The organism is Nonomuraea sp. NPDC004702, from assembly GCF_053601695.1.
On the sequence record NZ_JBSGCE010000072.1, the window covers coordinates 1 to 43068 of the forward strand.

32 protein-coding genes are annotated in these 43068 nt (G+C 73.4%); 17 read left to right on the plus strand and 15 right to left on the minus strand.

Annotated elements, in window-relative coordinates; all coding sequences use genetic code 11:
- Positions 1-231 precede the first annotated feature (231 nt).
- Positions 232-783: a TetR/AcrR family transcriptional regulator gene (locus ACWEJ6_RS45935; protein ID WP_358285980.1), complete on the plus strand. Its 552-nt coding sequence runs from the start codon at positions 232-234 to the stop codon at positions 781-783.
- 231 nt (positions 784-1014) lie between these two features.
- The gene (locus ACWEJ6_RS45940) at positions 1015-3150 is read left to right on the plus strand and encodes a thiamine pyrophosphate-dependent enzyme (protein ID WP_358285185.1); all 2136 of its coding nucleotides are present in this window, start codon (positions 1015-1017) and stop codon (positions 3148-3150) included.
- Here ACWEJ6_RS45940 and ACWEJ6_RS45945 read toward each other — a convergent pair.
- Together ACWEJ6_RS45945 and ACWEJ6_RS45950 are read right to left on the minus strand one after the other, a co-directional pair.
- Complete coding sequence (locus ACWEJ6_RS45945; protein ID WP_452431696.1) at positions 3139-4725, minus strand: protein kinase domain-containing protein; 1587 nt, start codon at positions 4723-4725, stop codon at positions 3139-3141. The genes ACWEJ6_RS45940 and ACWEJ6_RS45945 overlap by 12 nt on opposite strands.
- A gap of 46 nt (positions 4726-4771) precedes the next feature.
- A complete protein-coding gene (locus ACWEJ6_RS45950; protein WP_358285179.1) occupies positions 4772-5476 on the minus strand; it encodes a M50 family metallopeptidase in 705 nt (234 codons plus the stop codon).
- 34 nt (positions 5477-5510) lie between these two features.
- On the opposite strand from ACWEJ6_RS45950, the gene ACWEJ6_RS45955 reads away from it, so the two are divergent.
- From ACWEJ6_RS45955 to ACWEJ6_RS45990, 8 genes are all read left to right on the plus strand, one after another.
- Positions 5511-6398 (plus strand): amidohydrolase family protein, encoded by an 888-nt coding sequence (locus ACWEJ6_RS45955; RefSeq protein ID WP_387664366.1) that lies wholly within the window; start codon positions 5511-5513, stop codon positions 6396-6398.
- A gap of 4 nt (positions 6399-6402) precedes the next feature.
- The gene (locus tag ACWEJ6_RS45960) at positions 6403-6879 is read left to right on the plus strand and encodes a nuclear transport factor 2 family protein (RefSeq protein WP_352357058.1); all 477 of its coding nucleotides are present in this window, start codon (positions 6403-6405) and stop codon (positions 6877-6879) included.
- Positions 6880-6907: 28 nt separating this feature from the next.
- Positions 6908-8026 (plus strand): magnesium and cobalt transport protein CorA, encoded by a 1119-nt coding sequence (locus ACWEJ6_RS45965; protein WP_387664364.1) that lies wholly within the window; start codon positions 6908-6910, stop codon positions 8024-8026.
- A 145-nt stretch (positions 8027-8171) separates the two neighbouring features.
- The gene (locus ACWEJ6_RS45970) at positions 8172-8777 is read left to right on the plus strand and encodes a TetR/AcrR family transcriptional regulator (RefSeq protein ID WP_452431697.1); all 606 of its coding nucleotides are present in this window, start codon (positions 8172-8174) and stop codon (positions 8775-8777) included.
- Between the two features lie 11 nt (positions 8778-8788).
- Positions 8789-11014 carry a glycoside hydrolase family 3 C-terminal domain-containing protein gene (locus ACWEJ6_RS45975; protein ID WP_452431698.1) on the plus strand — a complete coding sequence of 742 codons (2226 nt, stop codon included), beginning with the start codon at positions 8789-8791 and terminating at the stop codon, positions 11012-11014.
- 671 nt (positions 11015-11685) lie between these two features.
- Positions 11686-11922 (plus strand): hypothetical protein, encoded by a 237-nt coding sequence (locus ACWEJ6_RS45980; protein ID WP_352320310.1) that lies wholly within the window; start codon positions 11686-11688, stop codon positions 11920-11922.
- Between the two features lie 8 nt (positions 11923-11930).
- On the plus strand, positions 11931-13979 hold the full coding sequence (locus tag ACWEJ6_RS45985; RefSeq protein WP_452431699.1) for a hypothetical protein: 2049 nt from the start codon (positions 11931-11933) through the stop codon (positions 13977-13979).
- A complete protein-coding gene (locus ACWEJ6_RS45990; RefSeq protein ID WP_452431700.1) occupies positions 13976-14530 on the plus strand; it encodes a hypothetical protein in 555 nt (184 codons plus the stop codon). The genes ACWEJ6_RS45985 and ACWEJ6_RS45990 overlap by 4 nt, the downstream gene beginning before the upstream one ends.
- A 56-nt stretch (positions 14531-14586) precedes the next feature.
- Here ACWEJ6_RS45990 and ACWEJ6_RS45995 read toward each other — a convergent pair whose 3' ends face one another.
- Positions 14587-15339: an IclR family transcriptional regulator gene (locus ACWEJ6_RS45995; RefSeq protein WP_387664354.1), complete on the minus strand. Its 753-nt coding sequence runs from the start codon at positions 15337-15339 to the stop codon at positions 14587-14589.
- 452 nt (positions 15340-15791) lie between these two features.
- On the opposite strand from ACWEJ6_RS45995, the gene ACWEJ6_RS46000 reads away from it, so the two are divergent.
- Positions 15792-16613 (plus strand): fumarylacetoacetate hydrolase family protein, encoded by an 822-nt coding sequence (locus ACWEJ6_RS46000; protein WP_452431701.1) that lies wholly within the window; start codon positions 15792-15794, stop codon positions 16611-16613.
- A 551-nt stretch (positions 16614-17164) separates the two neighbouring features.
- On the opposite strand, the gene ACWEJ6_RS46005 is transcribed toward ACWEJ6_RS46000, so the two are convergent.
- From ACWEJ6_RS46005 to ACWEJ6_RS46015, 3 genes are all read right to left on the minus strand, one after another.
- Positions 17165-18679 (minus strand): heparinase II/III domain-containing protein, encoded by a 1515-nt coding sequence (locus ACWEJ6_RS46005; RefSeq protein WP_452431702.1) that lies wholly within the window; start codon positions 18677-18679, stop codon positions 17165-17167.
- 149 nt (positions 18680-18828) lie between these two features.
- Positions 18829-20022: a hypothetical protein gene (locus ACWEJ6_RS46010; RefSeq protein ID WP_452431703.1), complete on the minus strand. Its 1194-nt coding sequence runs from the start codon at positions 20020-20022 to the stop codon at positions 18829-18831.
- On the minus strand, positions 20015-20599 hold the full coding sequence (locus ACWEJ6_RS46015) for an RNA polymerase sigma factor (RefSeq protein ID WP_387664346.1): 585 nt from the start codon (positions 20597-20599) through the stop codon (positions 20015-20017). Before ACWEJ6_RS46015 ends, ACWEJ6_RS46010 begins: the two co-directional genes overlap by 8 nt.
- Before the next feature lie 113 nt (positions 20600-20712).
- Between ACWEJ6_RS46015 and ACWEJ6_RS46020 the strand changes: the two genes are divergently transcribed.
- A complete protein-coding gene (locus ACWEJ6_RS46020; protein ID WP_452431704.1) occupies positions 20713-22503 on the plus strand; it encodes an FAD/NAD(P)-binding protein in 1791 nt (596 codons plus the stop codon).
- Here the strand turns inward: ACWEJ6_RS46020 and ACWEJ6_RS46025 are convergent.
- The 5 genes from ACWEJ6_RS46025 to ACWEJ6_RS46045 all read right to left on the minus strand — a co-directional run bounded on the left by ACWEJ6_RS46025 (position 22490) and on the right by ACWEJ6_RS46045 (position 29922).
- Positions 22490-23440 carry a winged helix DNA-binding domain-containing protein gene (locus tag ACWEJ6_RS46025; protein ID WP_452431705.1) on the minus strand — a complete coding sequence of 317 codons (951 nt, stop codon included), beginning with the start codon at positions 23438-23440 and terminating at the stop codon, positions 22490-22492. The two genes, ACWEJ6_RS46020 and ACWEJ6_RS46025, sit on opposite strands and share 14 nt — an antisense overlap.
- Before the next feature lie 8 nt (positions 23441-23448).
- Positions 23449-25482 (minus strand): DUF3488 and transglutaminase-like domain-containing protein, encoded by a 2034-nt coding sequence (locus ACWEJ6_RS46030; RefSeq protein WP_452431706.1) that lies wholly within the window; start codon positions 25480-25482, stop codon positions 23449-23451.
- Positions 25483-25679: 197 nt separating this feature from the next.
- On the minus strand, positions 25680-26780 hold the full coding sequence (locus ACWEJ6_RS46035; protein WP_452431707.1) for a DUF58 domain-containing protein: 1101 nt from the start codon (positions 26778-26780) through the stop codon (positions 25680-25682).
- Entirely contained in the window at positions 26781-27773 is a 993-nt protein-coding gene (locus ACWEJ6_RS46040) for an AAA family ATPase (RefSeq protein WP_449916698.1), read from the minus strand.
- Between the two features lie 13 nt (positions 27774-27786).
- Entirely contained in the window at positions 27787-29922 is a 2136-nt protein-coding gene (locus tag ACWEJ6_RS46045) for a fibronectin type III domain-containing protein (RefSeq protein ID WP_452431708.1), read from the minus strand.
- A gap of 151 nt (positions 29923-30073) precedes the next feature.
- On the opposite strand from ACWEJ6_RS46045, the gene ACWEJ6_RS46050 reads away from it, so the two are divergent.
- From ACWEJ6_RS46050 to ACWEJ6_RS46060, 3 genes are read left to right on the plus strand one after another with little or no spacing between them, the layout of a single operon-like run.
- Entirely contained in the window at positions 30074-31273 is a 1200-nt protein-coding gene (locus ACWEJ6_RS46050; protein ID WP_387664334.1) for a hypothetical protein, read from the plus strand.
- Positions 31270-32601 carry a hypothetical protein gene (locus ACWEJ6_RS46055; RefSeq protein WP_452431709.1) on the plus strand — a complete coding sequence of 444 codons (1332 nt, stop codon included), beginning with the start codon at positions 31270-31272 and terminating at the stop codon, positions 32599-32601. Before ACWEJ6_RS46050 ends, ACWEJ6_RS46055 begins: the two co-directional genes overlap by 4 nt.
- A 44-nt stretch (positions 32602-32645) precedes the next feature.
- Positions 32646-35693: a chromosome partitioning protein ParA gene (locus ACWEJ6_RS46060; RefSeq protein WP_452431710.1), complete on the plus strand. Its 3048-nt coding sequence runs from the start codon at positions 32646-32648 to the stop codon at positions 35691-35693.
- Positions 35694-35712: 19 nt separating this feature from the next.
- On the opposite strand, the gene ACWEJ6_RS46065 is transcribed toward ACWEJ6_RS46060, so the two are convergent.
- Both ACWEJ6_RS46065 and ACWEJ6_RS46070 read right to left on the minus strand, forming a co-directional pair.
- Positions 35713-37029, minus strand: a complete 1317-nt coding sequence (locus tag ACWEJ6_RS46065) for an NAD(P)/FAD-dependent oxidoreductase (protein ID WP_452431711.1) — start codon at positions 37027-37029, stop codon at positions 35713-35715.
- Between the two features lie 74 nt (positions 37030-37103).
- Complete coding sequence (locus ACWEJ6_RS46070) at positions 37104-38393, minus strand: MFS transporter (protein ID WP_452431712.1); 1290 nt, start codon at positions 38391-38393, stop codon at positions 37104-37106.
- A gap of 129 nt (positions 38394-38522) precedes the next feature.
- On the opposite strand from ACWEJ6_RS46070, the gene ACWEJ6_RS46075 reads away from it, so the two are divergent.
- A complete protein-coding gene (locus tag ACWEJ6_RS46075) occupies positions 38523-39149 on the plus strand; it encodes an HAD family hydrolase (RefSeq protein WP_387665295.1) in 627 nt (208 codons plus the stop codon).
- 614 nt (positions 39150-39763) lie between these two features.
- Here ACWEJ6_RS46075 and ACWEJ6_RS46080 read toward each other — a convergent pair.
- Positions 39764-39958 (minus strand): hypothetical protein, encoded by a 195-nt coding sequence (locus ACWEJ6_RS46080; RefSeq protein WP_352357102.1) that lies wholly within the window; start codon positions 39956-39958, stop codon positions 39764-39766.
- A gap of 75 nt (positions 39959-40033) precedes the next feature.
- On the opposite strand from ACWEJ6_RS46080, the gene ACWEJ6_RS46085 reads away from it, so the two are divergent.
- Positions 40034-41083, plus strand: a complete 1050-nt coding sequence (locus ACWEJ6_RS46085) for a LacI family DNA-binding transcriptional regulator (protein WP_452431713.1) — start codon at positions 40034-40036, stop codon at positions 41081-41083.
- Positions 41084-41099: 16 nt separating this feature from the next.
- On the opposite strand, the gene ACWEJ6_RS46090 is transcribed toward ACWEJ6_RS46085, so the two are convergent.
- A partial coding sequence (locus tag ACWEJ6_RS46090) for an SbcC/MukB-like Walker B domain-containing protein (RefSeq protein ID WP_452431714.1) occupies positions 41100-43068 on the minus strand: 1969 nt, incomplete at its 5' end.

Sequence of the window (43068 nt, forward strand, 5' to 3'; positions counted from 1 at the left end):
ACGCCGGCGAGATGCGGGCCGACATCCAGCGGGCCATGTCCGGCATGCCGGTCGACGCCCAGACGATGGCGATGACCGGGAACTTCAACCAGGGCCGACTTCAGCACCGGCCAGTCGCTCATGAGTCCCCTCTCGTCATGGCCGAGATGTTAGTCATCATTAACGTAATCGTCTAGCATGTGAGACGTGACCACTGCCTCCCCACCTACCCGCGAGCGCGGCAGAAGGCGCATGGAGATCCTCGCCGCGGCCGCCCGGCTGTTCGCCGCCCGCGGTTTCCACGGGGTCTCCATCGAGGACATCGGGGGCGCGGTCGGCGTCTCGGGTCCCGCGCTCTACCGGCACTTCAGCGGCAAGGAGGCGCTGCTCGCCGAGATGCTGCTCGACGTCAGCTCGCGGCTGCGGGAGTCGGCGGTGGCGGTGGCGACCTCCTCGGACGGCCCGGCCGAGACGCTCGACGCGCTGCTCAACGTGCAGATCACGTTCGCGCTCGACCAGCCTGCGCTGATCACCGTGCACGACCGCGAGCTGGGCAACGTGCCCGAGCCGGAGCGGCGCAGGATCAGGCGGCTGCAGCGCCTCTACGTCGAGGAGTGGGTGACCGTGCTGGCCGAGCTGCACCCGGCGTGCCCGCCGGCCCGGCTGCGCGCGGCCACGCACGCGGTCTTCGGCCTGCTCAACTCGACGCCCCACAGCGCGGGCGAGCTGCCCCCGCACGACATGCGCCCCCTGCTGCACACGATGGCCCGCGCCGCGATCGAGGCCAGCGTTAACAATCACTAACTGACCGATGGCCATTCACGCCGTACGAAAACCCCCGAAATGCCGTAGATCTCCGCAAACGGTCCTGGATCAGGGTTAAACGGACCGGACCACAATCTGTCATGCACTCCGGCAGACGGCGGCGGCGATGACGGACATAATCAGGGTGTGGCGCGCGACACTGTTGAGACACATTTCATCCAATCCGTTGAGGCGCTGAAGTCAGGCCCCGCCCGAGATCCCGGCGGCCCGGTGCGCGAGGGCACGTCGCTCACCGGCGACCGGTGCCGGACCCTGTTCCAGCGCCAGCTCGACAGCCGCCTGCTCGACATCGCCGCCCGCTGGCTCCGCGAGCAGAATGAGGGCTTCTACACGATCGGGTCGGCCGGCCACGAGGGCAACGCGGCGGTCGCCGCCGCGGCCAGGGCGAGCGACCCGGCGCTGCTCCACTACCGGTCCGGCGCCTTCTACCTGACCAGGTCCGAGCAGGCCGGCCGGCTGCCCGAGCAGGGCCTTCGCGACGTGCTGATGGGCCTCACCGCGGCGGCCGACGAGCCGATCGCGGGCGGCCGGCACAAGGTCTTCGGCCACCCCCACCTGGCCGTCATCCCGCAGACCTCGACGATCGCCAGCCATCTGCCGCGCGCCGTGGGCGTGGCCTTCGCCATCGAACGGGCCGCCGCGCTCGGCGACCGGTCGGCCTGGCCGCCCGACGCCATCGCCGTGTGCAGCTTCGGCGACGCCTCGATCAACCACGCCAGCGCCCTGACCGGGCTCAACACCGCCTCCTACGCCACCTTCCAGGGGCAGCCGCTGCCCATCCTGTTCGTGTGCGAGGACAACGGCATCGGCATCAGCGTCCGCACCCCCAAGGGCTGGGTGGAGGCGGCGGCGCGGCGGCCGGGCATCGCCTACTTCGCCGCCGACGGCTGCGACCTGGCCGACGCCTACGACGCCGCCACGCTCGCCGTCCAGCACGTCCGCGCCAACCGCTCACCCGCGTTCCTGCACCTGTCCACCGTGCGGCTGATGGGGCACGCCGGGTCCGACGTCGAGTCGGCCTACCGCACCCAGCGGGAGCTGCGGGCCGACATGGAGCGCGACCCGCTCGTCCGCACCGCGCGGCTGCTGGTAGAGGCCGGCCTGGAGACGCCGGAGGACCTGCTCAAGACGTACGAGTCGGCGCGCGAGCACATCCTGCGCATCGCCCTGGAGACCACCCGCGCCCCGCGGCTCGGCTCGGCCGCGGAGGTCATGGAGCCGATCGCGCCGCGCCGTCCCGACCTGATCGCCAACATCAGCCCGACCGCGGCCGAGGGCCCGGTCAGGGAGAAGGCGTTCGCCGGCACGCTGCCCGAGACGGAGAAGCCGCTGACGTTGTCGCAGACCATCAACCGCACGCTCGCCGACGCGCTGGTGGTCTACCCCGAGATGACGGTCTTCGGCGAGGACGTCGCCAGGAAGGGCGGCGTCTACGGCGTCACCCGGGGGCTGCAGAAGCGGTTCGGCGGCTCGCGGGTGTTCGACACGCTCCTCGACGAGCAGGCCATCCTCGGCCTCGCGCTCGGCTCGGCGGTGTCCAACCAGCTCCCGGTGCCGGAGATCCAATACCTGGCCTACCTGCACAACGCGCTCGACCAGATCCGCGGCGAGGGCGCCACCCTGTCGTTCTTCTCGCGCGGCGCCTACACCAACGGCATGGTCGTCCGCGTCGCGGGCTACGCCTACCAGAAGGGCTTCGGCGGCCACTTCCACAACGACAACGCGGTGGCCGCGCTGCGCGACATCCCGGGCCTGGTCCTCGCCTCGCCCGCGCGTCCCGACGACGCCGCCGCCATGTTGCGCACCTGCCTGGCCGCCGCCCGTACGGCCGGGTCGGTCTGCGTGTTCCTGGAGCCGATCGCGCTCTACCACACGCGTGATCTGTTCGAGGAGGGCGACGGCGGTTGGCTGGCGCCGTACACGCCGCCGGGGCGCTGGCGCGAGACGCACGTGCCCGTCGGCCGGGCCCGCTCGTACGGCGAGGGCCGTGACCTGACGATCGTGACGTTCGGCAACGGGCTGCGGATGAGCCTGCGCGCCGCGGTCCGGCTCACCCAGGAGGGCTACGGCTGCCGCGTCCTCGACCTGCGCTGGCTGGCCCCGCTGCCGGTGGACGACCTGCTGCGGGCGGCCGAGCTGACCGGCAAGGTGCTGATCGCCGACGAGACCCGCCACTCCGGCGGCGTGTCCGAGGGCGTGACGGCCGAGCTGATCGACGCCGGGTTCACGGGGCAGGTGGCCCGGGTGACCTCGGCCGACAGCTTCATCCCGCTGGGCGACGCGGCCAACCACGTGCTGCTGTCGGAGGAGGAGATCGAGCAGGCGGCGCGCAAGCTACTGGGCTGAGCGCGCCCCTCTGACGCAGGCCGGCTTCGACCAGGCGACCGTGGTGGCCGCCGAGATGCGCAGCGGCACGCCCACCAGGAAGCAGTAGCCGGTGTCCGGGTCGAGCCCGGCGACGCGGCCGCTGGTGGCGCCCGTGCCGAGGGCGACGACGGTCACCTCGCCCCCGCCCGCCCGCGAGCGTTGCAGGACGACCGGGTAGCGGCGGGCGTCGGCCGGGAGCGCCCAGCTCAGCTCCACCAGGGCGCCGCGGTCGGCGGTGACCTTGAGCCTGCGGGGGGCGAGCGCGGCGACGTCCCGCTTGCTGATCGGCGGCGGGGTGGTGGCGGCGGTCGCCGCAGGGGTGGCGGCCTCGGGGCGGCGCTCGGCGGGGCCCGGACCGGCGGGCGGGCGCAGCGACAGGTAGACGGCCAGGCCGGTGCCGCCGATCGCCACGGCCGCGACCGAGCCCCCGATCAGCAGGCGCCTCCCGAGGCTCCCGCCCCCGGCGGGCGGCGTCGTGACGGCCTCCCGCCGAGCCCCGCCCATGTCCCCCGCCGTGGGGACGTCCCGCCTCGCCACGCCCGCGTTCCCCACCAGGCCCGGCCGATGCGGGGCGGGGGCTTGGGGGTGGGGGAGCCGGCTGCCGGTGGCGGGGAGTGAGGAGTCGCCGGGGTGCGGCGGAGGCTGCGGGCCGCCGCGCGGGCGGCGCGGGACGGTGGACGTCGCCGGCCCCGGCCCCGGATCCTGGCCCACCAGGTCGGTCACCGACAACCCCAGCTCGGCCTGCACCTCCTGCAACCGCCGCGCCAGCTCCCTGGCCGAGCCGGGCCGCAGCTCGGGCTGCTTGGACATCGCGTGCAGGATCGTCCCGAACACCGCCGGCGGCACGTCCGGCCGGTTGATCGGCGGCGGGTCGAGGCTCAGCACCCGGTACATCAGCGGCGCGATCGACGGGTCGGCCGGGTTGTGGAAGGCGGGCTGCCCGGCCAGCAGGTGGTAGAGCGTCGAGCCCAGGGAGTAGATGTCACCGGAGACCGAGTGCGGCTGCCCGGTGAGCACCTCCGGGGCGGCGTGCAGCGGGGTGAACGCCTGGGAGGTGGCCGAGATCTCCGCGTTGTCCACCACCCTGGCCACGCCGAAGTCGGCGATGGCGGGCTCGCCGTAGCGGGAGATGAGGATGTTCTGCGGCTTGATGTCGCCGTGCAGCACCCCGGCCTCGTGCACGGCGGCCAGCGCGCCGGCCAGCTTGACGCCCGCGCGCAGCACGTCGGGCACCGCGAGCGGCCCCTCCTTGCGGACCTTGTCGCGCAGCGAGCCGTTCTCGAAGAAGTCCATCGCGATGTACGGCTTGCCCGAGCGGGTCACGCCGGTGTCGAAGACGGTCACGACGTTGGGATGGCCGGTCAGGCGGCCGGTGAGCCGGAGCTCGCGCTGGAAGTGGCGCATGGTGCGCTGGTCGACCCGGTCGACCGACAGGACCTTCAGCGCCACGATCCGGTCGAGGCGCTCCTGGTAGGCGCGGTAGACGACGGCGAAACCGCCCTGGCCCGCCTGATCGAGCACCCGGTAGCCGGGCGCGTCCTCGGCTGGCAACACGGCACTCCCCCCTGTTGCCGGTGAGTTTAATGTGAAATTTCGGCTTTCAGGGAGTCAACGGGTTCATCAGGTACGCGCCGAACACCACCGACACGGCGGCCACGACCAGGAAGAAGAAGACGTAGAAGCCGCCGGGCAGGAACGTCAGCCGGGCGAGCTGGTCGGCGTCGGAGTCTCTGGCCTGCCGCCTGCGCCGCTTGCGCTGCAGCTCGACGATCGGCCGGACGCCGCCGAACAGCAGGAACCACGTCGCGACCATGGCCACGATCTGCTGGACCTGGGCGGGGGCGTACATGGACAGGGCGAACACCGCGCCGCCGGTGACCAGCAGGATCAGCGCGCCGTAGAGGTTGCGGATCAGCAGCAGCATGCACACCAGGAAGAGCAGCACGCTCCAGATCAGCAGCGTGATGCGGCCCTGCTCGGTGAGCCAGGCGGCGGCCAGCCCCAGCAGCGACGGGGCCAGGTAGCCGGCGAGCGCGGTCAGCACCATGCCGGGGCCGTTGGGGCGGCCCCTGGTCAGCGTGACGCCGGAGGTGTCGGAGTGGAGCCGGATGCCCTCCAGCTTGCGCCGGGTGAGCAGCGCCATGACCGCGTGGCCGCCCTCGTGGGCGATCGTGATCAGGCCCCTGGACACCTGCCAGGGGGTGCGGAACGCGACGACCGCGAGCGCGGCCAGAGCCGAGACCAGCACGACCCAGGGGTCGGGGTCAGGCTGAACCTTGATCAGGTGGGCCCAGAGCATGTCCATCGAGGAGAAACACTAGCCGGGTAAAGTCCCGGCTGTGGCCGCAGAACTACATTCTGACGCGGACGTTCCGGCGTGGTGGCGCGACCTCGGGCTGCCGGGCCTGATCGACCTGCATGTGCACTTCCTGCCCGAGCGAATGGAACGCCGGGTCTGGCATCACTTCAACCACGGCGGCCCCTTGATGGGCGCCGGCTGGAAGATCGAGTACGAACGCCCGGTCGAGGAACGGCTGACGAGGCTGCGCGAGATGGGCGTACGGCGCTTCCCCGCCCTGGCGTACGCGCACCGGCCGGACATGGCCCGCGACCTCAACGCCTGGACGCTCGACTTCGCCCGCCGCAACCCCGACTGCCTGCCGTCGGCGACGTTCTACCCCGAGCCCGGCGTCGCGGACTACGTGCGCGCGGCGCTGGCGGACGGCGTCCAGATCTTCAAGGTGCACCTCCAGGTCGGCGGCTTCGACCCGGCCGCGCCCGAGCTGGACGAGGTCTGGGGGCTGCTGGCGGAGTCGGGCGTGCCCGTGGTCGTGCACGCCAGCTCGGTGCCCGTGCCCGGCGGCCACGTGGGGCCGGGGCCGATCGGCGCGGTGCTGGCCGCCCATCCGCGGCTGCGGGCGGTGATCGCGCATCTGGGCATGCCCGAGTACGAGCCGTTCTTCGAGCTGGCCGTCCGCCATGAGCGGGTCGCCCTGGACACCACCATGGCCTTCACCGACTTCTCCGAGCGCGGCATGCCGTTTCCCAGCCGATTGCGCCCGGTTCTGCGTGATCTCGGGCTTTCGGGGAAGGTGGTGCTCGGCAGCGATTTCCCGACGATCCCGTACCCCTACGCGCACCAGCTCGACGCACTCGCCCGCCTGGACCTCGGCGAGCAGTGGCTGCGGGCGGTGTGCTGGGACAATGGTGCGGCCATGATTCGATAGCAAGGTGAACGATCGGCACGTGGCGCTCATCAGCGCCTTCTACGACGCTCTGGGCCGCGCGGACTTCGCGGCCATGGAGCGCTGCTACCACCCCGAGATCAGTTTCGGCGACCCCATCTTCCAGGAGGTCGAGGGCCGCGACCGGGTGATGGCGATGTGGCGGTTGCAGCTCGGCGTGCGCGACGGACTGAGATCCGGCTACCGCGACGTCCAGGCCGACGAGTTCAGCGGCTCGGCCCACTGGACGGCCAGCTACACCTTCTCCTCCACCGGCCGCACGGTCGTCAACGAGATCGACGCGCTGTTCAGGTTCGAGGACGACCTCATCGTCCGCCACCACGACGAGTTCGACTTCAGGCGCTGGTCCAGAATGGCTCTCGGCAGGCCGCAGGGTCTGCTGTTCGGCTGGACGCCGATGTGGCGCAAGACCATCAGGGACCGGGCGACCCAGGAGCTCGACAGCCTGGTGTCCTCGCAGTAGTCGGCACGGCAACCGGATCGGAGGGTGCATGGCCAGGGTGAAGGGGTTCAGGCGCAGCGGTGACCACCGCGAGGAGGCGCCGGAGCACTCGATGGACCCGCGCGCCACCGAGGAGCACCCCTACCGGCCCACCGTGATCGACAACGCCGTCTACCAGAACGGCGAGCGGGTCGACAACCCCGGCTCGCTCGCCGACGCCTTCGAACGCCTCAAGCAGATGCCGGACAGCATGGCCTGGATCGGCCTCTACCGTCCGAAGGAGTGGGAGCTGGTCAAGCTCGCCGAGGAGTTCGAGCTGCACGAGCTGGCGCTGGAGGACGCGATCGTCGGCTCCCAGCGGGCCAAGGCCGACCGCTACGGCGACACGCTGTTCGTGGTGCTGCGCGCCGCCCGCTACCTCGACGACGTGGAGGAGGTGGCCTTCGGCGAGCTGCACGTCTTCGTCGGCCCCAACTTCGTGATCACCGTGCGTCACGCCGAGGCCCCCGACCTGCAGGGGGTGCGCAAGCGCATGGAGTCCGACCCCGACCTGCTGCGCCAGGGCCCGCAGGCCGTCCTGTACGCGATCCTCGACGCCGTGGTCGACGGCTACGCGCCGGTGGTGGCCGGGCTGCAGAAGGACATCGAGGAGATCGAGGTCGAGGTCTTCAGCGGCGACCCCTCGGTGTCGCGGCGCGTCTACGAGCTGTCCGGCGAGGTGATCGAGTTCCAGCGGGCCACCGCGCCGCTGGTGGGCATGATCCACGGCTTCATCGCCGGCGCCGCCAAGTACGGCGTCAACGACGAGCTGCAGAGCTACCTGCGCGACGTCGCCGACCACGCGATCACGGTGACCGAGCGCATCTCGGCCTTCCGCCAGATGTTGCAGAACATCCTGGTGGTCAACTCGACGCTGGTGACCCAGGCCCAGAACGCGGAGATGGCCCGCATGACCGAGGCCAGCATCCAGCAGGGCGAAGAGGTCAAGAAGATCTCGGCGTGGGCGGCCATCCTGTTCGCCCCGACGCTGGTCGGCACCATCTACGGGATGAACTTCGACTTCATGCCCGAGACCCACTGGGTGTTCGGCTACCCGTTCGCGATCCTGCTGATGGGGGCGGTGTGCATGGTGCTCTACATGGTCTTCAAACGCCGCGACTGGCTCTAGGGTCCGCTGCGTCCGCCGCGGGCGTGGGCCGCGAAACTAACCACGTGGTAGATTCTTCGGCGAGCCGGTGGACGGCCGATCTCGCCGTACCCCGGCACGTTTGCGCAGCCCGCGTGCCCCCCAGACCGCCAGAAAGGGCCGGCCGGTGACCGAACCGACGCCACGCCGAGGGCGCAAGGGCGAGCGCACGCGCGCCCGCATCCTCGACTCCGCCACAGAGCTGTTCTCCCGCTCGGGTTTCCACGCGGTGTCGCTGCGCGACATCGCCGCGCACGCGGGCATGACCCACGCGGGGCTGCTGCACCACTTCCCCGGCAAGGAGAGCCTGCTCATCCAGGTGCTCAGCCGCCGCGACGAGGTGGACGGCGAGCTGATGGGCGGCCCCGACGACGGGCTCTCGCCGCAGGAGCTGCTCGACCGCGCGGTCGCGCAGGTCGCCAGGAACATGGGCACGCCCGGCCTGGTCGGGCTGTACGTGAAGATCTCCGGCGAGGCCGCCGATCCCGGCCATCCCGCCCACGACTACTTCGTCCAGCGCTACCGCAGGCTGCGCCGGCAGGCCGCGTGGCTGCTCGGCGCCCTGTTCGAAAGCGCCACGCCGCCGCTCGACCACGATCCCGACGCCGTCGCCCAGCAGCTCATCGCGCTCGTCGACGGCCTGCAGACGCAATGGCTGCTCGACCCGGACCAGGTGGACATGCGGGCCGCCGTCATCACCTTCCTCAAGCAACTAGGACTGCAGTCCAGATAACGAGGTGTTCCATGGCTCTTCCCCCCGACCTCACCACGGCAGAGAAGGCGTCGCTCACGTCCGGGAGCGACACCTGGCACACCACGGCCGTCCGCGACGCGGTGCCCGCGATCACGCTGTCCGACGGGCCGCACGGCATCCGCCGCCAGCGCGCGGACGCCGGAGACGCGCTCGGCCTGACCCGCAGCGAGCCCGCCACGTGCTTCCCGCCCGCCGTGGCCCTCGGCTCCTCGTGGGACCCGGCGCTGGCCCGCCGGGTGGGCGCTGCGCTGGCCAAGGAGGCCGCCGCGCTGGGGGTGGACGTCGTGCTGGGCCCTGGGGTGAACATCAAGCGGTCGCCGCTGTGCGGGCGCAACTTCGAGTACTTCTCCGAGGACCCGTACCTGACCGGGGTGATGGGGGCGGCGCTGGTCACCGGCGTCCAGTCGCGCGGCGTCGGGGCCTGCGTCAAGCACTTCGCGGTCAACAACCAGGAGACCGACCGCATGCGGATCAGCGCGGACGTCGACGAGCGCACGCTGCGCGAGATCTACCTGCCCGCCTTCGAGCACATCGTCCGGGAGGCCCGCCCGTACGCGATCATGTGCTCCTACAACCGCGTCAACGGCGTGTACGCCTCCCAGCACCGCTGGCTGCTGACCACCCTGCTGCGCGACGAATGGGGCTTCGACGGCCTGGTGATGTCGGACTGGGGCGCGGTCAACGACCGGGTGGCGGCCCTCGAAGCGGGCCTGGACCTGGAGATGCCGCCCACCGGCACCGACGGCCTGATCGAGGACGCGGTGCGCTCGGGCCGCCTGCCCGAGTCCGTGCTCGACCTGGCGGCGGGCCGCGTCGCCGGGCTCGCCGAACGCGTCGCCGGCCGCGAGCGGCACGACGGCTGGGACGTCGACGAGCACCACGAGCTGGCCCGCGAGGCCGCCCGCGCCTCCGCCGTGCTGCTGAAGAACGACGGCGTGCTGCCGCTGGCCCCCGGCCTGCGCGTGGCCGTGCTGGGCGAGCTCGCCCGCACCCCGCGCTACCAGGGGCACGGCAGCTCGCACGTGGTGCCCACCCGCCTGGACACCGCGCTCGACGCGCTCGGCCGGGCCGTCGAGGGGCTGACGTTCGCCCCCGGCTACCGGCTCGACGGCGAGGCCGACGACGATCTGGCGCGGGAGGCGGTGGAGAGCGCGGCGGCGGCCGAGGTGGCGGTGGTGTTCCTCGGCCTGCCCGAGGCCGCCGAGTCCGAGGGCTTCGACCGCGCCTCGATCGACCTGCCCGGCGTCCAGGTCGAGCTGCTGCGGCGGGTGGCCGAGGTGTGCCCGCGGGTGATCGTCGTGCTGTCCAACGGCGGGGTCGTGTCGGTGGCCGGGTGGCGGCACCTCGCCTCGGCCGTCCTGGAGGGCTGGCTGCTCGGCCAGGCGGGCGGCGCGGCGCTGGCCGACCTGCTGCTCGGCACCCACAGCCCGTCCGGGCGGCTCACCGAGACGATCCCGCTGCGCCTCGCCGACGTACCGTCCCACCTGCACTTCCCCGGCTCAGACGGCCACGTCGTGTACGGCGAGGGCCGCTACGTCGGCTACCGGCACCACGACACGCTGGGCACCGAGGTCGCCTACCCCTTCGGCCACGGGCTGACCTACACCCGGTTCGAGTACTCCGACCTGGACGTGCGCGAGACCGGCCCCAACACCTGGGACGTCGCCTTCACCGTCACCAACACCGGCGACCGCCACGGACAGGAGGTGGCCCAGCTCTACGTCGCCTTCGAGGCCGAACACCCCTCGCGGCCCCGGCACGGGCTGCGCTCCTTCGCCAAGGTCGGCCTGGCCCCCGGGGCGAGCGAACGCGTACGGCTCGCCCTCGGGCCGCGCGACCTGGCGCGGTGGTCGGTGACGCGCGGCGGCTGGCGGATCGACCCCGGGCCGTTCACCGTCGAGGTGGGCGCGTCGTCACGGGACATCCGGCTGCGCGCGGAGCTGAGCACGCCGGGCGACGGATATGTGGGCGAACTGAGCGAGATGTCCACGCTGGGCGAGTGGCTGGCGCACCCCGTGGGCGGCCGGGTGCTGAAGGAACGGCTCCGGCAGGCCCCCGGGCTGCCCGACCTCGACCGGACAGATTCGCCTCTGGTGGGGCTGGCGCTCGGCATCCCGTTGATCAAGTTCCGGACGTTCGGGATCGGGCTGACGGCCGACGTCGTCGCCGACCTCGTCGCTGCTGCTCGGAGCGCGCTTCCGGCGAATGATCGCTAGGTCGTCCCGTCCTGGCGGACCCCATGTGCGTCCGTTCTCCTGAAGGACCCGCCTCCCCGGCACCCCCATCTCCCCAGCCGCACCAGCAGCACCCCGCGCCGCCTGGTGCGCTGAACGGGCGGCGGGTCCCTCCTCCCCGAAGAACGCCCCTCACCCCCCACCCAGCCTCACCCACCAGCCCTTCCACGCGCCCCCAGTCCAGTCTTTCGGCCCCCACCCGCCACCCACCCGAGCCTTTTGGCCCCTCACCCGCCCCCCACCCAGCCCGTAGCACCCTTCAGCCGACACCCAGCTCAGTCCGTAGGACCCTCAGCCGACGCCCCCACCCGCCGCCACCTCCAGCCACCCTCACCCCCAGCACCCCCAGCACCCCCAGCACCCGCAGCACCCCCAGCACTCCCAGGACCTCAGGACCCCCAGCACCCAGCCTCGCCCCCAGCGCTCATCTCCCCTCACCTGACACCACCCCAAGGCTTTCCCCTCCCTCTCATTCACCAAATACACCGAAATAACGCACTTAGCCTCTTTATCATCACAAACCTTCGCCTAATTCATCAGCCCAGAGCCGAATCGCGCGAGGACTCCTTTTCCATTTCACCGGCGCCGACGCGGCGGGCTAATATTCCATCGACCCCCCCTCCCCCGCCCCCCAAGCGCAACGAAATCGGGTGATGATGGCGACGCAGCACGAAATAACCGCCGCCCGGCGTCACATCGAACGACTGCGCGACGAACACGCCAACGACCTGACCGCACTGATCCGCCTGGTGGACGGCGGCGCACTCAAGGGCCCCGCCGGCGACAGCCTCGCCGCCGACCTGCGCACCTGGGACCACGGCTTCAAGGACCTGTTCACCCGGGCCCTGAGGCTGCTCGACACGCTGCACCCGTCCGAGCCCGCCTCATGACCCCTCCCGTGGGCATCGACCCCGCCCTGATGACCCAGCTCATCAACGGCATGAAACGAGCAAGCAGCACACTTCCCGACATCGGTCTCCAAGTCGAACGAGCCCTCACCGACCTCGGCGTAGCCCTGTGGGGGCCGGCCCAGCTGTCGACCATCGGCCGCCGGCTGCACGACCAGATCCCCACACTCCAGGGCCGTCTCGACCTCATCCTCGCCACCCCAGACCGGCGCCCCGGCGAAGACGGCGTCCTCTGGGCCGACGAATCCCCATGGCTGTCGAAATCCCCCTCCGAAGGCGCGGTCGCGGCCACCGCACTGGCCACCCGACTCCGTGCGCAAATCGCGTCCCATTCACTCGACGCAGAATCAGTAGCCGAACTCGAACGTCACAAGAACGACCCGTTCTTCGCCGTGGCCTTTCTCACCCTGATGCCGCCGCGTGAACTCAAATCGCTCATCGCCCGCGCGTACTCCTACGACCTCCCGCCCGGCGACCGCCCGCTCCTCTACGACACGGCCACCCAGGACCGGTTCCTCACCATGCTCAGCACCCTGCTCGGCACCGCCTCCCACGGAGTCGGCCCGATGCGACTGGCCGCCGACTACACCGACCGCCTGATCGAGGACATCGACCACCCCCAGGACGCGTTCGCCGTCAAGAGACTCCTCCAGGACGGCGACTTCGATCACACCTTCCTGCTCACCCTGGTCCGCAAGCTGCACGACCTGGACCTCGCCCATCCCCCCGACCTGTCCCTCCCCCGAGACCCCTGGACGCTCCCCGGCCCCAGAGACGTCTCCCCCGGCGACCTCAGCCCCATGGGCGCCGCCCTGATCGCCCTGGCCCACCACCCCGCCGTGGCCCAGGACTTCTTCACCGACCCCGCCCGCAAACCCCTCGCCTACCTGATGCGCACCCACCCCTGGCTGGGCGACGCCGACGCCGACCTCGGCTGGGCCATCCAGGCCGCCACCACAGAATTCCGCGACCACGACCTGCCACCGGGTGGGTCACGCGGCTACAAGTCCGCCCTGATCGCCTCCTGGGCGGTCCGCTTCTGGAGCGACCCCAAGGTCCAGACCAACCTCCCCTCCACCCGCCCCCACCTCAGCACCGTCCTCAGCCAGTACATCGGCGACGTACACCGCTCCGCGCAAATCTTCAGCAAGGAGGTGCCGGGTGTCGTAAGCGGTCTTGATCCCGCCAAGGAACTGCACGGCTGGAAACCCTATGGTTCGAGGTTCGACGCGGATGAAATCCAGAAGGCCATGACATGGGCCTTCGAGGACGAAGAAACATTCCGGGCCGTCGCCGCTGCGCATGGCCTGTACGCCGCCAGGATGCTGGACGAACTCGCGGCCAAGGTCGCCACAGAGGTGGAACGCGACTTCATTACATGGCAACAGGCACACCCAGAGGCAACACAGCAGCAGCGAGACAACATGCGCCAGGACATCCTGGAGGAGCGCATGGCGCGTAGCGGAGGGGCGGAGTTCACCGCAGCGGTGGGGAGTCTCGGCATGACGACCTGGTTGATCATCGATGCCGCCAACATTTCCTCGATCGCAAAGGCGAAAGCGGACGACGTCCGCCTGAACTCTTTCAAGAGGTTGACCGAACAGGTGGTCGGGCTGATCCCGATGCCGTCGGGGAAGTTCGTCGGACTCATGGCCGACACAGCCAAGGGGTTGATGTTCGACAAGGTTTCACCGAGTTATGAGGAGCAAGCTCGCCAGGACGCCGACACCGCGCTGGGCGCGGCCAAGCACATGTTCACCGATCTGACGGCTTCCGTAATGATGCGCCACGGCCTCTTCGGAAAAGCTTCCGCCCAGACTCACCCGTACTACTACAAGGATTTCTCGCCTGGCGCGCCGGGGCATTTCATTACGGACAGGTCCATCAAACCTTGGGCTGAGATGAACGCCGAACAACGTTCCGCCTACGATGAGTGGCTGTCACTGCCTGTAACTGCCCGCGTCTTTGGCCAGCCCGATGTCGCCATCGCACTCAGTTTCAAGGCAGCGGAAAAGCACTATGGCGGACATGGCTCATGAGAAGGAAACTGTCGCTGATGTTCCTTGCCACCCTCCTGTTGCTCATGGCGGCATGCTCATCACCGCCCGACACGGCATCGGACACCCGGCCGCTCGGGAACATCACCGCTACCCCGCGCGAGTGTGGCTTGATCTCGGCGAACGCCATCCAGATCGCCACCGGCTTCAAGGATTATCGGGCCATCGGTACAAGAATGAGCGGAGGGCGGCAGTTCGCGTCCTGCTCGGTTGTCGACGGTCTTGCCTTGGAAGGCGAGCTGGGGTTGGTCATCAAGGTCCATGAGCCGTCTCCGGTCAGCCCCGAAGGACTCGAGAACACGAAAGTGGCCACGGGGGGAAACGACCTACCTGCTGGACTGCGACCGGGATTCGCGTCACGACGCAAGGATGCCACCGGCCAAGTGATCGATTTCGTCTACGGCTGGACTCCTGACTACCAGCGTCTCCTCAGCATCGAGGTGACGGAGGGGGCGCCCGGGAGGGATTCGTTGGCGGATGCGGTGGAGTTTTTTCGGCAGCTCAAGCCGCTGCTGCTCACGTCGTCTCGATAGTGGGTTGTCTTGCGGTGGTCGGAGCGGGTGGGCGGCTGTCCAGGGCGTCCGGCGGGTCAGGTGGGGAAGTTGGTGAGGTGGGGTTCGGCCTCGGTGATGGATTGGCGGAGGTCGGTCAGGAGGGACGGGAGGCGGTCGGGGGTGTAGCGGGCAGAGGGGATCGAGATGGACAGGGCTCCCACAGGGGTGCCGCGGCCGTTGCGTAGCGCCGCTCCGATCGCCGAGACGCCCTGTTCCGTGTCGTCGAGGTTGAGGGCGTAGCCGCGGGGGCGGATCTCGTCGAGTTCGCGGAGCAGGGACGCGCGTTCCTGCTCGGGCAGGTCCTGGTAGAGGTCGGCGAGCTGGTCGCGAGGCAGCGAGGACAGCAGGACCTTGCCGCCGGAGGCGCGGTGGGCGGGCAGGATCGTGCCGCGGCGGTCGCCGACGTACAGGATCTGCGGGGACTCGATGCTGTCCAGGAAGCGTACTTCGGTGCCCATTCTGACCATGAGGTTCACGGTCTCCCGGACGCGGGCGCACAGGGCCTCCATGGCGGGCCGGACGTGCGCGCGCAACTCGCGCAGGGACGAGCCGCCGCCGTCGCCCGCCGCCGGGCCGAGGAAGGGGCCCGGCAGGTAGGTGTGGTGCTCGTCCTGGACGGCGAAGTCGCGATAGACCAGCATCGCCAGCAGGCGGTGCGCGGTCGAGCGGGCGATGCCGAGCTCCTTGGCGACGTCGGTGACCTTGAGACGTCCTTGGTCGCGCAGCATGTGGAGGAGAAGCAGCGCGTTGTCGACCGAGCCCAGGGGGTACGCGGGCTTGTTCTTCACAGCAGAACGCTAGTGCAGTACGCGGAATTACTCCCTAGCGTTGGGCAGCATGAATCCCGATGAGACGTTGTACGTGGACGTCGCTGTCGTGCATCTGTCCTGTTCTGGGTGCAGGTCGGCTACTTGATGCCCGTACGTCCTGGGTTCAGGGCGCGGCTGCATGGGAGACGCTCCATCCGGCGGTTCAACGGGCGGTCCAGCGGACGGGTGAGGTGGGTTCGGTGGGTGGGGGTGGCGAGCGGCGGGCCGTCGTGCCGGCCCCCTCCGGTCTGGACGGGCTGCCGGGTGTCACCGCGGCCTTCGATGCGGGCATCCAGTGTTCTGAGGCTGTTGTTGCCTGAGCACCGCTGTGTCCGGGGGCGTGGCTGGTACAGGCGCGCGGGCCGGTTCAAATTGTTCTGTTTTCCGACACGCCCTCTTGAGGGCCTGCACCAGTATCGAGAGGAGCTCGCGTGAAGCTCGCGACGCTGCGACTGCCGCGCCGTACGGCCGCCGTCCGGATCGACGGGGAGCACGCCGTTGAGGTGGGGGCGCCCGACGTCGGGATGTTGCTGGCCGACCCGCGCTGGCGGGAGGTGGCCGCCGCGGCGGACGGGGCACGGCATCCGCTGTCCACGGCCGACCTGGCGCCCGTGGTGCCGGTGCCGGGGAAGATCATCTGTGTCGGGCTCAACTACCGCGATCACATCCTGGAGATGGGACGGGAGTTGCCGCGGTATCCGACGGTGTTCGCGAAGTTCGCCGAGGCGCTGATCGGGCCGTACGACGACATCGAGCTGCCCGCGGTGTCGGACTCCATGGACTGGGAGGGCGAGCTGGCCGTGATCGTCGGGGCGGAGGTGCGCGACGCCTCGCCTGCGGAGGCCGAGGCGGCCATCGCCGGGTACTCGGTGCTCAACGACGTGACGGCCAGGGACTACCAGAACCGTACGGCGCAGTGGCTGCAGGGCAAGACGTTCGAGGGGACGACGCCGTTCGGGCCCTTCCTCGTCACGCCGGACGAGATCAGCGGGGCGATGACCCTGGAGTGCGAGGTGGACGGGGAGGTCGTGCAGCAGGCGGACACGGCCGGCCTGGTGTTCCCGCCGGGTGAGCTGATCGCGTACCTGTCGCAGATTCTCACGTTGCGGCCGGGTGACGTCATCGCGACCGGCACGCCCGGGGGCGTGGGGCATGCCCGGAAGCCGCCCCGGTATCTGATGGACGGGAGCAAGGTCGTCACCCGGATCGCGGGGGTCGGCGAGCTGGTGAACACGGCTCGCCGCCTGGCCTGACCCGGCCTCACTCCCGGACCGCCGCGGCCCGGCCTGCTCTCGCTGGGTTACGACCTATTTCGCCGGTTGCATGTGGGCAGCCGACCTCGACCGTCTCTCGGTGATGCCGGGGTGCGTGGGGGCTCGGCGGCCATCGTGGGCCTCTACCGAACTGCGCGAGGGTTCGGCGGAGGCCCGAGAGACGGGACGCAGGGGCGGTCACCGTGGGCGGGTGCAGTGGCGGTCCCGGCGGACGAGTGGGTGGCCGGCAAGGCGCGCGGTCGCGTCCCGCCTGCGGGTGTCGTGGCGGCGCCAGTGGATGGGGGCAGTCGGGGCGGTGAGCCCTGGGGCCGGTCCCAGGTCGGTACGTGGGGCAGGGCCGCCTGGTCTTTCCCTGGTGACGATGTGCGGGCGGTGTCTTTCCGCGGTGACGAGGTGATGCGGTGTCTGGTGGGCGACATCGCGCGCGCCCGGTGCCGTGGTTTCTGGTCCAGGGCATGCGCCGGGTCGTAGGGGCTGGTGGTGACGAGGGTGCGGTGGCTGGGTGCCTGAGAAGGTGCACGGGTTGTGGGTCAGGGAGAAGGGGGCCATGGCAGGGGTAGGTGGGTGGTGGCTGGGGTGTCGGTGCCGGGGAGGATCACGGTCAGTACCTCGGCTGCGCTTCCTGACGTGACCGTCACCGCCTCCGCCGTGCGCAGGTAGCCGGTGGAGACCGTAGTGGTCCCCACCTCCATGCCCGTCGCGGGCCGCTGGAGCAGTGTGACGCGCCAGTCGCCGTCGCCGAGGACCACGGCGTCCGTCCGCCGTTCGACCAGTCGTAGCGCGGGGTCGAAGTGCCACAGGCTGCGCAGCGTCCCGGACGGGACCGAGTCGCGTACGGCCATCACGTCCTCGCCGTGCCCGACCAATACGCGGCGGGTCCTGGTCACCCCGTAGGCGTCGTCGGCCAGCTCGAACTCCTGGCGTCCGGGGGCGAGGTCGGCGTGCACCAGGCGGGTGGCCGTGCCGGGACGGAAGTCCCCGTCCGGGACGGGCACGTTGTGGGCCTGCGGGGTACGGGTCCAGGCCGCGTACTCGGTCCGTTCGTAGGAGTGGAACCCGGCCTCGACCAGGATGCGGCGGCCCTGAGCGCTGTAGGTGACGCCGAGGTGGTCCTCGTGGCCGTGCAGGCGGCGGCCGGGGCCGAACCTGATCGAGTAGTGGGCCGAGCGCGGGTCGTCCCAGGCGGTCCTGCCGAAGACGTATCCGGCGTCGAAGACGCGTACGAGAGGGCCCTCGTGGGGGAAGCCGGGGGCGCGGGTGTCGGCCGGGCTGTCGCCGATGGGGGTCAGGCAGCCGTCGGGCTGGGTGGCGTGCGCGATGTAGCCCTCCAGGGCGGTCCGGCGGGCGGCGAGGCGGGCCGGGGGCTCGGCGCCGCTCTCGCTGATCGCGCGCAGGGCCACGCCGAGGCGGCGGTGCACGTACAGGCCGTAGCGGGGGGCCTGTTCGTGCAGCACGCCCTGGGCGTCGACGGCCAGTTCGGCGGACCCGGTCATCCTGCGTACGGCCAGGTCGCGCCACTTGGCGCGGCCGAGGCGGCAGCCGATGAGCAGCAGCCCGATGTCCTGGTCCAGCCCGTGGTTGTGACCCGCGCGGTAGAGCGCGGGGTCGGCCAGGACCTCGCCGTGCTCGGCCAGGCTCGCCCACAGCCGCGGGGTGCGCACGTGCTCGCTCAGGCAGACCAGCACGGGCGCGCGCAGGGCGACGGCGTGCTCGGCCCACGCCCACGGGCTCAGCTCGTACCCGCCGCGCGGGTTCCGGCTGATCCACTGCGCGGTCACGTCGGCGGCGCGCTCCAGGCAGGCCCGCTCGCCCGTGCGCTCGTACGCGGCGACCAGCCGGCCCGCCCAGCGCAGCGTGTGCAGGTTCAGCGCCCAGGAGCGGTTGCCGTACGGGTCGGCGGTCCAGTCGATCTCCGTGCCGAGGTCGGCGGGCGGCAGGCCGGCGAAGCGGACCCGTCCGTCCATCACCTCCGCGACGTCGGCGGCGGGGAACTGGTCGCTCAGGCAGATGGCCCTGCCGGTGGTCGTGCGGGCACGCCAGAACACGTCGCGGCTCCTGTTTCGGGGCGCGCTGAACTCGCCGTGCGGCGGTCACGCGCCTGCCGGGGTGGGGTCAGTGCAGGTCGGGGTGGGGAACGCGGGTCGGGGCGGGGGTCAGTGCAGGTCGGGGTGGGGAACGCGGGGCGGGGCGGGGGTCAGTGCAGGTCGGGGGCCTGGTCGGTCCAGCCTGCCGTGAGGACGATCTGCGAGCCGCCGGTCCCGCCCGCGTCGGTGCCGGCGAGGACCTGGGAGGTGGCCGGATCGATGATCAACGTCCGACGGACGCCGGTGGGGAGCGGATAGCTGAACGCCTCCCCGGGACGGCCCAGGGGGTCGGCGCGACCGCCCAGGTAGCGGACGTCGGGCAGGTCGGCCAACGCCCTGTAGGCGGCGGCGCGTACGGCGGGGGGTGACGGCTTGCTCCACAGCAGGCCGCTGAGCGCGTCGGCGAGCAGGCCCGCCGAACCGGCGGGCAACATCGCGGCCACCCGCTCCTTGAGCGCCGCGGCGTCGGCGGGCAGCTCCTGGATCTGGCGGAACGTCAGGTCGCGGCCCGCCATGGTGAACGGCGCCCGGCCCGTCACCGGGACGACCCGCCCACGCCCCGCACAGCTCCCTTCATAGGCCGGTCCCGAGGGGGGCGCGGGGGTGGCGACGCGGCCCGGGTGCGACGCGGAGGCGGCAGGGGTGCGCGTGGAGGTGGGAGCCGCAGGGGCGGCGGTGGAGGTGGGAGCCGCAGGGGTGGGAGTGGAGGTGGGGGCCAGGGTGGAGGTGATGGTGAGGGCGGAATTGGCGGCCGGGGTGGAGGTGCAGGTCCAGGCTTGGCCGTCTCTGGTGGCCCAGAGCTCGGTGAGGCGGTCGCCGTCGTGCAGCCGGCTGATGTGCCAGTAGGTCGCCTGCTGCCCGGAGGCCGCCGTACTGGCCGCCGCGAGCAGGATCGAACGGCCCGGCACGGCGGACGGCGTCCCTCTGACCAGCATGAGGGCCACGGCGAGGGCGGCGGCCGTGGCCAGGGAGAGCGCCGACAGCCGCGTCAGGCGCCGGCGGCGGCGCGCGGCCGCCATCCGCCGCCACACCCTGACCTGGGCGTAGGGTGCGGGCGCCGGATGCCCGTACAGGTCCCGGACGGCCCGTAGGTCGTCACCGCCAGGGAACGAGCGCGGGTCAGGAGCGGGCTGGAGCTGCTCGGGAACGGAGGACGAGCGCGGGTCGGCAGGGGACCCGGACTGCTCGGGAACGGAGGGCGAGCGCGGGTCGGGAGCGGGCCCGGACTGCTCGGGAACGGAGGACGAGCGCGGCTCGGGAGCGGAGTCGGGCTGCTCCGAGGCGGGAGGGCGGGGGTCAGCCATGGGCGGTCTCCAGGACGTGCGTGCCGAGCAGGCCGCGCAGCTTCTTGCGGGCCCGGCTGAGCCGCGACCCCACGGTCCCGTACGGGATGCCGAGGACGGTGGCGATCTCGTCGTTGCTCAGCCCGGCGAGCGCGACGAGCAGCAGCACGTCGCGGTCGCGCCGGTCGAGCTCGGCCAGGGCGGCGGCCAGGTTGGGACGAAGGCTCTGGGCGCTGACCCGCAGGGCGACGGCCTCCTCGTGGCCGGGCGCGTCGCCGTCGGGGCCGCAGCGTCCGAGCGCCCGCAGCGTGCGGGCCTCCAGCCGGCGCTGCTTGCCGATGAGGTTCGTGGCGATGCCGTAGAGCCAGGCGCGCACGCCCGCCCGCGACGGGTCGTAGTGCGCGCGCTTGCGGAAGGCGGTCAGGAAGGTCTCGGCGACGATGTCCTCGGCGTGGTCGGGGCCGAGCCGCTGGGCGACGTAGGCGTGGATCTCGCCGAAGTACCGGTCGAACACCTCCTCGAAGCGCTCGTCGAGCGTGCGCTCGCCGGGCGCGCGGGCGGCCCACGGCACCGCCGTCGTGATGGTCTCCCCCGTCATGTCCAGCCTCCGTGCGTCAAGTGGTTCTTCTCTTATCACCCGATGTGCCGGATCGCGTTCACGACAATTCCCTCTCAACGGTCACATGCCTTTCTTCCGGGTAGGCGGATGGCATGGGGGAGCTGGTCATCGCCCTGGTCGGGGTGGGACCACGGGGGTTGTCGGTGCTGGAACGGCTGCTGGTCCGGCTGGCCGGGCTCGACCGCGCGGTGACCGTGTGGGCGTTCGACGCGGTGGGCCACGGGGACGGGCGGGTGTGGCGGGCCGGCCAGCCCGCGTGGTTCTGGGCCAACACGACGGCGGGCGAGAGCACGGTGCGCTCGCCCGACGGTCTCCTGCCGGAGGAGCGGTTCGGGTCGCTGGCCGTCTGGAGCGGCCTCGACCCGGCGGAATGCGCGCCGCGCCGGCTCTACGGGCAGTACCTGGCCGACGCGTTCGCGGCGTTGTGCGCGTCGGCGCCGCCGCGGGTGGGGGTGCGTCCGGTGGTGGCCGAGGTGACGCGGATCGTGCGGGCGGCGGACGGGCTCCGGGTGAGCGCGGGCGGGACGGCGTACCGGGTGGACAAGGCGGTGCTGACGACCGGGCACGCCGACGTGGAGGTCACGCGGGAGCAGCTCACGCTGGCCCGGCACGCCGAGCGGTGGAGCGGGGCCGTCTACGTCCCGCCGGGGCTGGCCGTGGAGATGCCGCTCGACGTCCTGCCGCCGGGGGCCGAGGTCGCCGTGCGCGGGCTCGGGCTGACCTTCTACGACGTGCTGCGGGCGGTCACGCTGGGCCGGGGCGGCCGGTTCGCCGGCGGGCCGGGCGGCCTGCGTTACCTGCCGAGCGGCAACGAGCCCCGGCTGCTGGCGATGTCGCGCGGCGGGCTGCCGTTCCTGGCCCGGCCGTCCGTGCCCGTCTTCCCGGCGCCGGCGGTGCCGCTGCGGGTGATCACCGAGGAGCGGCTGGCGGGGCTGCGCGCGGACGCGACGGCGGCGACCGGCACGCCGCAGCTCGACTTCGGCCGCCTGGTGGAGCCGCTGATCCAGTACGAGGCCGACCTGGCCTGCATGACCGGGGCAGCACGGCCCCTGGGCACGCTGGCGCGTCCCTTCGCCGGACAGCGCTTCGCCACCCCCGACGCCTACCGCGCCCGCCTGGCGGCCCTGCTGCGGACCGACGCGGGACGGGCGCGCGCGGGCTGCGCGGGCGGCGTGCTCAAGGCGGCGACCGAGATGCTCCGGGCGATCAGGCCACTGCTCCCGGCGATCGTGGACTTCGGCGGCCTGCTGCCGGAGTCCCACCGCGACTTCCTCGGCAGGTTCGCGCCGGAGAGCTTCGTGTTGTCGGCCGGGCCGCCCGCCGCCCACGTCGAGCAGCTCGCGGCGCTGCTGGAGGCCGGCATCGTGCGGCCGGTCGGCCCGGCGGGCGTGGTGCTGCCGGTCGAGGACGGGTTCGCGGTGTCCTCGCCGCAGGTGGGCGGGTCGTGGCGGCACGCGCGGGCGCTGGTGGAGGCGAGCGCGCCGCGCCAGGACGTCACCCGGGACGTCTCGCCGCTGTTCCGGCGGCTGCTGGCGGACGGGATGGTCAGCGAGTTCGTGAACGTGGACCCGGTGACGGGGGCCCGTTTCCGCACCGGCGGGCTGGCGGTGACGCGGGCGCCCTACCGGGTGGTGGACGCGCGCGGCCGGCCGGACCCCGACATCCACGCGCTGGGCGTGGCCACCGGCAACACGCGCTGGTTCACCGAGGTCGGCACGGGCCGGCCGGGCCGCGACAGCCCGTTCCGCAGGGACGCCGACGCGGTGGCCGCCGCCCTGCTCGGCCAGGACAGTCCCGGCGAGGACGGGCTCGGCCAGGACGGGCTCGGCCAGGGGAAGCTCAGCCAGGAAGAGCGCGGCGAGGACGCGGTCAGCGGCCGCTGAGGAAGCGGCGGACGTCCTCGATCTCCGCCCGGACCGGCTCCTCGGGCAGCTCGCCGAACGGCTGCACGCTCACCTGGGCGCCCTTCCTGGACCACACGCCCGCGACCGTCCCCCCGGCCAGCACGACCGGGCGCAGGACGCCGCCGCCGGGGAACACCTTGGCGGCGTGCTCGGCGGCCAGGACGCCGTCCCGGCCGCGCCAGCCCATCAGGAACTCGTCGAAGGCGGGCGCCAGGCGCAGCACGGGCTCGCCGGGCTCGGGCGGGTCCTGGGCGGCGCTCGTCCGCCAGGCGGCGCGGGCCTCGCCGAGCGGCAGGCCGGACCAGGCGGCCAGGTCCTCGGGGGTGGCCGGGTGGTGGGCGCGGCGGTAGCGCACGGCCAGCTCCTTCAGCGCCTTCCCGCGGTCGGGCTCGGGCACGACGGGCGCGCCGAGCCAGTCGCCCGCGTGCACGTACGTCGGCTTGCCCGCCCTGGAGGGGCCGAGCACCGCCAGGCCGTGATGGGCGGCCAGCGCCATCAGGTGCACGACGCCCTGGCCGCGGGCTCGTCCGGCGAGGCGTTCCGTCAGCTCGGCCTTGGTCAGCGGGCCCTGGCCGGCGAGCGCGTGCACGGCGAGCGGGAGCAGGTCGTCGCCCGTGACGCCCTCCTGCCGCAGGCGGCGCAGGGCCGCGGTGTCGCTGCTGGTGAGGGTGTGGACCCAGGGGAGGTCGTCGGCGTGCACGAAGTGCAGCGTGCCGCGCGGGCCCCACGTCCTGACGATCTCGCGGGCCTGCCAGGCGGCCTCGATGCCGGACGGTGTGAGGGTGGCCGAGCGGGCGCGGAAGGCGAGCAGGGCGGAGGGCACGTCCTGGGCCTGGATCGCGGTCAGGTGCCGGACGACGTCGGCCGCGGTGAGGCCGGGCGGGCGGTGCAGGAGCTGGGCCTCGACGCTTCTCATGGACGGGATCATCGCAGGAGGAGCCGGTCGCGCAGGCGGGTGGGGAGGGGGGTGCGCGAGCGGACGGCGCGGCGGACGGCGTCGCTGCTGTCCCATGCGCGGGCGGCGTCGGCGTCCGTGACGTCGTCGGGGGCGTACCTGACGAAGTTCGAAATTTCGGCCAACGGCCTGAGATGGGTGGTGATGTCTGGTGGCTGGCCGGTCAGGACGTCCTCGGCGGTCAGCGTCCGCCTGCCGCCCAGCCGCAGGTCGTCGCAGGTCTGCCGCCAGGCGCCGAGCACCCGGTCGCCGGGTGCCCCGCCGCGTCTCCTGGACCGCCTGCGCCACCAGGGCAGCACGGCGGCCGTCACCGCGTACGCCACCAGCAGGCCCCCGCCCACGGCGGCGGCGAGCACCCAGGGCGACGGCCCGCCGCCGGGCCGCGCGCCCTGTTCCCCGGCCTTCGGGCGGACCGTGCCGGACCGGTCGCCGCCCCCGCGCGTGAACTCGCCCTCCAGCTGCTCGCTCTCCTTGATCGACGAGGAGACGACGTCGTGGTCGTCCTTGGCGCCGCTGCGGCCGGGCGTGGGGTAGAACGGCCGCCAGCCCAGCCGTTCGAACTTGATCTCCGCCCACGCCATGACGTGCCCCGACCTGACGTGGTAGACGCCCCCGGACGCCTGTCCCGGCCGGAAGCCCACCACCACCCGCGACGGCAGCCCGAGCGTCCTGGCCATGAGCGCGAACGTCGCCGCGAACTGCTCCGAGGTGCCCCGGTGCGTGGTCCGCAGGAAGAACTCCAGGCCCTTGAGCGAGTGGCCGGGCGGCGCGGTGACGTCGTAGGAGGCGCTGGTGCGCAGGTAGCTCTGCAGCCGGTACGCCTGCTTGATCGGCGCGTCCGCGCCCTTGGTCGCCTCCTGCGCGAGCTCACGGAACAGCTTCTCCTGCGGCCCGGGCGGGAACGCGGTCAGCGCGGCGTCGTCGTGCGCGGGGGTGGCCGCCAGCAGGTCCTCCTTCGACGGCTCCGGCACCCTGGACGTCACCTCGTAGGCGAAGCCCTTGCCGGGACGCCTGCCGGTTCCCGCGGCGGGGTCGGCCAGCAGGGCGCCGCTCTGCGGGTCGGCGGCCAGCCCGGGGACGCCGTCGACCTCGACCGGCCGCTCTGCGGCGGGCAGCCACGTCCCCGGCAGCCCGGTGAAGGTCACCCGCTGCCGGACGACCCGGGCGGCCCCCGTCCACTCCCCTTCCGGGACCCGGCCGCCCGTGGGACGGAAGCGGGCCCCGGACGTCCAGCGCACGCCGTCGTAGCGGTCGAGCACGGCCAGCCGCCAGTTGAGCGGCTTGTCCGCCTTGACGGTGAACAGCTCCCTGTCGGGGATCTGCAGCCAGCCCGACACGCGGTCGAGCGGGCTCACGCTGTCCACCCGTCGGGGCGGCGGCAGATCGGCGTCCTGCCTCGGGTCGTACGGCTGCGCCGCCACGGGCAGCAGCGGCCCCACCACCAGCGCCAGTGCGGCCAGGACGGCGGCGGCGGGCAGGCCGCCGAGCAGCCAGAGCGGCGAGCGGTCGTCGCGGACCAGGGCGAGGGCGGCGACGAGCACGAACAGGGCGGCGGCGACCGGCAGGTTCGAGCCCTCGCCGTCCACGCCGAGCAGCAGCGCGGCGGCGAACACGGCCAGGGCGGGGACGGCGGCGGCGATCCTGGTGCGGGTGCGGGTGAGGGTCTCGGCGCCGATGACGGCGGCGGCCCAGACGAGCGTGTGCACGAGGACGAGCAGGCGCGGCTCGGGCTGGGCGGGGAGCAGTGTGGTGAGCAGCGCGTGCCAGGCGTCGGCCACGTCGGCGAGCACGCCGGGGGCCAGGCCGTGGTAGAGCGGGATCGTCCCGGTGAGCCAGGCGACGAGGTCGAGCGCGAGCGCGAGCCACAGGGGCCGCCGCGCGGTGAGCGCCGCCACCAGGACGGGGGCGACGGCGGCGGGCGCGATCGCGAGCAGGAGCTCCGCACCGGGGAAGACCCGGTGGAACCCCCACCCGGCGACCCCGGCCACGGCCGCCACCACCACCAGCCCGACCCCTCCCCGCCACCCCACCCCGGACGCGCGCGCAGAAGGGACAGGAGCGGACGCGGGCGCAGAAGGGACAGGAGCGGGCGCGGGCGCAGAAGGGACAGGAGCGGGCGCGGACGCGGGCACGACAGGCGCGGGAGAAGCGGGGGCGGGCGCGGGAGAAGCCGGAGCGGGCGTGGGGGGTTGCGGGGGTGTCATCGGGGGGTCCAGGCGAAGGGAAGGGCGGCCAGGTCGGTGAGGGGGATGACCGTGACGCCGGGCACGCTCACCGGCCCCGGACCGGTCAGCACGCAGATCACCCGGTCGAAGCGCCGCCGGACCCCCGCGGCCCGTCCCGCCTCGGTCGCGTCACCGGTGACCAGCACCAGCGACCCGCCGCCGCGCGCCACCCGCATGATCTCCCCCACGCCCGCCGAGCCCGGCCGCGCCAGGGCGAGCCGGTCGAGGATCGCGTCGGGGTCGGCGTCGGCCTTGGCGTCGGCCGCCGCCCGCTCGCCGGCCAGCACCCGCACCGGGAACCCCGCGCGGGCGGCCGCCACCGCCACGGACGCCGCCGCGTCGACCGCCAGTTCGGTCAGCTCCCGCGTGTCCAGGACGACGGTCGTGGTGGGCAGGCTCGCGTCGATGAGCTGGCGGACCATGAGCGTGCCGGTCCTGGCGCTGGAGCGCCAGTGGACGTGCCGCAGGTCGTCGCCCACGACGTACTCGCGCAGGGTGTGGAAGGTGACGGTGCCGCTGGGGGCGTTGTCGCTGGTGGGACCCTCCAGGTGGTGGGCCCGGCCGGACGGCGGCACGGACAGCGCGACGGTGCGCGGGCGGACCAGGAGGGTGACGGCGTCGCCGTACCGTCGCACCCGGCGCGTGAGGCCGAACGGGTCGGCCCGGACCAGCAGCAGCGGCCCGACCGGGATCTCGCCGCGCACGTCGGTGGGCAGCGGGTAGGAGACGGTGCGCGCGGCGTTCCTGGGCAGCCGCGGCAGGCCGATCAGGTGCTCCGACGTCCCGACGCGGTCCTGGACGCGCAGCCCCGACAGGCCGCGCCGGCCCCGGTTGACCACGTTCAGCACCGCGACCGCCGCCTCGCCCCTCGGCACCTTGAGCGGCGTCACCTCGCGCCGCACCTCCAGGTCGGGCGCGGGGGCCGTCCAGGCGAGGGCGGCGGCCAGGGCGAGCACGCCGCCGGTGGCCAGCACGACCGGCTCGGGGTAGCCGAGGGCGAAGCCCGCCGCGTAGAGCGCCGCCGAGCCCGCGAGCGTGGCCCACCCGAGCGGGGTGAACAGGGCCGTGAGCCGCATCTACGCCGCCTGCGGCACCGGCATCCCGGCGAGGATCTCGCCGAGCGCGGACGCCGCGCCGATCTCGCGCAGCTCGGCCTCCGGGGTGACGATCAGCCGGTGCGCCAGCACCGGGACGGCCAGCGCCTTGACGTCCTCGGGCACCACGTAGTGGCGCCCGGCGGCGGCCGCCCTGACGCGGGCGGCGCGCAGCAGCGCGAGGCTTCCCCGGGGGCTCGCGCCCAGCCGCAGGTGCGGGCTGGTACGGGTGGCCGCGCACAGCCCGACGATGTAGTCGTAGACCGGGTCGGCCACGTGGATCCGGGAGGCGAAGTCGATCATCCCGGCCACGTCCGTCGCCCGCGCCACCACCGGCAGCCGCTCGACCTGCGGCCCGGTCGGCCCGCCCTTGAGCACCTCGACCTCCGAGACGTGGTCGGGGTAGCCGACGGAGATCTTCATCAGGAACCGGTCGAGCTGGGCCTCGGGCAGCGGGTACGTGCCGTCCATGTCCACCGGGTTCTGCGTGGCCACCACCAGGAACGGCCGCGGCACCGGGTGCGGCTCGGCGTCCACGGTGACCCGGCGCTCCTCCATGACCTCCAGCAGGGCCGACTGGGTCTTGGGCGAGGCCCGGTTGATCTCGTCGGCGAGCACGATGTTGGCGAACACCGGGCCCTGGTGGAACTCGAACTTCTGGTGCGCCTGGTTGAAGATCGACACGCCGGTGATGTCGCTCGGCAGCAGGTCGGGGGTGAACTGGATGCGCCGCCACTCGGCGTCCACGCTGGCCGCGACCGAGCGGGCGAGGGTGGTCTTGCCGGTGCCCGGGACGTCCTCGACGAGCAGGTGGCCCTCGGCGAACAGGCAGATCAGGGCCAGTTCGACGGCCTCGCGCTTGCCGCGGACGACGCGCTCGATGTTGCCGGCCAGGAGCTGGAACCGCTGGGCGAACTGGCCGGCCAGGGCGGCGGGCTGCTGGGCCACCTGGTCCGGGTAGTTGTACTGGGTCAACCGGTCCCCCTCCTCAGTCGGTGCACTCGAAGAGCGGCGGCGCCGGGAACGAGCCGCGGGGCGTGGTCATGAGCGTCTCGCTCAGATAGGCCACGCCGCCGTTCCACTCGATCCTGTTCCAGACGTCGCTGGTCTCCTTGCTCTCGTCCTCCGTGACGCTCTGGCCCTTGACCTGGCAGATGACGGTGATCGAGACGTACTGCCCCTTCGGGATGCGGCCCGCCTCGCCGGTCTTCGTCGCGGCGGGGCGGACCAGCGTGTCCACCACGTTGTTGTTGGCGTTCTTGTACTGCTGCCTCGGGTAGGTCAGGTCCACCTCGACGGAGGCGACGTCCGGGCTCTCTCCCGCCTGGTTCGTGGCCTTGAGCTTGAAGGCGTACTTCGCGTTGTTCTTCAGCCCGTCCACGCTGAACGACGTCCCCTTGATCGCGTCGTTCGCGACCGCGCCGCTGAGCTGGTAGGTCACGCTCGGGTCGCCGTTCTCGGGGGCGCTCCAGGTCAGCTCGGCGCCCCGGTTCCTGGGCCTGGCGGCGAAGTTCGACGGCGCCGCGGGCGCCACGCAGGGCCTGGCCCCCGCGCTCCGCTCCGACTCCACCTCCCCGCCCGGCCAGTGGGCGACGACGACGAAGGTGTACTCCTGGGCGCAGTCGCCGCCGGTGAACTCGAACTGGAAGGGCCCGTCGGCGTTCACCGACTGCGGTTCCGGCCGTCCCTCGCCGGACGCCTTGAGCGTGTAACGCTCGACCTTGCCGCCGGTGGACGGGCTGAAGGTGACGGTCACCCGGCCGGGGCCCGACCGCGCGGTCACCGCGCCGGGCGCGCCGGGGGCGGCGGTGGGCGTCGGGGTCGGGGTCGGGGTCGGGGTGGTCGCAGGGGTCGGCGTGGCCGTCCTGGCCGGGTGGCGGGGCCGCTCGGTCTGCTTCGTCCTGGTCGGGTCGGGTTCGCTGGTCTCGGGCGGATCGTCCGGCGGCGGATCGGGGATCGTGGGGTCGGGGCGCGGGGTCTGCTTGGGCTTGGGGGGGTTGGTCGGCCCCGGTACGTCGGAGTCGTCCTTGTCCACGTCGTGCTTGCGGCCCTCGGGGTCGATGACCAGGGCCTTGTCGCCGTTCTCGTCGTTGGCCCAGAGCAGGCCGTCCTTGACGAACACGTCCACCGGGCCCGGCCCGTCCGCCACCTGGAGGGTGGTGGGCCGCCCGCCGGCGGCGCTGTCCCAGACGATCAGCGCGCCACGGCTCTTGTCCGGTACGTACACCTTCGACCCGAGCACCTGCGGCACCCCGAGCCCGGCCGGGTCGCCGGTCGCGAACCTGGTGCTGAGCACGGCGTTGGAGGAGGTGTCGAGCACGACGAGCAGCCCCGAGCCGCCCGGCGTCAGCACCGGGACGAGCGGGCCCTCGGTCGAGGCCGGGGTGAGCACGCCGCCCTTGGCCGCCCGCGCGACCTCCTTGGGCAGGGCGATCTCGCCGACGCCGCCGTCCGCGCCGACGGTGACGGCGGTGGCGGCCCGCGTGTTGACCACGACGGGCAGGCCGCCGGCGATGGTCACGGCCAGTTCCTCGCCCGGTTCGCCCACCTTGATGGGGGTCGCGGCGACGCCGCCGGACACCGGCACGACCTGGCCCCTGGCGGTCACCGGCACCCAGAGCCTGCCGCCGCCGTCGATCCTGGCCGCGCCGAGCGGGCCGGGCAGGGTGACGGGCGCGCCCACGGCGTTCAGCGTGACCGGGTCGATGCGCTGGACGCGGCCCGCCGCCGGATCGACGGCGTAGGCCGTGCCGCCGGAGACGGCGAGCTGCGTCCCGGCCGCGCCGAGGTCGCGGGTCTGGGTGACGGTGAGCTGGCTGGGCTCGACCCGGCTGACGAAGCCGGTGCGGTCGTCGACGAGCAGCACGTTCGTGCCGTCCTGGACGACGCGCAACTGCTTGCCGGCCTTGTCGTCGAGGTAGCCGTCCACCTCGCCCGACAGGCCGTTCACGTGCACGACCCTGCCCTTGGCCTTGGTCCACAGCCACGCGCCGACGTCGGCCAGCTCCGGATTGGCGCTGGAGACGCCCACGCCGAACCACGCCGCCGCGGCCACCAGGAGCATGGCCGCCCCACCGGCCATCAGGGCCGTCGCCCGGTCCCCGCCGAGCATACGGATGGACAACCGTTACTCACCCCGTATGTGCGATCACAGAGAGTTTGCCCCGCTTTAACCTGGATCACCCTAGCGGGCAGGAGTCCCATCCGCGTCCGTACCGGCTGGTAGCCCGCGCCGGGTTCCGTGTCTGTCGGTGTGAAGCCGTACCTTAGTGCGCGTGTCCGAACAGCCCCTGACCCTCGACGCCGCCCTCTCCGAGGAGGCGGTGCTGTCGACCTACCGCCGCATGTTCGCCGCGCTGGCCCGCGACAGCGGCGCGGTGGTCGACGACCCCGCCCTGGTCGACATCGCCGAGACGCTGTTCGCGGCGTTCGCCGAGGCGGGCGAGGAGTGGCTGACGCACGAGCAGATGCGCTTCGCCTGCCGGGCCTACCCCAGCGACCAGTTCGACAACCGGCTACGGGTGCTCAAGGGGCTCGGCGCGATCCGCGAGGTGTTCCCCAAGCCCAACCAGCTCCGCTACCGCGCCTCGTTCACCAGCGTCGTCGGCCTGATGTTCATCCGCCGCATGATGGACGACGGCGGCCAGTCCGAGATGCACCGCCTGCTCGCCCTGGAGGACCTCAACGTCGCCGACCCCCGCACCACCAGCGAGGAGGCCCGGCAGAGCGCGGTCAACCTGGCGCGCGCGTTCCGGCTCTGGGCCCTGGAGCTGATCACGCTGACCACGGGCACCATCGAGGAGCTGCGCGAGCAGGCCCCCAAGCTCTGGGGCACCGAGGAGATCGCCCGGCGCGCCCAGGGCCTGCACGGCACGATCCTGACCCGCTGGCCCGAGCTCGACCGGGTCTGCACCGACCTGCGCGCGTCCATCTACTCCTACAGCGACGCCTCGCGCCGCGCCGCCGGCCGCCTGGCCGACTCGGCGGGCACGACCCGCAACCTGACGCTGCTGCCCACCGAGACGTGGCGCACGTTCGCCCAGACCGCCTCCAAGGAGCGGCTGGCCTCGGTGCTCGACGGGTTCGTCTTCGACGCGCCCGCGCCGTGGCACGATCCGGCCGCCGTCGCGCGGGCGGTCGACGAGGCGCCGCGGCCGGCTCCCGTCCAGCCCACTCCCCCGCGTTCGGCGCTGCCCGACCCCGGGCCCGAGGGCTCGCTCGACTCCTCGCCGGGGGCCGCCGTCGAGCGGCTCACGCAGGTGGCCGAGTCGCTGCTCGGCGCCGCCTCGCGGGTCGCGCTGGCCGACGTGATCGGCTCCGACTGGCCCGCCGCCCGCCGCCTGCTCGCCGACCTGACCACCGCCGACCTGCGCCCCGAGCTCCCCTACCGGCTCACCTGGTCCGACGGCCTGACCGTCGACCCCGACGGCGAGCCCGCCTGGCTGTCCCACGGCTACCTGGAGCGCACCTCATGACGTCCACCGGTTCTCCGGCCTCCGAGCGCGGCCGGCCCGCCGGTCAGGCGCTCGCCCACGCGCGGGCGCGCTCCGGCGGGCCGCTGCGGCTGGGGGCGGGCGTGCCCGCGCCCGCCGGGATGACCCGCCTGACCCGGCCCGACTCCACCGGGCACGCGCTGCCGGTGTGGCCCGACGGGGTGACACCGTCGCTGCTGGAGGAGTACCAGATCGCCGCCGTCCCGGTGGAGCGGGCCGGCGAGACGCGGCGGGTGCTGGCGGCCACGCTCAAGTGCTGCTGGAACGATCTCTCCGTCGATCCGTGGCCCGGCGACCCGGCGCCCGTCGAGCTGGTGCTCGACACCTACCGGGCGCTGATCGGGCGCACCGACGACCTGATGCGCAACTGGGCGCGCGGCGCGCTGCGGCGGTTGCACGACTCGGCGTGGATCGTCCTCGACGACGGGGTGGTGACGCTCGGGCCGCGCTGCGCGCTGTGGCCGGCGGAGTCGCACGCCCAGTTGCAGGAGCTGGTCCGCCGCCTGCCCGAGCCCGAGCGGCCGGAGCTCACGGTGGTGGGCGACGCCGACATCGTGGCCGCGGCGGTCCTGCCCCTGCCCGGCGCGGGCGGGCGGGCCGAGCTCGGCGTGGCCGAGTTCGACGACCTGCTGGGCGCCTACGACGAGCGGCGGCGGGCCGAGCTGGTGGCCGCGTTCATGGTGGTCGAGCACGCCGCCGAGCCGGTCGCCGAGGGCCGCTTCGCCGCGCTGCGCGACCCGGCGCTGCGCCACACGCTGGGCGAGATGCTGGCCCGCCGCGGCCGCGTCCTCATCCAGCTGCGCGAACGCTGGACCTCGGGCTACGACGACACCTGCACGGCCGCCCTGGCCCAGCCCCCGTCCCCCGCCCCCGAGCCGGAGGCGGCCCTGGAGACGGCGGGCGCGGCGGCGGCGGATCGCCCGCCGGCGGTCGCGCAGGGCGCGGGGCTCGGCGTGAGCGAGCGGGCGGTGCTGACGCTGGTGCTGGTCCACTCTGTCGCGATCCCCCGGGCCGAGGGCCTGCTTCCGGAGGACTCCTGGCTGTCGCCGCACCCCACCCCGGTCGAGGAGCTGCGCCGCCACACCCAGGTCCCGATCGGCGAGCTGGAGTCGGCGCTGCGCACGCTGCGGCACGCCGGTCTGCTGGCCCAGGTGAAGGCCGGCGAGGAGGCGGGCGGCTACGTCCCCGGCCCGCAGTTCCACCGGCTCACGCCGGCGGCCCGGCGGCGGCTGCAGGAGGAGCTGATCCTCGCCGCCGGCCCGCACACGCCGCTCGCGGCGGCCGTGCGCGCCCGCAGGTCGGCGCAGTGAACGTCATGACAGATGGAAGGGTTACGGGGGTTCGGGTGTCGCAGATGGAGAACGTCGTCGGAGACCGGGTGCTGATCGCCGTGCAGGCGGTCAACATCTCACGGCTCTCGACCCATCCGGTGCCCACGGTCCCCGGCACGCTCATCGTCGTCGCGGGCGCGGGCCCCAAAGACTCCAACGGCGCGGGCAAGTCGTCGTTCATCGCCTCGATCACGGCGCTGCTCGGCGACGAGCAGTGGCGCTTCGCCTCGGGCGCCAAGGCGGTCTCCGAGCTGCTCTTCAACGCCGAGCTGGCCAGCGGCGCGGGCGCCCGCCAGTGGGCGAGCGCCGACCATGGCTACATCGTGGGCGTCTTCGGCCCGCCCGGCATGGACTCCTTCGCCCCGCCGCCGGCCCCGCCCGAGCCGGTCGCCGCGCCCGGCCTCACCCTGACCGAGGCGGGCGAGGAGGGCGAGCAGGACAGCGGGGAGCTGTTCGAGGTGCCCGACACCTCGGGCGGCGCGATCACCGTGTGGCTCAAGGTCAACCAGGAGGCTCCGCACCTGGAGATCCGCTGGCGGGAGGGCGTCCATCTGGCCGCCTCGCCGTCCGAGGCCGAGCGGGTGGCGCGGGCCGACGAGATCTGGGCGTCGCTGCCGAGGTCGGCGGGCAAGCGCGACGTCGTGGCCCGCGACCTGACCAAGGTGCTCTACGGCGACCGGGTCAGGTGCGTGTCGTTCCTGTCCACGTCCGTGCGCAGCAAGGTCGCCACCAACCTGCTCTCCCAGCCGCTCAACGAGATCTCCCCCGAGCGCGTCTTCGAGGCCATCGCGGCGCTCACCGGCCTCGACGCCGAGCTGGAGCAGGAGCGCGAGGCCCGGCGCGACGAGCACGCCAAACGGGTGCGGGCGGCGCAGGCGGCCGACCGGCTGGCCGAGTTCGAGGTGGAGTCCAAGGCGCTGCTCGGCACGTTCGACCGCCGCGACCAGGCCCGGGTGCGCCTGGCCGAGGCGTTGCGCTGCTGGCGCGGCAGGCAGGCGCGCAAGCTCGCCGACGCCGCCGCCAAGGACGAGTTGCTGGCCGCCGACCTCGGCCGCCACCGCGCCGCGGGCGAGTCGGCGACCGAGGAGATCGCGCTGGTCAAGGCCGAGATCGCCACGCTGCGCGAGGACACCCTCGACCGCCAGGTGTCCCAGGCCCGCAAGGAGCTGGCCGCCCTGCAGGCCCGTACCACCAAGCTCGACGCCGACCGCGCGGTGGCCGAGAACTCCGCCGACGAGCTGCGCGCCGCGATCCCGGCGCTGGAGGAGACCCGCAGGTTCGCCGACGGACGCGACGTGCCCGCCGCCGAGGCCGAGCTGCGGCAGGCCGGGCTCCGGCTCAACGAGGCGCTCAAGGCGCTCGGCGTGGCCGACCAGGAGGTGTCCTCGGCGCGGGCGGCGCTCGACGACGCCGAGGGCGGCCCGGCCGCGGCCCAGCTCGACGCGCTGTCGGCGGCGGGTGTCGGGGCGACCGGCCTGCTCGACGCCCTCGACGTGGCCGAGCAGGCCCGCGACGCCGCCCTTCCCGGCGCCCGCCTGCGCGGCTGGCCGCACGAGCACGCCGTCATCGTCGACGCCGCGCGGCTCGGCGAGGCGGCGCGAGCCCTGGCCGACCTGCCCGGGTCCGTGCTGGTCAGCGCGGCCGGGGTGAGCGTGGTGGGGGCGTTCGACGGGGTGGCGACCGGGCGGGAGGCCCGCATCAAGGCCGCCGGCCAGCGGCTCAACCGCGCCGAAGACGCCCAGGAGAGTGCCGCGGAGGTGGTGCGCGAGGCCGAGGAGGCCGTCGCCGAGGCGCAGCGGCGGCTGGAGGGCGCGCGGGCCGGGGTGCGGCTGGCGGAGCTGGAGGCCAGGCTGGCCGAGCGGCGCGACCGGCTGGTCGGGCTCAACGCGGCGATCGAGGAGCTGGCGCCGAAGGTCGCCGAGGCCGAGCGGCAGGCGGGCGCGCTCGACTTCCGGGCCCGTACCCGCGACATGGAGATCGAGCGGCTCGACGGGCGGCGGCAGCGGCACGAGAGCGAGCGGGCGCAGGCCCGCGAGCAGGAGGCCAAGGTCACCGCCGAGCGCGAGGCGCTGCGGCTCGACGCGCTGGCCGCCGACTGGGGCGGCACGGTGGAGACCGCCCGCGAGTGGATCGCGGCGCTGCCGGAGGAGGAGCGTCCGCGCGCGGCCGAGGAGTGGTGGCGCGTCGCCGAACGCCACTTCGACCAGGCGCTGCGCGACACCTTCCCCGAGGAGGACGCCGAGATCCCGGAGGAGCTGGCGTTCCTGCTGTCGGAGCGGGGCGGCAGCACGGCGCGCGAGCAGGCGACGTTCGCGGCGGTGTGCGGATCGCTGGCCTCCTACCTGCGCGGCCAGGAGGAGTACGAGAAGCACCAGCGGCGGCAGATCGAGGCGCAGGTCGTCACCCGGCAGCGCGACCTGGCGGCGGCGGCCCGGGGCGCGGAGGAGGCGGCGCAGTCCACGGCCGTCCACCGGGCGGCGCTGACAGCGGCGATCAAGGCGAGGCTGACGCGGGTGGCCGAGGAGTTCGAGAAGCTCGACACCTCCTACGGCGGCTACGGCGCGACGCTGGAGTTCCCGGTGCCGCCCGCGCCCGCCGACCCCGAGCAGCGCTGGCAGTGGCGGGTGACGCCGAAGTGGCGGCGCGGCGAGGGGCAGGGGTTCGTGCCGTACAACCGGCGGGCCAACACCGCGCTCATGGACGAGAAGGCCGTCAAGCTGGTGTGCGCGGCGGCCATCGCCTCCTCCGGCGGCGGCCATCTGTGCCTGGTGCTCGACGAGCTCGGCCGCAACCTGGGCAAGGAGCACCGCAGGGAGGCGGTCGCGCTGTTCCGGCGGATCGGCGAGACGTACGGCATCACGGTGATCGGCGCGCTCCAGGACGACATGGAGCCGTACGCGATCGACGCCTGCGGCCAGTACGTCAAGCTGCGGCGGTCGTCGGACGCGATGCCGTACAACGAGCCGCCGGTGATCGTCGGCCACGACCAGCACGCCGAGCGGGTGCGCGCGCTGGCCGCGTACGTCGACCGCGGCCAGCCGGTCAGCCGGCCGGTCGAGCAGCCGGTGTAGCGGGCGCGGGGAGGGCGGGTCAGGCGGCGCGGCCGAGGTCGTCGGCCGCCAGGGCCCGGCGGAAGTCCTCCCCCGCGTGCTCGACGGCCGTGAGCTGCACGGCCTCCCGCCGGAACACCATCGACAGCCCCCAGTCCGCCAGCACCCGCGCCTTGTGGTTGAACGTCGGCACCCAAGCCAGGTGGTACGCCCGGTGCGCCAGCCACCCCAGGAACCCGGTCAGCCGGATCGCGTGCACCTGCGCCACGCCCTGGTGGTGGCCGAGCCCGGCCACCGACCCCAGATACGCGTGCCGGTACGCCTTCAGCCGGCCTCCCCTGACGTGGGCCGCCAGGTTGCGGGCGAGCAGCTTGGCCTGGCGCACCGCGTGCTGGGCGTTGGGCGCGGTGAACCGGCCCGGACGGGTCAGGTCGGGCACCGCCGCGCCGTCGCCGGCCGTGAACGCGTCCGCCAGCCCGGCCACCGTCAGGTATTCGGTGGCCCGCAGCCGTCCGGCCTCGTCCACGGGCAGCCCGCTGTCGGCGGCGAGCGGGCTGGGCCGGCCGCCGGCCGCCCACACCAGCGTCCCGGCCTCCAGCGACGTGCCGTCCGACAGCCGGGCCATGCCGCCCTCGGCCGAGTTCAGCCGGGTCTCCAGCCGCACGTCCACGCCGCGGGCGCGCAGCGCGTCCACGGTCCAGCGGCCGAGGCCGGGGTGGAGTTCGGGCAGGATGCCGCCGGTCGCCTCGACCAGGGTCCAGCTCAGGTCGGCTGGCTCGATCCCGTCGTGGTAGCGCAGGGCCTCGTCGGCCAGCCCCTGCATCTCGGCCAGCGCCTCGACGCCCGAGAACCCGCCGCCGACCACCACGAACGTCAGCGCCCTGCGCCGTACCAGCGGGTCGTCGGTCGAGGCGGCCGCGGCGAGCTGGGCCAGGACGTGGTTGCGCAGGTGCACGGCCTCGCCGAGGCTCTTGAACCCGACCGCGTGCTCGGCCAGCCCGGGGATGGGCAGCGCGCGGGTGATCGACCCGGCCGCCATCACGAGGATGTCGTACGTGAGCGTCCTGGCCGGCCCCTGGACCGGCTGGAACCGCGCGGTGCGGGCCTCGTGGTCGACGCGGGTGACGTGGCCGGTGAGCACGCGCGCGCCCTTGAGCACCCGGTTGAGCGGGGCGACGACGTGGCGGGGCTCGATCGTCCCGCCGACCGCCTCGGCCAGGAACGGCTGGTACGTCATGTACCCCCGCGGGTCGACCACGGTGACCGTCACCTCACCCGACCGGATCAGCCGCCGCAGCCCGCGGGCCGCGTACATCCCGACATATCCACCGCCGACGATCAGAATGTGCTTGCTCATCGTCCGCTCCTCCTCATCAGGCTCTTCACCAGGAGGACGGGACAGCCCCGGCGGATGTGACAGGAGAACCGGGTTCATCGCAGGGAGATGTCGCCGGTCTCCGGCAGGGCGAGCAGGCAGAGCAGGCTCAGCAGGGCCATCGCCGAGACGTAGAGGCCGACGCCCATGACGCCGAGGCCGCTGGTCTGCAGGCTGGTGGCGACCAGCGGCGGCACCGCCCCGCCCAGCACGCCGCCGAGGCTGTAGGCGACCGAGGCGCCGCTGTAGCGGAACTCCGTCCTGAACAACTCGGGCAGGTACGCCCCCATCGGCCCGAAGATCAGCCCCATCAGCCCGAGCGCGCCGGCCAGCGCCACCCCGGCCAGGACGACCGACCCGGTCTCCATCAGCGGGAACATCACCAGCCCCCACACGACGGCGACGGCCGTGCCGGTGAGCAGGGTGCGGCGGCGGCCCAGCCGGTCGCTGACCACCGCCGAGACGACCGTGCCCGCCGCCATGAACAGCACGCCGACCATGGTCAGGGTCAGCATGGTGGTCTTCGGGATGCCGAGGGTGGCGGTGCCGTAGGACAGGCAGTAGGTGGTGGCGGTGTAGAAGAGCGTGTAGGCGACGGTCATCGCCCCGGCGGCGAGCAGCACCCGCCGCCACTGGTGGCGCATCAGCCCGGCGAACGGCACCTTGGCGATGCGGCGCTGGTCGAGGGCGGCCCGGAAGACCGGCGTCTCGGAGATCCGCAGCCGCACGTACAGGCCGACGACCACGAGGAGCAGGCTGGCCACGAACGGCAGCCGCCAGCCCCAGCCGCCGAACTGCTCGTCGGTCAGCGTCTCGCCGAGGATCAGGAACAGCCCGTTGGCCACGATGAACCCGGCCGCGGGGCCGAGCTGGGGGAACATCGCGTACAGGCCGCGCCTGCCGGGCGGGGCGTGCTCGGTGGCCAGCAGCGCCGCGCCGCCCCACTCGCCGCCGAGGCCGATGCCCTGGGTGAAGCGCAGCAGCACCAGCAGCACGGGCGCGGCCACGCCGATGGCCGCGTACCCCGGCAGCAGGCCGATCGCCACCGTGGACAGGCCCATCACCAGCAGCGAGACGACCAGCATCGACTTGCGCCCGACGCGGTCGCCCCAGTGACCGAACACCGCGGAGCCGAGCGGACGCGAGACGAACGCCACCGCGAACGTCGAGAACGCGGCCAATCGGCCGGCCACGGGGTCCATGCCGGGGAAGAACGCGGTGTTGAGCACCAGCGCGGCGGCGGTCCCGTAGATGTAGAAGTCGTAGAACTCGATCGCGGTGCCCATGAGGCTGGCCATGGCGATCCTGGTCGTGCTGGGCGCCGAGACCCGGGGGGAAGTCTTCACTTCATGTCTCACTATCCGGACTGACATCTTGTCAAGCGGTACAACGACGCTACCACCTGCGCAATGTCACACAGCCGCCCGATAGATTCGTCGGCAAACGTCGCCTTTTGGGAGGACCGCACCTTGGCCGTGGAACTGGTCATCTTCGACTGTGACGGGGTACTCGTGGACAGCGAGCGCATCTCGGTGCGCGTGGGCACCGCCGCCCTGCGCCGCCTGGGCTGGACGATCGACGAGAGCGAGTACGCCGAGCGCTTCGTCGGCTGCAGCAACGAGTACTGGGACGAGCAGGTCGGCGAGACGCCCCCGGGCTGGCACGACCAGATCACCCAGGAGTACCTGGCCGCGATGGAGGCCGAGCTGCGCGCCATCGAGGGCATCGAGTCCGCCCTCGACCGCCTGGACATCCCCTACTGCGTGGCCTCCAACGGCCGGCACGCCAACGTCCGCAACAGCCTGGAGCTCACCGGTCTGGCCCGGCGTTTCGACGGCCGCGTCTTCAGCGCCGAGGACGTCGCCCGCGGCAAGCCCGCCCCCGACCTGTTCCTGCACGCCGCGGCGACGATGGGGGCCGCGCCGGAGGGGTGCGTGGTGATCGAGGACAGCCCGTTCGGGGTGCGGGCGGCGATGAGCGCGGGGATGCGCTGCCTGGCCTTCGCGGGCGGTCTGACGCCACCCTCACGCCTGTCCGGCCTCGGCGCCACCCTCTTCCACGACCCCACCACCATCCCCGACCTGATAGCCACCCTCCCCTGACCCCACCCACCCCTCTCAACGCCCCCACCGGACTCCCGTCCTACGTGGCACCCCGCCTCCCGACGCCCCGCCTCCCCGGCGGAGGCAAGGGACGGGCAACCGGGCCGAGGCGATGGAAGACGCGAGGAAACAGGGGCTGCCCGGGTCTCACGAGGGCCGATCACACCTCGCCGCACCGGCCGAACGGTCCAGCCCGGTCGGCCGGGAAGCCTCGGGTCGGGGCGACGGGCAGAGGGGACATCGGGGCTGCCCCGGCCTCATGAGAAGGGCCGCTCACAGCTCGCCGCACCGGGCCGACGGTCGAGCCCGAACGGCCGGGGGCTCAGGTAGGGGCGACCGCCAGGCAGCGGGCCGCCCGCTTCTCATGGGAAGCGGGCAGCCGCACTTCGCCGCGCCGGGCGGACGGACGAACCCGAATGGCCAGGACGCCTCCAATCTGCACGCCCCGGCAGGGCGGCGACATCGGGGCTGCCCTGGCCTCATGAGCAGCAGCGGCCGGTCACAGCTCACCGCGCCGGGCCGACGGTCGAGCCCGAACGGCCGGGGCGCGTCCCATCTGGGTGACCGGCGGGGGGACGGCGGGGCGGCACCCGGGGCACATGGAAGGGGACCGGTCACAGCTCGCCGTAGCGGGTGGGTGGGCAGGTGGGGTCGAGGCGGTCGGCGGTGCGGCGTAGGGAGTGTGCGAGCCGGGCCCGTACGGCCACCCGCTCCGGATCCCGCCTGCGCGGCGCCCCCGGCAGGGCCGCGTCGAGCGAGTCGCGGAACCCCATCGCCGTCCGGTGCGCGAGAACCTGCATGGCATCCATCTCTCTCCTCCTTAATCAATTAAGACCTTAATCAATTAAGAACGCACCGGCAAGGCCGTTCGATACGGTTGGACGATGGCAAGGGTCACCCTGCAGACGATCGCCGACAGGCTCGGCGTGTCCCGCGCCACCGTGTCGTACGCCTTCTCCCGGCCCGACCAGCTCAGCGACGGGCTGCGGCGGCGCATCCTGGAGGTGGCCGACGAGCTCGGCTACGCGGGCCCCAACCCGACGGCGCGCTCACTCCGGCTCGGCCGCGCCGGCGCGCTCGGCCTGCTGTTCAGCGAGACGCTGGCCTACGCCTTCGCCGACCCGTACGCGCTCGGGTTCTTCCAGGGCCTCGCCACGGCGGCCGAGGAGGCGGGCGTGGGCCTGCTCATCCTGCCGCTGCCGCACGGCGACCGGCGCAGCGACACCGTGCGCGACGCGGTGGTCGACGCGTTCTGCGTGGTCTCGCTGCCCGACGGCCATCCGGCGCTGGCCGAGGTGCTGGCCAGGAAGCTGCCCGTCGTGGTGGTGGACGAGCCGTACGTGCCCGGCCACCCGTTCGTCGGCATCGACGAGCCCGCCGCCGGAGCCGCCGCCGCCGCGCACGTGCTCGGCCTCGGGCACCGGCGGGTCGCGGTGGCCATGGTCGGCCTGCACGACGACGGCCACACCGGCTGGGCCGACCGCGCCCGCCAGGAGGGCGCGGTGTTCGCGGCGATGCGCGCCCGGCGCGGCGGCTACCAGACGGCCTGCGAGCAGGCCGGCCTCGACTGGGACGACGTGCCGTTCTACGAGGTCGCCAGGAACTCGCGGGAGGCGGGCAGGAAGGCCGGCCACGCGCTGCTGCGGCTGGACCCGCGGCCCACGGCGATCCTGACCAACACCGACGTGCTCGCCCTCGGCGTCCTCGACGCCGCCGCCGACCTGGGCCTCGACGTGCCGGGCGAGCTGTCGGTCGTCGGGTTCTCCGACAGCGCGGCGCGGGAGGCGGGGCTCACCACGATCCGGCAGGCCAAGCAGGAGATCGGGGAGGCGGCCGGGCGGCTGCTGCTGTCGGGGGCCGCGGCCCGGCCGGAGCGGCGGCTGTTCCCGTACGAGCTGATCGTGCGGGCCTCGACCGCGCCGCCGCCCAGCTGACCGCTTAGCTGACCGCTTAGCTGACCAGGGTCGACCCCCTGCGGGTCTTGCCCACCTTGAGCTGCACGGGGATCCGGGTGCGCAGCTCGCCGACGTGGCTGACGATGCCGACCGCGCGTCCGCCGTCGCGCAGCCCGTCGAGGATGTCGAGCACGTCGTCGAGGGTGTCCTCATCGAGGGTGCCGAAGCCCTCGTCCACGAACAGCGTGCCGGCCTCCGCGCCGCCCGCCTCCGCCGTGACCACGTCGGCCAGGCCGAGCGCGAGCGCGAGCGAGGTGATGAAGCTCTCGCCGCCCGACAGGGTCGCCGGGTCGCGGTCGACCCCGGTCCAGGCGTCGGCCACCTTCAGGCCCAGGCCGCCGCCGGACCGCGCCCGGGATCCGGCGGTCTTGCGCAGGTCGTGCCGGAGCAGGTAGCGGCCGGACGACATGTGGTCGAGGCGCTCGTTGGCGGCGTCGACCACCTGCCTGAGCCGCTCCCCCAGCACGAACGACGTCAGGCTCATGTTCCACTGGTTGTCGCCGGACGTGCCCGAGGCCAGCGCCGCCATGCGTTCGGCCAGCCGGTGCCGCTCGGCCGCGGGACGCCACCGCTCGATGCGCGCGGCCAGCTCCTCGCGCAGCTCGGCGAGGCGGGCGGCTCTGGCCGCCGCGCGGTCGCGCTCGCTCGCCAGCCTCGTGTGCGCCTCCTCCGCCGCGTCTCTGCCGGCCTCGGCGGCCGCCAGATCGGGCGCGGGCTCGGCGGCCGCGGCGATCAGCTCGGGGTCGGCGAGCAGGGCGGTGACGGCGGCGTGCTGGTCGTCGAGCCGTCGCAGCAGCTCCGCCTTGCCCTCCCGCTCGGCCGGGCTCCGGTACGCCTCCTCGGCCTCCCGCACGTCGGCGAACCCCGCCTCGGCCGCCGCCCGCCCGGCCGCCTCGGCCGCGGCGTCGAGCTCGGCGGCCGCCGCGACCGCCGCCCTGGTGGCCTCCAGCGCCTCGCGCAGCAGCTCTGCCTCGTCGTGCAGCCTGGACAGGCGGGCCGTCAGGGTCGGGTCGCCGCCCCGGGCCGCGTCGAGCCGCGCGCCCAGCCGTCCGGCGTCCGCGCTCAGCTCCTCATGTCTGGTACGGCCGGCCGCCACCCGCGCCGCGACGCGGCGTCCGCGCTCCTCCAGCTCGGCACGTTCGCGGCCGAGCGCGGCCACCTCGGCCGCGAGCCCCGCCTCCTTGGCCGCCACCGCGGCCAGCCGCCGCAGCTCCTCCTCGGCCGCGGCCAGCACCCGCCTCCCGTCGACCCCGTCCGGGGTCTCGGGAAGGGCGTCTGCCGTGAGCGGACGCTCGGAGAGGAGGGTCTCGGGGTGCAGGGTCTGGGCGAGACGGGTGTGCAGACGGGTGCGTTCGGCGGTGAGCCGGGTGCGGTGGGCGTGGTGGGCGGCGAGCGCCTCGGCGATCTCCCTGGCCCGGTCGCGGACGTGGTCGCGGTCGCCTTCGAGGCGGTCGAGCGCGTCGGCGAGGGCGGGCTCGCGGTCGGCGACCGATCGCAGCCGGGCCAGTTCCTCCTCGGCCGCGAGCACGTGCCCGGCGGCGGTGTCGGCGGACAGCCCCTGGGTGGCCTCCGAGGCGTCGGCGAGCCGGGACTCGATGGAGGCCAGAGCGCGTTCGGCGGCCTCCCGGTCGGCGGCGGCCGCCTCGTGGGCCGTCTCGGCGGCGTGCTCGTCGTCGGGCGAGGGCGCGCTGGGGGCCGCGGCGGCGGGCACGGGGTGGTGCTCGGAGCCGCAGACCGCGCACGGACGCCCGTCGGCCAGGTCGCGGGCCAGCTCGGCCGCCATGCCGTCGATCCTGGCCTGACGCAGGTCGAGCCAGCGTTCGCGGGTCTCCTGGGCGCGGTCCACCAGCACCTGGTGGGCGGCGGCGGCCGACTCCAGCTCGGCGGCGAGGGCTGCGCGGCCGACGACCTGCCCGACCTGGTCTGGTTCCCGCCGAACCAGGGCCTGCAGCGGGTGCCCGAGC

What these genes read in the sequence shown, in the direction of transcription:
- ACWEJ6_RS46065 (WP_452431711.1), bottom strand. Translation starts at nt 37,029, where the DNA reads ATGAGCAAGCACATTCTGATCGTCGGCGGTGGATATGTCGGGATGTAC.
- ACWEJ6_RS46060 (WP_452431710.1), top strand. Translation starts at nt 32,646, where the DNA reads ATGGAGAACGTCGTCGGAGACCGGGTGCTGATCGCCGTGCAGGCGGTC.
- ACWEJ6_RS46015 (WP_387664346.1), bottom strand. Translation starts at nt 20,599, where the DNA reads ATGACGGGGGAGACCATCACGACGGCGGTGCCGTGGGCCGCCCGCGCG.
- ACWEJ6_RS45975 (WP_452431698.1), top strand. Translation starts at nt 8,789, where the DNA reads ATGGCTCTTCCCCCCGACCTCACCACGGCAGAGAAGGCGTCGCTCACG.
- ACWEJ6_RS46080 (WP_352357102.1), bottom strand. Translation starts at nt 39,958, where the DNA reads ATGGATGCCATGCAGGTTCTCGCGCACCGGACGGCGATGGGGTTCCGC.
- ACWEJ6_RS46025 (WP_452431705.1), bottom strand. Translation starts at nt 23,440, where the DNA reads ATGAGAAGCGTCGAGGCCCAGCTCCTGCACCGCCCGCCCGGCCTCACC.
- ACWEJ6_RS46055 (WP_452431709.1), top strand. Translation starts at nt 31,270, where the DNA reads ATGACGTCCACCGGTTCTCCGGCCTCCGAGCGCGGCCGGCCCGCCGGT.
- ACWEJ6_RS46020 (WP_452431704.1), top strand. Translation starts at nt 20,713, where the DNA reads ATGGGGGAGCTGGTCATCGCCCTGGTCGGGGTGGGACCACGGGGGTTG.
- ACWEJ6_RS45965 (WP_387664364.1), top strand. Translation starts at nt 6,908, where the DNA reads ATGGCCAGGGTGAAGGGGTTCAGGCGCAGCGGTGACCACCGCGAGGAG.
- ACWEJ6_RS45950 (WP_358285179.1), bottom strand. Translation starts at nt 5,476, where the DNA reads ATGGACATGCTCTGGGCCCACCTGATCAAGGTTCAGCCTGACCCCGAC.
- ACWEJ6_RS46035 (WP_452431707.1), bottom strand. Translation starts at nt 26,780, where the DNA reads ATGCGGCTCACGGCCCTGTTCACCCCGCTCGGGTGGGCCACGCTCGCG.
- ACWEJ6_RS45935 (WP_358285980.1), top strand. Translation starts at nt 232, where the DNA reads ATGGAGATCCTCGCCGCGGCCGCCCGGCTGTTCGCCGCCCGCGGTTTC.
- ACWEJ6_RS45980 (WP_352320310.1), top strand. Translation starts at nt 11,686, where the DNA reads ATGATGGCGACGCAGCACGAAATAACCGCCGCCCGGCGTCACATCGAA.
- ACWEJ6_RS46085 (WP_452431713.1), top strand. Translation starts at nt 40,034, where the DNA reads ATGGCAAGGGTCACCCTGCAGACGATCGCCGACAGGCTCGGCGTGTCC.
- ACWEJ6_RS45990 (WP_452431700.1), top strand. Translation starts at nt 13,976, where the DNA reads ATGAGAAGGAAACTGTCGCTGATGTTCCTTGCCACCCTCCTGTTGCTC.
- ACWEJ6_RS46010 (WP_452431703.1), bottom strand. Translation starts at nt 20,022, where the DNA reads ATGGCTGACCCCCGCCCTCCCGCCTCGGAGCAGCCCGACTCCGCTCCC.